Source organism: Streptomyces sp. NRRL B-1140, assembly GCF_001280065.1.
GTDB lineage: Bacteria > Actinomycetota > Actinomycetes > Streptomycetales > Streptomycetaceae > Streptomyces.
In genome coordinates this window covers 56,465-114,135 of the sequence record NZ_LGEA01000173.1, presented here as the reverse complement: position 1 = coordinate 114,135, position 57,671 = coordinate 56,465, and the positions used below count along the sequence as shown (strand labels likewise).

At 71.6% G+C, this 57,671-nt stretch carries 49 protein-coding genes, 1 tRNA gene and 1 riboswitch (2 of these 51 running past the window's edge); of the genes, 33 read left to right on the top strand and 17 right to left on the bottom strand.

The features are described from left to right. The 3 genes from ADK65_RS37805 to ADK65_RS36050 all read left to right on the top strand — a co-directional run. Window positions 1-1,764: the 3' portion of an SUKH-4 family immunity protein gene (locus ADK65_RS37805; protein WP_078956315.1), read on the top strand. Its footprint begins 1,194 nt before the window's first position; only the last 1,764 of its 2,958 coding nucleotides appear in the window; its start codon lies beyond the left edge, outside the window; its stop codon occupies window positions 1,762-1,764. Window positions 1,765-1,933: 169 nt separating this feature from the next. Next, window positions 1,934-2,395 carry a carboxymuconolactone decarboxylase family protein gene (locus ADK65_RS36055; protein WP_053675802.1) on the top strand — a complete coding sequence of 154 codons (462 nt, stop codon included), beginning with the start codon at window positions 1,934-1,936 and terminating at the stop codon, window positions 2,393-2,395. A gap of 141 nt (window positions 2,396-2,536) precedes the next feature. Beyond that, window positions 2,537-3,424 (top strand): hypothetical protein, encoded by an 888-nt coding sequence (locus ADK65_RS36050; protein ID WP_053675800.1) that lies wholly within the window; start codon window positions 2,537-2,539, stop codon window positions 3,422-3,424. A 669-nt stretch (window positions 3,425-4,093) separates the two neighbouring features. On the opposite strand, the gene ADK65_RS36045 is transcribed toward ADK65_RS36050, so the two are convergent. From ADK65_RS36045 to ADK65_RS36030, 4 genes are all read right to left on the bottom strand, one after another. Then, complete coding sequence (locus ADK65_RS36045; RefSeq protein ID WP_053675798.1) at window positions 4,094-5,707, bottom strand: cation acetate symporter; 1,614 nt, start codon at window positions 5,705-5,707, stop codon at window positions 4,094-4,096. Further along, on the bottom strand, window positions 5,704-6,174 hold the full coding sequence (locus tag ADK65_RS36040) for a DUF485 domain-containing protein (protein WP_053675797.1): 471 nt from the start codon (window positions 6,172-6,174) through the stop codon (window positions 5,704-5,706). The genes ADK65_RS36045 and ADK65_RS36040 overlap by 4 nt, the downstream gene beginning before the upstream one ends. A gap of 165 nt (window positions 6,175-6,339) precedes the next feature. After that, window positions 6,340-6,849, bottom strand: coding sequence for a GNAT family N-acetyltransferase (locus ADK65_RS36035; protein ID WP_053675795.1), 510 nt, complete (start codon window positions 6,847-6,849; stop codon window positions 6,340-6,342). A gap of 20 nt (window positions 6,850-6,869) precedes the next feature. After that, a complete protein-coding gene (locus tag ADK65_RS36030) occupies window positions 6,870-8,363 on the bottom strand; it encodes an MFS transporter (protein ID WP_053675793.1) in 1,494 nt (497 codons plus the stop codon). Window positions 8,364-8,836: 473 nt separating this feature from the next. Here ADK65_RS36030 and ADK65_RS36025 point away from each other — a divergent pair, with 473 nt between their 5' ends. The 3 genes from ADK65_RS36025 (at window position 8,837) to mfd (ending at window position 16,076) form a co-directional block, all read left to right on the top strand. Then, window positions 8,837-9,625, top strand: a complete 789-nt coding sequence (locus ADK65_RS36025; protein WP_053675790.1) for an ABC transporter ATP-binding protein — start codon at window positions 8,837-8,839, stop codon at window positions 9,623-9,625. Next, window positions 9,622-12,201, top strand: a complete 2,580-nt coding sequence (locus tag ADK65_RS36020) for an ABC transporter permease (protein ID WP_053675788.1) — start codon at window positions 9,622-9,624, stop codon at window positions 12,199-12,201. Before ADK65_RS36025 ends, ADK65_RS36020 begins: the two co-directional genes overlap by 4 nt. Before the next feature lie 341 nt (window positions 12,202-12,542). Further along, window positions 12,543-16,076 carry a transcription-repair coupling factor gene (gene mfd / locus ADK65_RS36015; protein WP_053675786.1) on the top strand — a complete coding sequence of 1,178 codons (3,534 nt, stop codon included), beginning with the start codon at window positions 12,543-12,545 and terminating at the stop codon, window positions 16,074-16,076. Window positions 16,077-16,184: 108 nt separating this feature from the next. On the opposite strand, the gene ADK65_RS36010 is transcribed toward mfd, so the two are convergent. The 3 genes from ADK65_RS36010 to ADK65_RS36000 form a co-directional block, all read right to left on the bottom strand. Next, on the bottom strand, window positions 16,185-16,559 hold the full coding sequence (locus ADK65_RS36010) for a MerR family transcriptional regulator (protein ID WP_053675783.1): 375 nt from the start codon (window positions 16,557-16,559) through the stop codon (window positions 16,185-16,187). A gap of 47 nt (window positions 16,560-16,606) precedes the next feature. Beyond that, complete coding sequence (locus ADK65_RS36005; RefSeq protein WP_053675781.1) at window positions 16,607-17,392, bottom strand: SDR family NAD(P)-dependent oxidoreductase; 786 nt, start codon at window positions 17,390-17,392, stop codon at window positions 16,607-16,609. A 143-nt stretch (window positions 17,393-17,535) separates the two neighbouring features. Next, entirely contained in the window at window positions 17,536-17,721 is a 186-nt protein-coding gene (locus ADK65_RS36000) for an antitoxin (RefSeq protein ID WP_053675779.1), read from the bottom strand. A gap of 163 nt (window positions 17,722-17,884) precedes the next feature. Between ADK65_RS36000 and ADK65_RS35995 the strand changes: the two genes are divergently transcribed. From ADK65_RS35995 to ADK65_RS35925, 15 genes are all read left to right on the top strand, one after another. Beyond that, entirely contained in the window at window positions 17,885-18,664 is a 780-nt protein-coding gene (locus tag ADK65_RS35995) for an HNH endonuclease family protein (RefSeq protein WP_234353053.1), read from the top strand. A 106-nt stretch (window positions 18,665-18,770) separates the two neighbouring features. Further along, entirely contained in the window at window positions 18,771-19,517 is a 747-nt protein-coding gene (locus tag ADK65_RS35990) for an acetyltransferase-like protein (RefSeq protein ID WP_053675980.1), read from the top strand. A 212-nt stretch (window positions 19,518-19,729) separates the two neighbouring features. Next, window positions 19,730-20,353 (top strand): hypothetical protein, encoded by a 624-nt coding sequence (locus ADK65_RS35985; RefSeq protein WP_053675776.1) that lies wholly within the window; start codon window positions 19,730-19,732, stop codon window positions 20,351-20,353. A 38-nt stretch (window positions 20,354-20,391) separates the two neighbouring features. Beyond that, window positions 20,392-21,891: a serine/threonine-protein kinase gene (locus ADK65_RS35980; protein ID WP_267889774.1), complete on the top strand. Its 1,500-nt coding sequence runs from the start codon at window positions 20,392-20,394 to the stop codon at window positions 21,889-21,891. A 142-nt stretch (window positions 21,892-22,033) separates the two neighbouring features. Then, window positions 22,034-22,684 carry a SurA N-terminal domain-containing protein gene (locus ADK65_RS35975; RefSeq protein ID WP_053675772.1) on the top strand — a complete coding sequence of 217 codons (651 nt, stop codon included), beginning with the start codon at window positions 22,034-22,036 and terminating at the stop codon, window positions 22,682-22,684. Window positions 22,685-22,804: 120 nt separating this feature from the next. Then, a complete protein-coding gene (locus ADK65_RS35970) occupies window positions 22,805-23,824 on the top strand; it encodes a nucleoside triphosphate pyrophosphohydrolase (RefSeq protein ID WP_053675770.1) in 1,020 nt (339 codons plus the stop codon). A 133-nt stretch (window positions 23,825-23,957) separates the two neighbouring features. Further along, a complete protein-coding gene (locus ADK65_RS35965) occupies window positions 23,958-25,247 on the top strand; it encodes a cytochrome P450 family protein (protein ID WP_053675767.1) in 1,290 nt (429 codons plus the stop codon). Window positions 25,248-25,386: 139 nt separating this feature from the next. Next, the gene (locus tag ADK65_RS35960; protein ID WP_053675765.1) at window positions 25,387-26,328 is read left to right on the top strand and encodes a transglycosylase family protein; all 942 of its coding nucleotides are present in this window, start codon (window positions 25,387-25,389) and stop codon (window positions 26,326-26,328) included. A 228-nt stretch (window positions 26,329-26,556) separates the two neighbouring features. Beyond that, window positions 26,557-26,724: riboswitch (cyclic di-AMP (ydaO/yuaA leader) on the top strand. Window positions 26,725-26,728: 4 nt separating this feature from the next. Then, window positions 26,729-27,415, top strand: a complete 687-nt coding sequence (locus tag ADK65_RS35955) for a transglycosylase family protein (RefSeq protein WP_053675763.1) — start codon at window positions 26,729-26,731, stop codon at window positions 27,413-27,415. Between the two features lie 260 nt (window positions 27,416-27,675). Next, window positions 27,676-28,956 carry a phosphopyruvate hydratase gene (gene eno / locus ADK65_RS35950; RefSeq protein WP_107092473.1) on the top strand — a complete coding sequence of 427 codons (1,281 nt, stop codon included), beginning with the start codon at window positions 27,676-27,678 and terminating at the stop codon, window positions 28,954-28,956. Window positions 28,957-29,062: 106 nt separating this feature from the next. Next, window positions 29,063-29,539 carry an FtsB family cell division protein gene (locus ADK65_RS35945; RefSeq protein WP_053675758.1) on the top strand — a complete coding sequence of 159 codons (477 nt, stop codon included), beginning with the start codon at window positions 29,063-29,065 and terminating at the stop codon, window positions 29,537-29,539. A 52-nt stretch (window positions 29,540-29,591) separates the two neighbouring features. Next, window positions 29,592-30,122: a DUF501 domain-containing protein gene (locus ADK65_RS35940; RefSeq protein WP_053675756.1), complete on the top strand. Its 531-nt coding sequence runs from the start codon at window positions 29,592-29,594 to the stop codon at window positions 30,120-30,122. Next, entirely contained in the window at window positions 30,119-31,060 is a 942-nt protein-coding gene (locus tag ADK65_RS35935; RefSeq protein WP_053675754.1) for a Ppx/GppA phosphatase family protein, read from the top strand. Before ADK65_RS35940 ends, ADK65_RS35935 begins: the two co-directional genes overlap by 4 nt. A gap of 420 nt (window positions 31,061-31,480) precedes the next feature. Beyond that, window positions 31,481-32,869, top strand: coding sequence for an NAD(P)/FAD-dependent oxidoreductase (locus ADK65_RS35930; protein WP_078956314.1), 1,389 nt, complete (start codon window positions 31,481-31,483; stop codon window positions 32,867-32,869). Window positions 32,870-33,101: 232 nt separating this feature from the next. Beyond that, a complete protein-coding gene (locus ADK65_RS35925) occupies window positions 33,102-34,409 on the top strand; it encodes a class I SAM-dependent methyltransferase (protein ID WP_053675978.1) in 1,308 nt (435 codons plus the stop codon). Window positions 34,410-34,485: 76 nt separating this feature from the next. Here the strand turns inward: ADK65_RS35925 and ADK65_RS35920 are convergent, their stop codons facing one another. Together ADK65_RS35920 and ADK65_RS35915 are read right to left on the bottom strand one after the other, a co-directional pair. After that, a complete protein-coding gene (locus ADK65_RS35920) occupies window positions 34,486-37,020 on the bottom strand; it encodes an ABC transporter permease (RefSeq protein WP_053675751.1) in 2,535 nt (844 codons plus the stop codon). Window positions 37,021-37,058: 38 nt separating this feature from the next. Continuing rightward, complete coding sequence (locus tag ADK65_RS35915) at window positions 37,059-37,829, bottom strand: ABC transporter ATP-binding protein (RefSeq protein WP_053675749.1); 771 nt, start codon at window positions 37,827-37,829, stop codon at window positions 37,059-37,061. Between the two features lie 416 nt (window positions 37,830-38,245). Here ADK65_RS35915 and ADK65_RS35910 point away from each other — a divergent pair. The 3 genes from ADK65_RS35910 (at window position 38,246) to ADK65_RS35900 (ending at window position 40,709) form a co-directional block, all read left to right on the top strand. Continuing rightward, window positions 38,246-38,329 (top strand) — tRNA-Leu (locus tag ADK65_RS35910). Window positions 38,330-38,463: 134 nt separating this feature from the next. Then, entirely contained in the window at window positions 38,464-39,639 is a 1,176-nt protein-coding gene (locus tag ADK65_RS35905; protein ID WP_053675746.1) for a 4-hydroxybenzoate 3-monooxygenase, read from the top strand. Between the two features lie 158 nt (window positions 39,640-39,797). Next, a complete protein-coding gene (locus ADK65_RS35900) occupies window positions 39,798-40,709 on the top strand; it encodes a Bax inhibitor-1/YccA family membrane protein (protein WP_053675744.1) in 912 nt (303 codons plus the stop codon). A 72-nt stretch (window positions 40,710-40,781) separates the two neighbouring features. On the opposite strand, the gene ADK65_RS35895 is transcribed toward ADK65_RS35900, so the two are convergent. Further along, the gene (locus ADK65_RS35895; protein WP_003990751.1) at window positions 40,782-41,012 is read right to left on the bottom strand and encodes a DUF4287 domain-containing protein; all 231 of its coding nucleotides are present in this window, start codon (window positions 41,010-41,012) and stop codon (window positions 40,782-40,784) included. Window positions 41,013-41,113: 101 nt separating this feature from the next. Between ADK65_RS35895 and ADK65_RS35890 the strand changes: the two genes are divergently transcribed. Beyond that, complete coding sequence (locus ADK65_RS35890; RefSeq protein WP_199825761.1) at window positions 41,114-41,419, top strand: hypothetical protein; 306 nt, start codon at window positions 41,114-41,116, stop codon at window positions 41,417-41,419. 70 nt (window positions 41,420-41,489) lie between these two features. Here the strand turns inward: ADK65_RS35890 and ADK65_RS35885 are convergent, their stop codons facing one another. From ADK65_RS35885 to ADK65_RS35875, 3 genes are all read right to left on the bottom strand, one after another. Further along, entirely contained in the window at window positions 41,490-42,272 is a 783-nt protein-coding gene (locus ADK65_RS35885; protein ID WP_053675740.1) for a hypothetical protein, read from the bottom strand. A 273-nt stretch (window positions 42,273-42,545) separates the two neighbouring features. Continuing rightward, the gene (locus ADK65_RS35880; protein WP_053675737.1) at window positions 42,546-43,766 is read right to left on the bottom strand and encodes an acetyl-CoA C-acetyltransferase; all 1,221 of its coding nucleotides are present in this window, start codon (window positions 43,764-43,766) and stop codon (window positions 42,546-42,548) included. A 170-nt stretch (window positions 43,767-43,936) separates the two neighbouring features. Next, window positions 43,937-44,962, bottom strand: a complete 1,026-nt coding sequence (locus tag ADK65_RS35875; RefSeq protein WP_053675735.1) for an SGNH/GDSL hydrolase family protein — start codon at window positions 44,960-44,962, stop codon at window positions 43,937-43,939. A 156-nt stretch (window positions 44,963-45,118) separates the two neighbouring features. Between ADK65_RS35875 and ADK65_RS35870 the strand changes: the two genes are divergently transcribed. Continuing rightward, window positions 45,119-46,507, top strand: coding sequence for a cystathionine beta-synthase (locus tag ADK65_RS35870; protein WP_053675732.1), 1,389 nt, complete (start codon window positions 45,119-45,121; stop codon window positions 46,505-46,507). Between the two features lie 344 nt (window positions 46,508-46,851). Here the strand turns inward: ADK65_RS35870 and ADK65_RS35865 are convergent, their stop codons facing one another. Further along, on the bottom strand, window positions 46,852-47,691 hold the full coding sequence (locus tag ADK65_RS35865; RefSeq protein WP_053675731.1) for a helix-turn-helix transcriptional regulator: 840 nt from the start codon (window positions 47,689-47,691) through the stop codon (window positions 46,852-46,854). 145 nt (window positions 47,692-47,836) lie between these two features. Here ADK65_RS35865 and ADK65_RS35860 point away from each other — a divergent pair, with 145 nt between their 5' ends. Then, window positions 47,837-48,598, top strand: coding sequence for an SDR family oxidoreductase (locus ADK65_RS35860; RefSeq protein ID WP_053675976.1), 762 nt, complete (start codon window positions 47,837-47,839; stop codon window positions 48,596-48,598). Between the two features lie 20 nt (window positions 48,599-48,618). On the opposite strand, the gene ADK65_RS35855 is transcribed toward ADK65_RS35860, so the two are convergent. Together ADK65_RS35855 and ADK65_RS35850 are read right to left on the bottom strand one after the other, a co-directional pair. Beyond that, entirely contained in the window at window positions 48,619-49,044 is a 426-nt protein-coding gene (locus ADK65_RS35855) for a hypothetical protein (RefSeq protein WP_053675729.1), read from the bottom strand. A 278-nt stretch (window positions 49,045-49,322) separates the two neighbouring features. Beyond that, the gene (locus ADK65_RS35850; RefSeq protein ID WP_053675727.1) at window positions 49,323-49,574 is read right to left on the bottom strand and encodes a hypothetical protein; all 252 of its coding nucleotides are present in this window, start codon (window positions 49,572-49,574) and stop codon (window positions 49,323-49,325) included. Window positions 49,575-49,653: 79 nt separating this feature from the next. Between ADK65_RS35850 and ADK65_RS35845 the strand changes: the two genes are divergently transcribed. From ADK65_RS35845 to ADK65_RS35835, 3 genes are all read left to right on the top strand, one after another. Then, window positions 49,654-50,442, top strand: coding sequence for a hypothetical protein (locus tag ADK65_RS35845; RefSeq protein ID WP_053675725.1), 789 nt, complete (start codon window positions 49,654-49,656; stop codon window positions 50,440-50,442). 386 nt (window positions 50,443-50,828) lie between these two features. Continuing rightward, the gene (locus ADK65_RS35840; protein WP_053675723.1) at window positions 50,829-51,671 is read left to right on the top strand and encodes a MurR/RpiR family transcriptional regulator; all 843 of its coding nucleotides are present in this window, start codon (window positions 50,829-50,831) and stop codon (window positions 51,669-51,671) included. Window positions 51,672-51,761: 90 nt separating this feature from the next. Then, window positions 51,762-52,346 (top strand): hypothetical protein, encoded by a 585-nt coding sequence (locus tag ADK65_RS35835; protein ID WP_053675721.1) that lies wholly within the window; start codon window positions 51,762-51,764, stop codon window positions 52,344-52,346. 92 nt (window positions 52,347-52,438) lie between these two features. Here ADK65_RS35835 and ADK65_RS35830 read toward each other — a convergent pair whose 3' ends face one another. After that, window positions 52,439-53,812 (bottom strand): diaminopimelate decarboxylase, encoded by a 1,374-nt coding sequence (locus ADK65_RS35830; RefSeq protein WP_053675718.1) that lies wholly within the window; start codon window positions 53,810-53,812, stop codon window positions 52,439-52,441. Between the two features lie 129 nt (window positions 53,813-53,941). On the opposite strand from ADK65_RS35830, the gene hutU reads away from it, so the two are divergent. The 3 genes in view from hutU to ADK65_RS35815 are tightly spaced (at most 29 nt apart) and all read left to right on the top strand, a layout consistent with a single transcriptional unit that may run on beyond the window. After that, on the top strand, window positions 53,942-55,606 hold the full coding sequence (gene hutU, locus ADK65_RS35825) for a urocanate hydratase (protein ID WP_053675716.1): 1,665 nt from the start codon (window positions 53,942-53,944) through the stop codon (window positions 55,604-55,606). A gap of 29 nt (window positions 55,607-55,635) precedes the next feature. Further along, window positions 55,636-56,838 (top strand): allantoate amidohydrolase, encoded by a 1,203-nt coding sequence (locus tag ADK65_RS35820; RefSeq protein ID WP_107092472.1) that lies wholly within the window; start codon window positions 55,636-55,638, stop codon window positions 56,836-56,838. After that, window positions 56,829-57,671 carry the 5' portion of a formimidoylglutamate deiminase gene (locus tag ADK65_RS35815; RefSeq protein ID WP_107092467.1) on the top strand. The gene runs 510 nt beyond the window's last position, so 843 of the gene's 1,353 nt are visible here — the first part of the coding sequence; its start codon is at window positions 56,829-56,831; the stop codon falls past the right edge of the window. Before ADK65_RS35820 ends, ADK65_RS35815 begins: the two co-directional genes overlap by 10 nt.

The window sequence follows — 57,671 nt, the reverse complement described above, 5'->3', positions numbered from 1 at the left end:
GGCCCGTCCACTCCGCCCCCTCCGGGCGCTCCGGGTACGCCCGGTGCTCAGCGGGGCGGCACGCCGCCGCCGTCGGGGCCCGGGGCATCGGGCACTCCCGCGGGCGGGTACGTCCCCACGCAGATGGTGTCGGCGCTCGGGCCCGACGGTCCGGGCGGGCCCGGGGACTCCTCGGGTGCGGGCGTGCCGATGCCGCCGCCCGGGGCTCCCGGCGTTCCGCAGGCGGGCCCGGGTTCTCCCGGCGCTCCCGGCACGCCGAACCAGCCCGGCCCTCCGGGCGCGCCGCAGCCTCCGGGCGCCCCGGGCGGTACGCCGCCCGGCGGTGTCCACCACGCCGCCACGATGCTCGCCGACCCCGGCCGGATGGGCCCGGGTGCGCCGCAGCCGCCGCAGCCGCCGGGAGCTCCCGCTGCTCCTGGCGCGCCGCAGCCTCCGGGCGCTCCCCACCCGCCCGGCGCGCCGGGCGTTCCGCGACCTCCAGGTGCCCCGGGGGCTCCTGGTGCTCCTGGTGCTCCCGGAGGTCCGGGGCCCGTGCACCACGCGGAGACCATGCTGGCCGCGCCCCCGGCGGGCGGGCCCGGCGTGCCTCCGCCGCCGCAGGCCCCCGGCGTACCTCCGGCCGCCCCGGGTGCTGCGCCGGGCGCCCCGGGTGCCCCGGGTGCGCCGGGTGCGCAGCCGATGCCGCCCGGTATGCCGCCCGGTGCCGTGCCTCCGGGTGCGATGCCGCCGCCCGGCCCGCCCGGCCCGGGGCAGCCGCCGGCGTACGGCTATCCGCAGCAGCCCACGGGGCAGCCGACCGTCGGCCCCGGCTACCAGGCCGTGCTGCGCTACCGTGCGCAGGACGGTTCCGAGCAGCAGCTGATCCGGCGTTCGGCGCCGGGTACGCCGCATCCGGAGTGGCAGATCTTCCACGAGCTGCGGGCCATGAACGTGCCCCCGGACCAGGTGCTGGAGCTGCACACCGAGCTGGAGTCGTGCGAGCTGCCGGGTGCGTACTGCGCGCGGATGATCCGGGAGCAGTGGCCGCAGGCGCGGATCACGAGCATCGCGCCGTACGGCACGGACCACGCGAGCCGGCAGCAGGGCATGCAGCAGTTGCTGGCCCACCAGGGCGAGTTGCACCAGGTGGCGGACGGCCCGGCGCGTCCGGCTCCGGTGCGTGCTCCGCTGCCGCCGGTGCAGGCGGCTCCGCCGATTCCGCCGGAGGCCATCGGGCAGGAGCTGGGGGCCGCGTTCGGGCCGGGGGTGTTCCGGTTCGAGCAGGCCGCCGTGTCGCGGCAGGGTGTGCCGCCGATCGTGGCGCACACGCTGGTGGCGGCCGGACTGCCGATGGACATGGGTCCGTTCTTCTGGGCGCAGGCCCAGCCGGGGCGGCCCGTGCCGACGCTGGCGGAACTGGCGGCCGAGCGTGGTGTGCAGCCGGCCTCGGACGCGGGTTCCTATCTGGTGATGGGCAGCGACTTCGGCAAGGCGATCTGCGTGCAGTACGGCACGGCGAACATCGTCGCCGTGCCGGTGGAGGCCGGGCCGGGCGGGGCGCCGGTGCCGCCGCAGTTCGTCAACACCGGGCTGCCCGAGTTCGCGCGCTGCCTCGCGCTGCTGGGGCGGATGTGGCGGCTGCGGTTCGGCCTGAACCAGGAGCAGGCGGGTCGCTGGACCGTCGACTTCCAGGCCCAGCTGGCCGCGCTCGATCCGGCGGCGCTGGGCTCGCCGGAGAGCTGGTGGTCGGTCCTGCTGGAGGAGATGTGGGACGGACTGCTGTGACACGTCGCCGCTGACGTGATGTACGGAGCCGGGTCCGGTCGCTCGCACGACCGGGCCCGGCTCTTTCGTGCCCCGGGCGGAAAATTCTCGCGCCGGGCTGTCACACCTCCCCGCGCCGCTCCGTCAGTGCAGTGACAGCGACGCACCGCCCACTCAGGAGGCAGAGATCATGCAGGCACGGATGACGAACCCGGCGTATGTCCTTTCCGGCGCGATGAAGGGCATCGGCACCCTCTTCCAGGCGATCGGCGAGGGCGGTCTGGCGCAGGAGGTGGCGGAGATCGTCGGGCTGCGCGCCAGTCAGATCAACGGCTGCGGGGCCTGTGTCCACGGCCACGTCGCCAATCTCCGCAAGAACGGGGTGAGCGAGGAGCGCATCGCGGCCGTCGCCGCCTGGCGGCACGCGCCCTTCTTCTCGGACGCCGAGCGGGCCGCGCTGAAACTGGCGGAGGCGATGACGAGGCTGGCCGACCTCTCCGGGGAGTCGGTCCCGGACGCGCTGTGGGACGAGGTGGCCGACCACTTCGACGAGAAGGAACTCTCCGCGCTGATCCTCACCGTCGCGGTCACCAACATGTTCAACCGCATCAACACGACCATTCAGGAGCCCGCGGGCACCGACTGGAACTGACGGGCGTACGGCCCGGCCGTCGTTCCGTGACCTGTGTGCGGAGTGTCGCGTTATGCATGCTTCCGCCTGATCCACCAAGATGTGCGCGAAATCATCCCATTTTTACGCGACGTCACCTCGGTGTGGTGGAGAGGGGTCCGGATGAGCGGCGCGACGGTGTCACCGCACGGCTTCACGGCCGTGCGGGGGCGCGGCTACCGTCCCGAGCAGGTCGACCAGTACGCCGAGGCCCTGTCCGCGGACCGGGACGCGGCCTGGGAGAGAGCGGCCCGGCTGACGGTGCTCGCCCGGCAGATGGACGAGGAACTGGAGTTGCTGCGGGAGGCCGTGGCCCGACTGGCCCCGCCGGACTACGAGACGCTCGGCGAGCGGGCCGGGCGGCTTCTCGAACTCGTTCAACAGGAGGCCGGGTCCGTGCTGGAGGGGGCACGAGCCGAGGCGCTGCACCTTCTGGACGGGGCGCGGGTGTCCGCGGCCGACGTGCGCGAGTCCGCCCAGGCGCACGCCGATGCCGTACGCGCCGATGCCGACGAACGCGTCCGGCAGCGGCTGCTCGCCGCGCAGGCCGAGGCCGACGAGATCCTGGGCGCGGCCCGGCACGAGGCGCAGGAGGAGCGGGGCGAGGCGCTGGCCGCGTTGCGGGAGATGCAGCAGCGTGCTTCCGGGATGCTGGCCGAGCAGGCCAAGGAGCGCGCCGAGCGGTGGGCGGAGAAGGAACGGGCTGAGGCCGCCGGGGAGGCCGCGCTCGACACGGATTTCAAGCGGGCCCTGACGGTCGCTCAGGACGCGTTGCGCGAGGCCGAGCAGGCCCTCGCCGACGCGGAGGCGTCCGCCCACGACCTGGAGGAGGAAGCCCGGGCCCGCGCGGCGGAGTTGGTCGCCCAGGCTCATGAGCACGTCGAGACCGTGGAGGAGGAAACGGAACGGCTCCTCCGCGAACACGCCGAGCAGTGCGACGAGGCCCGGGCCCACATCGACCGCGTCCACGCCAGCCTGACGGACTGGGCGGGGCGGGTGTCGACGGAGTGAGGCGCCGCGGGTGAGGTGTCACGTCATCAGGTGACGCGCTCTCGGGGCCGGGTGCTGTCCGGGTGACGGGACCGGCCCGACCGCCCCGTCCTGTCCGCCGCACCGGCTCCGGCCGAGTGGGGTTCCCGGCCGACGGGTGGCTGTGCCTGACGGGTGATCGCGGCCGAGGGGCGCCCCCGCCCGACTGGCGGCCCGCCCGCCGCACCGGCCTCGGCCGACTGGCGATTCCGCCCGACGGGTGATCCCGCCCGAGGGGCGATCTCGGCCAAGGTGGGATTTCGGCCGGTTGGCGGGCCGCCCCGCCGCACCGGCCCCGGCCGAGTGGGGCTCCCGGCCGACGGGTGGCTGTGCCCGGTGGGTGATCACGGCCGAGGGGCGACCCCGCCCGACTGGCGGCCCGCCCGCCGCACCGGCCTCGGCCGACTGGCGATTCCGCCCGACGGGTGATCTCAGCCGACCGGTGACCGCCCCGACGGGCGACCGCCCCCGACCGGCGACCACCCCGCCCCGGCGACCGCCCCCGACGGGCGGCCCCGCGCGACGGGCGGCCCTGCGCGACGGGCGGCCCCGCGCGACCGGCGGGCCCCGCCCGACAGGAAACCGCCCCCCCCGGCCGGTCGCCCCGCCCGACCGGCGGCGCCGTACCGCTTCGGGTGCCGGGTCGTCCCGTCAGTGGTCCCTTCGGGCCGCGCCGGCCAGGATCCAGCCCTCCACCGCCTCGTACTGGTGGCGTTGTTCCTCCGACTGCCGGTGGCCGGAGGCCATCGTGCCCAGCCAGCCGCAGGCGAAGCCCAGAGGTATGGAGAGCAGTCCGGTCGTGGTGAACGGGAACCAGTTGAAGTCGGCCTCGGGGAACGCCGAGACGGGTGAGCCGGAGACCAGGTTGGTGCCCGGCATCAGCAGCAGGACGGCCAGGGAGCCGCCGATGAGGGTGCTGAGCAGGCCCGTTCGGGTGTAGCGGCGCCAGAACAGGCTGTAGACCAGCGCGGGAGCGATGGCCGAGGCGCCCAGGCAGAAGGACAACGTCACCAGCGGCTGGAGACTGCGGTGCTGGACCTGGGTGGCCAGCACGATCGCGGTGACACCCACGGCCAGGGCCGACAGCCGCGCCACGGTCATCTCGCGGCGCGGTGACATCTCCTGCACCCGGGCCGCGAACACGTCGTGCGCGAGGGAGTTGGCGCAGGCCAGGATCATGCCGGCGACGGAGGCGAGCAGCGTGAGGAAGACCGCCGTCGTGACGGTCGTGAAAAGGAACGTCTCGGCCGCCGACACGTCCGCTCCGAACGCCGCCTGCGATCCCAGCAGATACGCCGTGTTGCCCTGCGGGTCGACCTGTGCGATCAGCTCCCGTCCGACCAGCGCGGTGGCGCCGAAGCCGACGACCGTGATGACGAGCACGAACAGGGCCACACCCGACACCGCCCAGGACATCGAGCGCCGTACCTGCCGGGCACTGGAGGCCGTGTACATGCGCATCGTGACGTGCGGCAGCACACCACCGCCGAGGACGACCGTCAGCTGCGCGGTGATCATGTCCAGGTCGGGGGCGGGGCCGCCGGAGAACTGCAGGCCCGAGGAGAGGAACGCCGAGCCCACCCCGCTGTTCGCGGAGGCCGCGTCGAACAGGGCTCCCGGGTCCCAGTCGAACCGGTTCAGGATCAGCACCGAGACCACCAGGCCGGAGCCGAGCAGCATCACGATCTTCAGGATCTGGATGAGGGCGGTGCCCTTCATGCCTCCGATCGCCGCGTAGCTGATCATCAGCGCGCCCACGCCGATGATGCAGCCCGTCTGCAGTGACTCGCCGGAGAAGCCGAGGATGAACGCCATCAGCTGCCCGGTCCCCGCCAGTTGCACGAGCATCAGCGGCACTAGCGCCGCCAGGGTCACCGCGCAGGCCGCGATGCGGACAGCTCGTCCGGGCATGCGCCGGGTCAGCGCGTCGCCCATGGTGAACCGGCCCGCGTTGCGCAGCGGTTCGGCCAGCAGGAACATCAGCAGCATCAGCGACAGGGCCGTGCTCAGCGCCAGCACCACCCCGTCGTAGCCGAACAGCGCGATGACGCCGCCGGTGCCGAGGACGGTCGCGGCGGAGATGTAGTCGCCGGCGATCGCCAGGCCGTTGCGCATGGGCGACAGGGAGCTGTAGCCGGTGTAGAACTCGTCCAGGTCGTCCCGGTCCGGGCCGGTCATCACGCACAGCAGCAGCGTGATCGTGGCGACGGCCGAGAAGCCGACCAGAGACATCGTCTGGGCGTTACCACTGAAGTCGGTGGTCATCGGGCTCCCTCCCGCCGCGCGTCCAGCTCGGCCAGCTTGCGTATCCGGTCCGCGATCGGGTCGACGCGGCGGCGGGCCGTCTGCTCGTACAGGCCGATCGCCAGCCAGGTCACGGGGACCTGGAGGAGCGCGAGCAGCAGTCCGGTGGGCAGGCCGTCGGTGACGGTGCTCGTCATGAACGACGGCGCGAACGCCGACAGGATCAGGAAGAGGATGAAGTAACCGAGTGCCGTGAGCGTGGCCACGCGCCGCTGCCAGCGGTAGGCGCTGCGCAGGACCCGCAGGTCGCTGTGGTGCCCGAGTGCGGCGTTGTGCTGGGGACGCCGTCCGGCCGGTTCGGGCGCCTCCCGCGGCGCCCAGGGGTAGGTCTCGTGCGTGCCGTACGTGTACGTGTACGCGTACGGGTCATGGGGCGGGGGCGGGTCGGGTGGTCGGTAGGGGTGGGACGGGTACGGGTCGTAGGACATCCCGGTGCTCCTTGCGAGGTGGGATCCGGTGCGGCGGGCCGCAGGGAGGTGGGGGGCGGGAGCCACGCACGCTACTTCGGGGCAAGGGCCTTGCGCGAGGGTTTCGGCAAACTGATCGGTCGGTATGCGCTTACCTTTCCGACCTCGGGTGTTACCCGCGTTAACTCAGTCGATCGTCCGGGTCGTGCCGAGGAGCCGGCGCTCGTAGCGCACCCCCGGCCGCCCACTCACCGTCGTGTTCTCCACCCGGGTGAAGCCGCTGCGGGCCAGGACCCTCATGGACGCCGGGTTGTCCAGGGTCGTGACCGCGGTCAGGGACGTCAGTCCGTAGTCGGCGGCGGCCAGTCGGCACACCTGCGCGACCGCTGCCGTCGCCACGCCCCGGCCCGCGGCCTTCTCACCTGTGCGGTAACCGAGTTCGGCGCTGCCGTCCACCAGGTCCATCAGGTTCACCCGGCCGACCAGCTCACCGTCCTCCCCGAGGACCACATGGAAACGGCATACGCGCGCGTCCTGCTCGTCGAGGAGCGTCCGGAGGCGTGCGGCGAACCCCGCCGGCGTGAAGAACGCGTCCCCGCGGTCCGGCACCGTGCGGACGAAGTACGCCCGGTTCTCCCGCTCGAAGGCCAGCAGCGCGTCCGCGTGATCCGCCCGCAGGGGCTCCAAGGTCACCATGGGCGGCAGGATAAGGAGCTTCAGTCCGTCAGCACCGGGAATTTCCGGGGCGCGAGGAACAGCAGCACCAGGAACGCCAGGGCCGCCGCGCAGGCCGCCCCGAGGTAGACCGCGTGCACCGCCTCGGCGATCGCCCGCCGGGTCGCCTCCGGTGCGCTGCCCGAGTCGAGTGCCCGGGTCACCGAGTCCAGGTCGCCCGCGCCGCCGAGCCGTGCGGCCAGCACGCCGTTGGCGACCGCGCCGAACACCGCCGCGCCGACCGTCTGGCCGGTCTGGCGGCAGAACAGCACGGACGCGGTCGTCGTGCCGCGCTCGGCCCATCCCACCGTCGACTGCACCCCGACGATCAGCGGCAGCTGGAACAGGCCCAGCGCGGCGCCGAGCAGCAGCATCAGCAGCGTCGGCTGCCACGCCTGCCCGGGGTAGGGCAGGAAGGGGAACGCGAACAGGATCAGCGCGGCCGCGGCGATGCCCAGCATCGCCGTGTCGCGGAAGCCGATCCTGCGGTACACGTGCTGGCTCAGCGCTGCCGACACCGGCCAGCTCAACGTCCACACGGACAGGACGAACCCGGCGGCCACGGGGGCGAGGCCCAGCACCGACTGGGCGTAGGTGGGCAGGAAGACCGACGGCGCGACCATCAGCAGCCCCAGCGCGCCCAGGGCCAGGTTGACCGCGGCGATCGTACGGCGCCGCCACACCCAGCCCGGGATGATCGGCTCGGCCGCCCGGCGCTCCACCAGCACCACGATCCCGGCCAGGGCGAGTCCCGCGCCGAACAGGGCCAGGGAGGGGGCCGACAGCCAGGGCCACGCCACCCCGCCCTGCACCAGTGCCGTGAGCAGCACGCCGCCGCAGGCGAACACCGCGAGCGCGCCCGCCCAGTCCACGCGCGCGTGCGCGGTGGCTTCCCGCTCGGGCTCGTGGAGGTGACGGACGATCAGCCACAACGCCACCGCGCCGATCGGCAGATTGACCAGGAAGATCCACCGCCAGTCCGCGTACGCGGCGAGCACCCCGCCCAGGCCCGGGCCGGCGACCGCGGACACCGCCCACACCGTGGAGAGCTTCGACTGGATCCTGGGGCGGTCCTTCAGCGGGTACAGATCGGCGGCGAGGGTCTGCACCGTGCCCTGCAGCGCGCCGCCGCCCAGGCCCTGCACGACGCGGAAGGCGATGAGCGCCCCCATGTTCCACGCCAGCGCGCACAGCAGGGATCCGAGCAGGAAGAGCACCGAGCCGGTGACGAGGACCGGTTTGCGGCCGAAGGTGTCGGAGAGCTTGCCGTACACGGGGAGGGTGACGGTCACGGCGAGCAGATAACCGGAGAACAGCCAGGAGAAGACGGAGAAGCCGCCGAGGTCCCCGACGATCTGCGGGACGGCGGTCGAGACGATCGTCGCGTCCAGCGCGGCCAGCGCCATCGAGAGCATCAACGCCGCAACGACGGCTCCGCGCCGGCCGGTCGCGGCGGGACGTGCGGCCTCACGCGCTGCGGAACCGGTGCTGCCCACCTGATGCCTCCCCCTCGCCCCGGCCGCGCCCGCGGCCCCGGGTTCGCCTCGAAATGTCTGCCCCTTGCAGCTATCTGCCGCGGACAGCTTCCCACTTGACCCGGACGCAGCGGGAGGGTGGAGGCTGAACCGGGCCTGCGGGTGGAGCCGACCCTGAGACGGCCTCCACCCTTCGGTGGAGCGCCCCTAGGGGTACCTCCGTACTACGACCTGGGGAGGGTTCGTACCGACGGAGGACGAGAGGGCCGGGGAGCCTTCCTTAACCTGGCTTTACGCCGCCGGGGGGCGGTCCGCAACACCGGCGGGGGTGGGGTTTTCCCCAGCAGAAGACTGCGCTGAACACCAGGGCGCGGTACCCCTGCCCGCCACGAGACTGAAACGCGTCGGACGGATTCCTGATCCGGCACCGCGCCCAGCGGCTGCCGACCGGGCGACCGCCTTCACCATCTGCTGACCGATATAGGAGACATACCGTGACTTCGGCTGTGACCATTCCCAGGCACGGGGGTACTGGAGGGCGTACGGCCGTAGCCGCGCGGGCGCGGCAGGTCGTGAAGGCGTACGGATCCGGAGAGACCCGGGTCGTCGCCCTCGATCACGTCGACGTGGACATCGCCCGCGGCCAGTTCACCGCGATCATGGGCCCCTCGGGGTCGGGCAAGTCCACGCTCATGCACTGCCTGGCCGGGCTCGACACCGTAACGGGCGGCCAGATCTATCTCGACGAGACCGAGATCACCGGGCTGAAGGACAAGAAGCTCACACGCCTGCGCCGGGACCGGATCGGGTTCATCTTCCAGGCGTTCAACCTGCTGCCGACGCTGAACGCGATCGAGAACATCACGCTGCCCATGGACATCGCGGGCCGCAAGCCGGACCAGCAGTGGCTGACGCGGGTCGTGGAGACCGTCGGGCTCGCCGACCGCCTCAAGCACCGGCCCACCCAGCTGTCCGGCGGCCAGCAGCAGCGCGTCGCCGTGGCGCGGGCCCTCGCCGCCCGGCCCGAGATCATCTTCGGGGACGAGCCGACCGGAAACCTCGACTCCCGCGCCGGCGCCGAGGTCCTCGGCTTCCTGCGCCGGTCCGTCGACGAGCTGGGCCAGACCATCGTGATGGTCACCCACGACCCGGTGGCGGCCAGTTACGCGGACCGCGTGCTGTACCTCGCCGACGGCCGCATCGTCGACGAGATGTACAAGCCGACCGCGGACGCCGTCCTCGACCGCATGAAGGACTTCGACGCCCGGGGGCGCACGTCATGACCGTCATGAAGACCTCGATGCGCAACTTCCTCGCGCACAAGGGGAGAATGGCGCTCTCCGCGATCGCCGTCCTGCTGTCGGTCGCCTTCGTCTGCGGCACGCTCGTCTTCACGGACACCATGTCGACCACGTTCGACAAGCTCTTCGCGGCCACCTCCTCCGACGTGACGGTGAGCGCCAAGGGCGCCTCCGACACCGGTGAGACGACCGCCGACAACGGCAAGCCGCCGGTCATGCCCGCCTCCGTGCTCGGCGAGGTCCGCAAGGCGCAGGGCGTGAAGTCCGCCGAGGGCACGGTGTTCTCCACCTCCGTGACCGTCGTCGACGGCGACAAGGACAACCTGTCGCCCTCCAGCGGCGCCCCGACCATCGTGGGCAACTGGAACGACACCGACGCCCGCACCATGAAGATCACCTCCGGTGCGGCGCCCGAGGCGGCCGACCAGATCATGGTCGACGCCGACACCGCCGACAAGCACGGCCTGAAGCTCGGCGACGAGATCGGCGTGATCAGCGCGGTCGGCACCCACAAGGCGAAGATCTCCGGCATCGCCGACTTCACCGTCACCAACCCCGGCGCCGCGATCTTCTACCTCGACACCAAGACCGCCCAGCAGGCCCTGGTGGGCGAGAACGGCGTCTACACCAACGTCAACGTCACCGCGGCCGCCGGTGTCAGCGACGCACAGCTGAAGAAGAACGTCACGGCCGAACTCGGCGCCGGCTTCCAGGTGAAGACGGCCAAGGAGACCGCCGACGCCAACCAGAAGGACGTCGAGGGCTTCATGAACGTCATGAAGTACGCGATGCTCGGCTTCGCCGGGATCGCCTTCCTCGTCGGCATCTTCCTGATCATCAACACCTTCTCCATGCTGGTCGCCCAGCGCACCCGCGAGATCGGCCTGATGCGGGCCATCGGCTCCTCCCGCAAGCAGGTCAACCGCTCCGTGCTGGCCGAGGCGCTGCTCCTCGGCGTCGTCGGCTCGGTGCTCGGCGTCGGCGCGGGCGTCGGCCTGGCCATCGGCCTGATGAAGCTCATGGGCCAGATGGGCATGGAACTGTCCACCGACGACCTCACCGTGGCCTGGACGACCCCCGCGGTCGGCCTCGTCCTCGGCGTCGTCGTCACCGTGCTGGCCGCCTACCTGCCGGCCCGGCGCGCCGGGAAGATCTCCCCGATGGCCGCCCTGCGCGACGCCGGAGCCCCCACGGACGCCAAGGCCGGCTGGATCCGGGCCGCGATCGGCACGGTCCTCACCGGCACCGGCGGCTTCGCCCTGTACCTCGCGTCGGCGGCCGGCAAGGCGACCGAAGGTTCGATGTGGCTCGGCCTCGGTGTGGTGCTGTCGCTGATCGGCTTCGTCGTCATCGGCCCGCTGCTCGCCGGCGCCGTGGTCCGCGTCCTGGGCGCCGTGCTGCTGCGCATGTTCGGACCCGTGGGCCGCATGGCCGAGCGCAACGCCCTGCGCAACCCGCGCCGCACCGGTGCGACGGGCGCCGCCCTGATGATCGGCCTCGCCCTGGTGGCGTGCCTGTCCGTGGTCGGCTCCTCCATGGTGGCGTCCGCCACCGACCAGCTCGACAAGACCGTCGGAGCGGACTTCATCATCCAGCACGACCGGGGCCAGCTGATCACCCCGCAGGCCGTCGAGGCCGCCAAGTCGGCGCCGGACATCGAGCGGGTCACCGAGTACAAGTGGAGCAAGGCCGACTTCACCACCCCCGACGGTAAGACGCTCAAGGACACCGCGATCACCGCGGCCGACCCGTCGTACGCGACCGACCTGCGTACCGAGACCGTCGCCGGCAAGCTCCCCGACGCCTACAAGCCCGACTCGATGTCGGTCCACGAGAAGTTCGCGAAGGACCACGGCATCAGCCTCGGCTCCAAGATCAAGGTCGCCTTCAAGGACGGTTCCGCGGCCGACCTGACGGTCCGGGCGATCACCAGCAGCGACGTCGTGATCGACGCGGGCGCGATGTACACGTCCATCTCGACGATGGCCGAGTACGTCCCGGCCGACAAGATGCCGCTGGACTCGCTGGTCTTCGCCACCGCCGAGGACGGGAAGCAGGACGCCGCCTACACGTCCCTGAAGTCGGCGCTGCACGACTACCCGCAGTACATCGTGCGCGACCAGACCGACTACAAGGACGCCCTGAAGGACCAGATCGGCCAGCTGCTCAACATGATCTACGGCCTGCTGGCCCTGGCGATCATCGTCGCCATCCTCGGTGTGGTGAACACCCTGGCCCTGTCGGTGGTGGAGCGCACCCGGGAGATCGGCCTGATGCGGGCCATCGGCCTCTCCCGCCGCCAGCTGCGCCGCATGATCCGCATGGAGTCGGTCGTCATCGCCCTCTTCGGTGCCCTGCTGGGCCTCGGACTGGGCATGGGCTGGGGCGCCACGGCACAGCAGCTGCTGGAGCTGGAGGGCCTGATGGTCCTGGACATCCCCTGGCCGACGATCATCGGCGTCTTCATCGGCTCGGCGTTCGTGGGCCTGTTCGCTGCCCTGGTCCCGGCGTTCCGGGCGGGCCGGATGAACGTCCTGAACGCGATCGCGACGGAGTAGCGGGCGCACACCGATCCCACCAGAACCACCGCACACGGGGGTTGCGGGGGACCCGGCGCCGGGGAGTCCAGTCCAGGGCTCCCCGGCGCCGGGTGTTTCGAGACCCGCGAGCCCGGCTTCCTGTTCGACCGTTCTGGGCGGCGGGTGGGCACAGGTTCCGGGGGTCCAGCGGGCGGAGCCCCCGGGGGGCCTTGCGGCAATGCCGAGCACCTCACATCCGGGTGCGTCATCCACAGGCCCCGACGCCCGGCCGCGCAGCGACGTACGCTGGATACCCCCCGGCCCGCGGCGCGCGTCGGGCCCGTGGTGTTGCCCACCTCCCTGGACGGAAATAGCCCCGAATGAGCCTGCACGGTCTGCTCGACGCCGTAGTCAAGGACGCCGCCCTCGCCGAAGCGATCAGGGCGGCCGCAGACGGCAACCGCATGCACGTCGACCTGGTCGGCCCCCCTGCCGCCCGCCCCTTCGCCCTCGCCGCCCTGGCCCGTGAGACGGCCCGCCCGGTACTGGCGGTCACGGCCACGGGCCGTGAGGCGGAGGACCTGGCCGCGGCCCTGCGCTCCCTCCTCCCGCCCGAGGAGGTCGTGGAGTATCCGTCCTGGGAGACGCTCCCGCACGAGCGGCTCAGCCCCCGCAGCGACACCGTCGGCCGCCGCCTGGCCGTGCTGCGCCGGCTGGCCCACCCCCGCCCCGACGACCCCGAGACCGGCCCCGTCTCGGTCGTCGTCGCGCCCGTCCGGTCCGTACTCCAGCCGCAGGTCAAAGGCCTCGGCGACCTGGAGCCGGTCTCCCTGAGAACCGGACAGAGCGCGGACCTCGGTGAGATCGTCGAAGCCCTCGCGGCCGCCGCCTACGCGCGCGTGGAGCTCGTCGAGAAGCGCGGCGAGTTCGCCGTGCGCGGCGGCATCCTCGACGTGTTCCCGCCCACCGAGGAACACCCCCTGCGCGTGGAGTTCTGGGGCGACGACGTCGAGGAGATCCGCTACTTCAAGGTCGCCGACCAGCGCTCCCTCGAAGTCGCCGAGCACGGGCTGTGGGCGCCGCCCTGCCGCGAACTGCTGCTCACCGAGGACGTCCGCACGCGCGCGGCGGCCCTCGCCGAACAGCACCCCGAGCTCGGTGAACTGCTCGGCAAGATCGCCGAGGGCATCGCCGTCGAGGGCATGGAGTCCCTCGCGCCCGTCCTCGTCGACGACATGGAGCTGCTGCTCGACGTGCTGCCCAAGGGCGCCATGGCCGTGGTGTGCGACCCGGAGCGGGTGCGCACGCGCGCCTCGGACCTCGTGGCCACCTCGCAGGAGTTCCTCCAGGCCTCCTGGGCCGCGACCGCCGGCGGCGGTGAGGCCCCCATCGACGTCGGCGCGGCCTCCCTGTGGTCCATCGCGGACGTCCGGGACCGGGCCCGCGAGCTGGACATGATGTGGTGGTCGGTGTCGCCGTTCGCCGCCGACGAGGAGCTGGACGGGGACACCCTCAAGCTGGGCATGCACGCCCCGGAGACCTATCGCGGCGACACCGCCAAGGCCCTCGCCGACACCAAGGGCTGGCTCGCCGACGGCTGGCGCGCCGTGTTCGTCACCGAGGGGCACGGCCCCGCGGCCCGTACGGTCGAGGTGCTGAGCGGCGAGGGCATCGCCGCCCGCCTCGACTCCGACCTCGCCGAGATCTCCCCGTCCGTCGTGCACGTGGCGTGCGGCTCGATCGACCACGGCTTCGTCGACCCGGCCCTCCGGCTCGCCGTCCTGACCGAGACGGACCTGTCGGGCCAGAAGGCGTCCGGCCGCGAGGGCGCCCGCATGCCGGCCCGCCGCCGCAAGACCATCGACCCGCTCACCCTGGAGCCGGGCGACTACATCGTCCACGAACAGCACGGCGTGGGCCGCTACATCGAGATGGTGCAGCGCACCGTCCAGGGCGCCACCCGCGAGTACCTGGTCGTCGAGTACGCCCCTGCCAAGCGCGGCCAGCCCGGCGACCGCCTCTACATCCCCACCGACCAGCTGGAGCAGATCACCAAGTACGTCGGCGGCGAGGCCCCCACCCTGCACCGCCTCGGCGGCGCCGACTGGACGAAGACCAAGGCCCGCGCGAAGAAGGCCGTCAAGGAGATCGCCGCCGACCTCATCAAGCTGTACAGCGCCCGCATGGCGGCCCCCGGGCACGCCTTCGGGGCGGACACCCCCTGGCAGCGCGAGCTGGAGGACGCCTTCCCCTACGCGGAGACGCCCGACCAGCTCACCACCATCGCCGAGGTCAAGGAGGACATGGAGAAGACGGTCCCGATGGACCGCCTGATCTGCGGCGACGTCGGCTACGGCAAGACCGAGATCGCGGTCCGGGCCGCCTTCAAGGCCGTCCAGGACGGCAAGCAGGTGGCCGTCCTGGTGCCCACGACCCTGCTGGTGCAGCAGCACTTCGGCACGTTCAGCGAACGCTACGCGCAGTTCCCGGTCAACGTGAGGGCACTGTCCCGCTTCCAGACCGACACCGAGGCCAAGGCGGTCCTTGAAGGGCTGCGCGAGGGCTCGGTCGACATCGTCATCGGCACCCACCGCCTGTTCTCCTCCGAGACGAAGTTCAAGGACCTGGGCCTGGTCATCGTCGACGAGGAGCAGCGCTTCGGCGTCGAGCACAAGGAGCAGCTGAAGAAGCTCCGCGCCAACGTCGACGTGCTGACGATGTCCGCGACGCCCATCCCCCGGACCCTGGAGATGGCGGTCACCGGCATCCGCGAGATGTCGACGATCACCACCCCGCCGGAGGAGCGCCACCCGGTGCTCACCTTCGTCGGGCCCTACGAGGAGAAGCAGATCGGCGCCGCGATCCGCCGCGAACTGCTGCGCGAGGGCCAGGTCTTCTACATCCACAACCGCGTCGAGTCGATCGACCGCGCCGCGGCCCGGCTGCGCGAGATCGTCCCCGAGGCGCGCATCGCCACCGCCCACGGCCAGATGTCGGAACAGGCGCTGGAACAGGTCGTCGTCGACTTCTGGGAGAAGAAGTTCGACGTGCTGGTGTCCACCACGATCGTGGAGTCCGGCATCGACATCTCCAACGCCAACACCCTGATCGTGGAGCGCGGCGACAACTTCGGCCTCAGCCAGCTCCACCAGCTGCGCGGCCGGGTGGGCCGCGGCCGCGAGCGCGGCTACGCCTACTTCCTCTACCCGCCGGAGAAGCCGCTGACCGAGACCGCGCACGAGCGGCTCGCGACCATCGCCCAGCACACGGAGATGGGCGCGGGCATGTACGTGGCGATGAAGGACCTGGAGATCCGCGGCGCGGGCAACCTCCTCGGCGGCGAGCAGTCCGGTCACATCGCGGGTGTCGGCTTCGACCTGTACGTGCGGATGGTCGGCGAGGCCGTCGCGGACTACCGGCGCCAGCTGGAGACCGGCGAGATCGAGGAGGAGCCGCCCCTCGAGGTCAAGATCGAGCTGCCCGTCGACGCGCACGTCCCGCACGACTACGCGCCCGGCGAGCGGCTCCGCCTCCAGGCGTACCGCGCGATCGCCTCCGCCAACTCGGAGGAGGACATCAAGGCGGTCCGCGAGGAACTCGTCGACCGCTACGGCAAGCTGCCCGAGCCGGTGGAGAACCTGCTGCTCGTCGCCGGTCTGCGCATGTTCGCGCGCGCGTGCGGGGTCGGCGAGATCGTGCTCCAGGGCAACAACATCCGGTTCGCGCCGGTGGAGTTGCGCGAGTCGCAGGAGCTGCGGCTCAAGCGGCTCTACCCCGGGGCGGTCATCAAGCCGACGGTCCACCAGGTGCTGGTGCCACGCCCGAAGACCGCGAAGGTGGGCGGCAAGCCGCTGGTCGGGCGGGAACTGCTCGCGTGGGTGGGGGAGTTCCTCACGTCGGTGCTGGGATCGTGATGGCGGGGCCGTCAGGGCGGCGGACCCGGTGAGCGGGGTGCTGACGCCTCGGTGACCGGTGGCGGACCGGGGCGTCGCCGACACCCCGGCGTGTGCGCCGAGCCGCCGTCAGGCCACCGGTCGTACGGGTGTCCCGCCGCCGGCCCGGCGCAGGGCCTGCGCGAGCCGGTCGCGGACCGCGATCTGCGCGGCGATACGGGCCTCCAGCACCGCGAGGCGGTCGGCGGCCACCCGCACCCCCTTCCCGGAGGCGGGACCGGCCGTGACGTCGCCGTCCAGGCACGGCAGGAACACCCGGACGTCGTCGAGCGTCAGCCCGACGTCCAGCAACTGCCGGATGTTGCGCACGCGCACGGCCGCACCGGCGTCGTACAGGCGATAGCCGTTCGCGGCCCGTTCGGAGGAGATGAGACCCGCCTGCTCGTAGTGGCGCAGGGCGCGGGGTGTCGTGCCGGTCGCCTCGGCGAGTTCACCGATCCGCATCCGGGAAGCCGCACCGCGCGCACGTGGTTCTGCCATGCGCGTCAGTCTCATGTGACGACCGCGCCGCCGTCCACCGGAAGGATCACGCCGGTGATGAACGAGGCCTGCGGCGAGGCCAGCCGGGCGATCGCCCACGCCACCTCCTCGGGGCGGCCGACCCGCCCGAGGGGCGTGTGAGCGAGCTGCCACGCCCTGATCGCGGCCTGCTGCTCGCGGGTGTGGCCGGCGTGGTCGCCGATGGGTGTGTCGATCGCGCCCGGGGCCACCGCGGCGACCCGGATCCCGAGGGGCGCGAGCTCCACGGCCCAGCTGCGGGTGAGCACCTCCAGGGCCGCCTTCCCGGCGGCGTACAGGGAGTTGCCGGGCCAGCCGCGCTGTCCCACCGATGTCGTCACGTTCACGATGACGCCGCGGCTGTCCTCCAGTGCCGGGAGGGCGGCCTGGGTGAGCAGGACGGGGGCGAGGAGGTTCGTGGCGAGCAGGGGCTCCACGGTGGCGCGCGTGTAGGTGCGCAGGGACCGGGCGTCGACGATTCCGGCGTTGTTCACCAGCACGTCGACACGGCCGTGCCGGTCGAGTGCCGTACGGACGACGGTCCCGGGACCGTCGGCGGCCGTGACGTCGGCGACGAGCGGGCTGATGAGGGCCGGCGCATGGGCGGCGGTCTCGACGAGGGGCGCCTCGCGGCGGCCCACCGCCACGACGTGTGCGCCCTCGTCGGCGAAGGCGTGCGCGGTGGCGCGGCCTATGCCGGTACCGGCGCCGGTGACGAGCACGGTACGGGGGGCCGTCCGCGCGCTGCGCCGCTGCTTCTTCGGGTGCGGGAAGGTCATGCGGGGATCGTCCGACCCTGACGCCGGTGTCAAGGTCAAGTGTCCCGTCGAAGGGAGGCCACGCTCGGGCTGCCGCCCGGACAGGGGAAGCCGCCCGCAGGAGATGCGTCCGGATCTCCGCGGACGGCCTCGGAGCCGGAGGCCTACTGCTGTTCGGGCCGGTCGCGGTCGCGGTCCATGCCCAGCGAGCCCTCGACGCGCTGCTGGCCGGAGTCGACCTGGTCCTCGTACTTGCCGCCGGTCCTCTCGTTGATCCGCTGTTCCGCGGTGTCGGAGCCCTGCTTGCCCTTGTGCCGCGCCTGACTCTTGAACTTGTCGAAGATGCCCATGCGGAAGCTCCCTCCGGAAGTGAGTCAGAACCGACGATACGCGTGGGATGCGCAGAATGCGCAGTGAGGGCCGATGTGGTCTGAACCTCTGCCTCGCTACCGTGGAGCCCGGCACGGACCGCCCGTGCCCGAGCGGAACGGGCAGACAGAGGAGGGGCGCAGGGTGAGGCGTCTGAGGGGCGGGACGGCACTGGCCGTCGCGATGGTGTTCACCGGTTCGGCACTGGCCGGCTGCGAGGGTCTGGCCCCGCCCACGGACGGCGGTGGGCCCTCCGGTTCCGGGGCCCCGGCCGCCGGCGACGGCCGGGCCGTGAACCCGCTGGACAACCCCGACGGCACCAAGCCGGGGCTGGCGGCCATCACTTCCGGCGCGGACAAGGAACGGGCTCGTGCGCTGATCGAGAAGGTGGCGACGAAGGGGCGCGGCCCCAGGACGGGCTACGAACGGGACAAGTTCGGCTACGCCTGGACGGACTCGGCACCGCGCGAGGTCCCCTTCTCCCACAACGGCTGCGACTCGCGCAACGACCTTCTGAAGCGTGACGGAGAGGACCTGCGTTTCCGGTCGGGATCGGACTGCGTCGTCACCTCGCTGACGCTGCACGACCCCTACACCGGGAAGGTCATCGACTGGACCAAGTCCCATGCGATCGAAGTCCAGATAGACCACGTCATGCCGCTGTCGTACGACTGGCAGATGGGCGCCTCGCGCTGGAGCAGGGACAAGCGGGAGTCCATCGCCAACGACCCGCTCAACCTCGTCCCGGTGGACGGGCCGACCAACGGCTCGAAGGGAGACTCCGGCCCGGCGTCCTGGCTGCCCCCGAACAAACGGATCCGCTGCGCCTACTCGGTGCGCTTCGCCCAGGTGTCGCTGAAGTACGAACTCCCCGTGACGGCACCCGACAAGGAGATGCTGCTGAAGCAGTGCGGCGGCGAGTGACGACAACGCGGCAGATGTGCGTGCCAGGCCCCGCGTCTGCGGCGTGATCCGAACGGCAGGCCCTAAATCGGTTCCGGTGTTCCCCGCCGCCGCCTACCGTGATCACATGCAGCCGAAGATTGCGAGCCTCGCCGACCGCCCGGAGATGCTGGAGCGGGTCGTCGCGATGGCGGACAGCTGGCCGGAGTTCGTGATCCAGGACCTCGTGGGCGCCGCCCACTTCCCGCGGATCGCCGCCGAACTCCCGGAGTACGTCCTGTTCGCCGAGGACGAGCAGGGTGAGATCGTGGCGAACGCCTACAGCGTGCCCTTCGCCCTCGGCACCGAGCACCGCGGTGGCCGGCTGCCGGCCAACGGCTGGGACGCGGTACTGGTGTGGGCGTTCTCCGACCTCAGGCGCGGAGTCCGGCCGGACACCGTCAGCGCGATCTCGGTCTCCATCGCCCCGCAGGCACAGGGCCGCGGTCTGTCCGCGGTGATGCTCTCGGCCATGCGCGACAACGCCCGGGCCCGCGGCTTCCGCGAGGTCGTCGCCCCGGTCCGCCCCAACGCCAAACACCTGGAACCGCACACGCCGATGGAGGAGTACGCCCGACGCGTGCGCCCCGACGGCCTGCCGGAGGACCCGTGGCTGCGCGTCCACGCCCGGGCCGGAGCCACCATCGACTCGGTGGCACCGGCGTCCATGACGGTGGCCGCCCCGCTCGCGGACTGGCGCCGCTGGACGGGTCTGCCGTTCGACTCCGACGGCGACATCGAAGTGCCGGGCGGCCTGGTGCCGGTGCGCTGCGAGACGGAGCGCGGGTACGCGGTGTACGTGGAGCCCAACGTGTGGATGCGGCACCTCCTGTAGACGACGTCCGCCGCAGGGCGTGGCGCACGGTACGGCTGTACGGCCCACGACCGGCGCGGGGGCGGGCTGTTCACCGCGAAGTGATCAGCATGACAACGGTTCGGTACAACCCGTGACCGGTTGTCCGTGTCGGGCTATACGCTCGGATCCCCTACAGGGTCCGAGTCACTCGCACGTCCGTCCCCATCGGCCACACCGGTCCAGGAGCAGTCATGTACGGCCACGGCGCGGCGCCGCCTCCCCGCAGCGCGGCAACGGTCATCTCTCTGCGCGTGCTGTTCACGGCAGCCGGTTTCCTCACCTGCGGCGTGCTGGCCTGCGTCCCGCTGTTCCGGGTGGCCGTCCTGCGCGGCCGGGCCCTCGACTGGGTGCTGGCGTGGGTGAGCCTGCCGCTGTCCATCGCCTGCTTCGCCGTGATCGGCTCGCTGCCGGAGGACGACCGCCGCACCGACCTCGCGCTGGCGGTGATCCTGCTGCTCGGGGCGGGTGCCGCCATCTACTTCCTCGTCGTGGACATCGGCCACCACGGCCGGCGGCGGGCGTTCGCCGGTTACGCGACGCCCCATGCGCCGACCGTCCCGACCGCCGCGCACACCCCGTACGGCTACCCGCACCCCGCGCCGCCGTACGCCCCGACGTCCACCCCTGTCCCGCAGCCCCCCGCACCCGCCCCGCACGACACGCCTCCGGCCCCGATGCAGCCGCCCCCGTCCCCCCAGCGCCCCGCCCCCGCCCGCATCGACCAGGTCCGCGCCGAACTCGACGAGCTCAGCGACTACCTGCGCCGGCACGAGGGCGAAGGCCACCGGGACGGCCCTCACGGGGACGGACGGTGACCGCGGCGGCAGGACGTGTCGTCGCCGGCCGCTACGAACTGGCCACCGTCCTCGGGCAGGGCGGCATGGGCCAGGTCTGGACGGCGTACGACCAGCGGCTCGACCGGCGTGTGGCGGTGAAGCTGCTGCGCCCCGACAAGGTCGCCGGCCAGGACGCGGAGGAACTGCGCCGCCGCTTCGTGCGCGAGTGCCGGGTGACCGCGCAGGTCGACCACCCCGGCCTGGTCACCGTGCACGACGCGGGCAGTGAGGGCGAGGAGCTGTTCCTCGTCATGCAGTACATCGACGGCGCCGACCTCGCCGGCCACCTCGCCGAGCATTCCCCGTACCCCTGGCCGTGGGCGGTCGCGGTCGCCGCGCAGCTGTGCGCCGTGCTGAGCGCCGTGCACGCCGTGCCGATCGTCCACCGCGACCTCAAGCCGCGCAACGTGATGGTGAAGCAGGACGGCACCGTCACCGTCCTCGACCTCGGCGTGGCCTCCGTCATGGACGCGGACACCACTCGCCTCACGCACACCGGCACCCCGATCGGCTCGCCCGCCTACATGGCACCGGAGCAGGCGATGGGCGGCGCGGTCGGCCCGTACACCGACCTGTACGCGCTCGGTGTGGTCCTGCACGAGCTGCTCAGCGGTGACGTGCCCTTCTCGGGCTCCACGGTCCTCGGTGTCCTGCACCGGCACCTGTACGAACCCCCGCTGCCCGTGCGCCGCATCCGCCCCGAAGTGCCCGAGGCCCTGGAAGCCCTCGTGTTGCGCCTCCTCGCCAAGGACCCGCAGCACCGGCCCGCCTCCGCGCAGGAGGTCTACGAGCACCTGGAGCCGCTTCTGCCGGCGCGCGGCACGCACACCGGAGCGGCCCTGGATCCCACCCGCCCGTTCCTGCGCCCGCACGCCCCCTGGCCGGATCGTGCGCGCACCCCGGCGCCCCAGCCCGCGCCGCCCGCCGCACCCGTCGCCGAGACCACGGGCATGACGGACATCGTCCGGGCCGTCGACGAGGTCAAGCGGCTCCTCGGCGAGGGCCGCATCACCCAGGCCGTCGACATCCTCGGCGCGATCCTGCCCGTGGCGGCGGAGCAGCACGGCGAGCACTCCCCGGTGGTGCGCACGTTGCGCAAGCAGTACGCGGCCACGCTGCTGGACGACGGCCAGTACCGGCGTGCGCTGCCCGAGCTGCGCCGGCTCGCGGACGAACGCGCCGCCGAGGCGGGACAGGCCGACCCGCAAGCCCTGCGACATCGCTATGAAGCGGCCCAGTGCCTCGAACAACTGGGCGAACCGGCCGCGGCGCTCGCCGAGTACCGGGCGGTGCTGCCGTACTACGAGAACCAGTACGTCGCCGCCGGCGGACCCGAGCTCGCGCACGACGTCCGCCGCCGGATCGGTCACCTCCAGCTCGCCCTCGGCGACCGCGGCGCCGCCCACGACACCCTGGCCCGGCTGCTGCACGACGTGGAGCGCACCCACGGCCACGGGCACCCGCTCGGGGCGGAGATCCGCAGGACGCTTCAGTGGCTGGGGCAGGTCCGCGGCTGAGGACCGTCCCGGGTGAGGCGCGGCGGTGCCGGAAGTCCCGGTGAATCGTTGGTCGAATGGGTTGGCCAGAGCCGGGCCACTGCCTACCATCGATCACCGCAAGACCTTGTGCACCGTCGCACAATCTCCTCGGGAGGTTTCCTTGCACCGCCGCCGTCGCACCGCGCTCCTCCTCACCGCCGCGATCGCCGCCGCGGCGCCCCTGCTCACCGCCTGCGGGAACGACGCGCATCCCGGCGCGGCAGCCGTGGTGGGCGGCCAGCGGATCACCGTCTCCCAGCTGGAAGAGCGGGTCGGCGAGGTGCGCGCGGCCCAGCGGGCGGCCGTCCGGGACGAGGCCCAGTACCAGCAGGCCATCGCCAGAACCGGCACGCTCACCCGCGACACCCTGCACACCATGGTCCTGGACCGGGTGCTGCACCGCGCCGCCGAGAACGCCGGAGTGACCGTCTCCCGCAAGGAGGTCCAGGCGATGCGGTCCGGCCTGGAACAGCAGGCCGGCGGTGCCAAGGGGCTGGAGACGACCTGGCTCCAGCAGTACGGCGTCCCGCCGCAGCGCCTCGACGACAACCTCCGCCTGCAGCTGGAGGCCCAGAAACTCGCCGAGAAGCTGGGCACGAACACCGACCGTCCCGAGTTCTGGAAGGCACTGTCCGACGCTTCCAGGGACCTGGACGTCGATCTCAACCCGCGCTACGGCACCTGGGACGTCCAGAAGAGCAGGCCTGCCGAGGCCAAGACGCCCTGGGTACGGGACGTGACGGCGGCGCAGACGCAGCAGCAGGGGATGTAGAGCAGGACGGTCCACCCGGAGGACACCCGGCCTCCGGGGCTGTGCCCACCCGCAGGGCACCGCGAAGCGGCCCTGTGGACAACTTCGGGTGTCACCGGTGGCGTGGGATAGCTTCGAACCGTGAACGCCAACAGTCCCGAAGCCACCCCGGGCCCCGAGCGGACCGCTCCCGACGCGGCCGCCGCCCCCGGCCGCATCGTCCTGCTCACCACCAGCCACCGCGTCGCCCCCGGCCTGCTGTCCTGGCCGGCCTGGCGGGCACTGCACGAGGCCGACCGGGTGCTGTGCGCGGACGGCACGCATCCGCAGCTGCCGTATCTGCGCGAGGCGGGGATCACCGTCGCCGAGACGTCCCCGACCGCGCAGGAGCTGCTCGACGTCTGCGCCGGCGGACACACGGTGGTCGTGGTGGCGACGGGCGAGGGCGAACCGCCTCTCACGGAGGGCCTGGCCCGTCTGGCCGGCTCCGGCCGTGTCGCCATGCCCGAGCTGGAGCTGCTGCCCGCCTCCTACGACCTCCCCGGCGCCCGCCTCCTCGACCTCGTCCAGGTCATGGACCGCATCCGCGCCGAATGCCCCTGGTCCTCGCGGCAGACCCACGAGGGCCTGGCGAAGTACGGCATCGAGGAGGCGTACGAACTCGTCGAGGCGATCGAGGAAGGCGACCGGGACGAACTGCGTGAGGAGCTCGGCGACGTCCTTCTCCAGGTCGTCTTCCACGCCCGCATCGCCGAGGAGGGGCGGCCGGAGGACGGGGCGGAGCCCTTCTCCATCGACGACGTGGCCGGTGGCATCGTCGCCAAACTGATCTACCGCCATCCGCATGTCTTCGGCGACGCGACGGCCGATACGCCCGAGGAGGTCAAGGAGCACTGGCTGCGGACCAAGGCGGTCGAGAAGCAGCGCACCTCGATCACCGAGGGCATCCCGCTCGGCCAGCCCGGTCTGGCCCTCGCCGCCAAGCTGGCCTCCCGGGTCCGCACAGCACACCTGGAGATACCCCTCCCGCCGGGCGAGGGCATCGGCTACGAGCTGCTGGCCCTGGCCGTGCGGGCCGAGTCGGAGGGTGTCGACCCGGAGGCGGCCCTCAGGGCGGCGGCCCGCGCGTACCGGGATGCGATCAGGGACGCCGAGGGCTGAGCGGCCCCGGGGCGGGGAAGGACCGCGAGAGCCGCACAACCGGGCAAACGAGCAACCGGGCGCGGGTGCGCGGGACCCCGCCCCACGCCGTGACGGTGGCGGGCCGCTGCCGGAAGCCGGATACGGTCGAGGAGTGACCGACCAGCCCCAGCCCAGCCCAGCCGCGACCGCTCCCGATCTCTTCACCTGGGAGTTCGCGAGCAACCCCTACCCCGCCTACGCCTGGCTCCGCGAGCACAGCCCCGTCCACAAGACGCGGCTGCCGAGCGGTGTGGAGGCCTGGCTGGTCACGCGGTACGCCGACGCCAAGCAGACGCTCGCCGACAACCGGCTCTCCAAGAACCCGGCGCATCACGACGAACCGGCGCACGCCAGGGGGAAGACGGGCATCCCCGGCGAGCGCAAGGCGGAGCTGATGACGCATCTGCTGAACATCGACCCGCCGGACCACACCCGGCTGCGGCGGCTGGTGTCGAAGGCGTTCACACCCCGCCGGGTCGCCGAGTTCGCGCCGCGGGTGCAGGAGCTCACGGACACCCTGATCGACGGCTTCGCGGCGGAGGGGTCCGCCGACCTGATCCACGAGTTCGCCTTCCCGCTCCCCATCTACGCCATCTGCGACCTGCTCGGCGTCCCGCGCGAGGACCAGGACGACTTCCGCGACTGGGCGGGCATGATGATCCGTCACCAGGGCGGCCCGAGGGGCGGTGTGGCGCGGTCGGTGAAGAAGATGCGCGGCTACCTGGCCGAGCTCATCCACCGCAAGCGCGAGGCGCTGCCCGCCGAGCCCGCCCCCGGCGAGGACCTCATCTCCGGTCTGATCCGCGCCTCGGACCACGGGGAGCACCTCACCGAGAACGAGGCGGCGGCCATGGCCTTCATCCTGCTGTTCGCCGGTTTCGAGACAACCGTCAACCTGATCGGAAACGGCACCTACGCCCTGCTCACCCACCCCGGACAGCGCGCCCGGCTCCAGGCGTCGCTCGCCGCCGGGGAGCGCGGCCTGCTGGAGACCGGCGTCGAGGAACTCCTCCGTTTCGACGGCCCTGTCGAACTCGCCACCTGGCGTTTCGCCACGCAGCCGCTCACCCTCGGCGGGCAGCGCATCGAGGCGGGCGACCCCGTCCTCGTCGTGCTCGCCGCCGCGGACCGGGACCCGGAGCGGTTCGCGGATCCGGACGTACTGGACCTCTCCCGCGGCGACAACCAGCACCTCGGATACGGCCACGGCATCCACTACTGCCTCGGCGCCCCGCTCGCCCGCCTGGAGGGCCAGACCGCGCTCGCCACCCTCCTCACGCGCCTTCCGGACCTCCGGCTCGCCGCCGATCCGGCCGAGCTGAGATGGCGCGGCGGCCTCATCATGCGCGGGCTGCGCACGCTGCCGGTGGAGTTCGCGCCGGGGGTACCGGCCGGGAGCTGACGAAACATCAGAGCTGTGATCTTCACGTGATCTACGCGGCATGAACTTGTGACAAGTGATCGTCTGCCGATACGTTCACCCATCAACGCGGAGGGATGCACGCCGCGTCGGTCACTGCTGTCGCGTGAAAGGTCTCCGTATGCTCTCCGGGAACGGTCGGCACCGTCGCCCCCGCCAGGCTCCGGCTCTCCTCGTCGCGGCCGGAGTCACCGGCTCCGCCATCGCGATTCCGCTCCTCGGGGCCTCCGGTGCCAGCGCGGCCGACGGCACGACCTGGGATCGGGTCGCGGACTGCGAGAGCGGTGGCGCGTGGAGCGAGAACAGCGGCAACGGCTACTACGGCGGCCTGCAGTTGTCCCAGGAGGACTGGGAGAGCCACGGCGGTCTGGACTACGCCGCGAGCGCCGACCTGGCCAGCCGCTCCCAGCAGATAGCCGTGGCCGAGAGAATCCTCGCCGACCAGGGAGTCGGCGCGTGGCGCACGTGTGGACTGCTCTCCGGCCTCGAGCAGGGCAAGGGGTCGGACTCCGGTTCGTCCGATGCGTCCGACTCGTCCGGCGAGGTGGACTCGCCCGGTTTGCTCGACTCGCTGGGTTCGTCCCCTTCGGACACCTCCTCACCCTCTCCTGACGCGTCGTCGGCCTCGAAGGACGAAACTTCCAAGCCGGACAAGTCGACCGAATCGCCCGACTCGTCGAGCGAGGAGCGGTCCGAGAGCTCCTCCCCGGACGCCTCCAAGCGTGGCAAAGCCGACGACTCCCGGCGCGGCGAGGGATCCGACACCGGCTCCGGCCGCCATCGCGGCCCCAGCGCCGACGAAACCGGCGACCCCGACGGTGCCCGTGCGGAGAAGTCCACGGGGCGTCACTCCGCGCCCGCCGAAGAGAGTTCCGGCGATACATCCGAAGGTGCCTACATCGTGGGTATCGGCGACAGTCTCTGGTCCATCGCCGACGCCCTTCGCGTCAGCGGGGGATGGCACGCGCTCTACGAGGGCAACGAGAAGGAGGTCGGCGCCGACCCGGACCTCATCCTCCCCGGTCAGGCGCTCACGGTCGAGGGCGAAGCGGACGAGAGGTAGCCGTTCGGGCAGTACGGAAACGGCGGTCGAAGTCATCCCGAAACCGGGTGAGTTCACGTCATGTTTCGCGGCTGATGTCCCGTTTGGGGCCCGTGAGAGATAGATCTCAGAAGCCCTGATCGTCTTTGAAATTCCGTGGATCTCGTGTCTACGGTCGTGACCGCTCGCCACCGCGGGCCCCGGCTGCCGCAACGCCGAATCCTGCCAGCGGCCGCACGGGAACAGTCGTCGCGTCAAGCGCCGTAGGCAGGAGCGGGGGACCCAAGGTAGGTGCCCGACCGGCTGCTTGTGCCGGAAGGGCTTGGGGTGAAGCCGCGTCCCGTCAGGGGATGCGGCCGGGCAACTCAACCGGCCCGAACCCGACAGCTCACCTCGCAGGCGTCGGTGAGGGGATCTCTCCATGCTGTTTTCCGGCAAGGGCACGCACCGCCGTCCGTCCAAGGCCAGCCGCGCCATCGCCATCGCCGGTGTCACCGGTGCCGCCGTCGCCGCCCCGCTGATGGCGGCCGGCAACGCCTCCGCCGCCACCACCTCCGAGTGGGACACGGTCGCCCAGTGCGAGTCCGGCGGCAACTGGTCCATCAACACCGGCAACGGCTACTACGGCGGTCTGCAGTTCTCCGCCTCCACCTGGGCCGCGTACGGCGGCACCCAGTACGCCTCGACCGCCGACAAGGCCAGCAAGGACCAGCAGATCCAGGTCGCCGAGAAGGTCCTGGCGAGCCAGGGCAAGGGCGCCTGGCCGGTCTGCGGCAAGGGCCTGTCGGGTGCCTCCACCGGTGGCGGCTCCTCGAGCGACTCCGGCAGCTCCTCGCAGCAGCAGAGCACCGAGTCCCGCGAGACCCAGCAGCAGCCGGCCTCCCGCTCGGACGAGCGCCCGGCGGCCAAGAAGACCGTCACCACGCCGACCGGCAAGAAGGTCAAGAAGGGCGACGGCGAGTACAAGGTCGTCAAGGGTGACACCCTCGGCTCGATCGCCGCGGACAAGAAGGTCAAGGGCGGCTGGGAGAAGCTGTTCGAGCTGAACAAGGACATCGTCGAGGACGCCGACCTCATCTACCCGGGCCAGCAGCTGCACCTGAAGTAAGCAGCGGCCCACCCGGACCCTCCCGGGTCCACGGGCTCCCCGCCCCGGTGCGTCATCCCCCGTACGCACCGGGGCGGGGTTTTTTCGGCAACCGTCTTTGTTCCGTTCGGAAACAATTTACGCTCGGTTCTGTCCATGGGGTGGGCGACCCGGTGGCCGATCGCCCCGGGCCGGTTAGGCTCATGTCGCGAGCCACCGGGCCCGCACCCCGCCGGGTCCGTGCGACCCGCGTACCGCGTCACATGAAGAAGGAGATGCTCGTGCCGTCCATCGACGTCGTCGTAGCCCGGGAAATCCTGGACTCCCGAGGCAACCCCACGGTCGAGGTCGAGGTCGGCCTCGACGACGGCAGCACCGGTCGTGCCGCCGTCCCGTCCGGCGCCTCCACGGGCGCCTTCGAGGCCATCGAGCTCCGCGACGGCGACTCGAACCGCTACCTCGGCAAGGGCGTGGAGAAGGCCGTCCTCGCCGTCATCGAGCAGATCGGTCCGGAGCTGGTCGGCTATGACGCCACCGAGCAGCGCCTGATCGACCAGGCCATGTTCGACCTGGACGCCACCGACAACAAGGGCTCCCTCGGCGCCAACGCCATCCTCGGCGTCTCCCTCGCCGTCGCCCACGCCGCCTCCGAGGCCAGCGACCTCCCCCTCTTCCGCTACCTGGGCGGCCCCAACGCGCACCTGCTGCCGGTGCCGATGATGAACATCCTGAACGGCGGCTCGCACGCCGACTCCAACGTGGACATCCAGGAGTTCATGATCGCCCCGATCGGCGCGGAGTCGTTCTCCGAGGCGCTGCGCTGGGGCGCCGAGGTCTACCACACGCTGAAGAAGGTCCTGAAGAGCAAGGGCCTGGCCACCGGCCTCGGCGACGAGGGCGGCTTCGCCCCGAACCTCGGCTCCAACCGCGAGGCCCTCGACCTCATCCTCGAGGCCATCAAGGAAGCCGGCTACACCCCGGGCGAGCAGATCGCCCTGGCCCTCGACGTCGCCGCCTCCGAGTTCTACAAGGACGGCTCCTACACCTTCGAGGGCAAGACCCGCTCGGCCGCCGAGATGACCGAGTACTACGCGGAGCTCGTCGACGCGTACCCGCTCGTCTCCATCGAGGACCCGCTGTTCGAGGACGACTGGGAGGGCTGGAAGACCATCACCGCCAAGCTCGGTGACAAGGTCCAGCTCGTCGGCGACGACCTGTTCGTCACCAACCCCGAGCGCCTCGCCCGCGGCATCGAGGAGAACGCCGCCAACGCGCTCCTGGTCAAGGTCAACCAGATCGGCTCGCTCACCGAGACCCTGGACGCCGTCGAGCTGGCCCAGCGCAACGGCTTCAAGTGCATGATGTCCCACCGCTCCGGCGAGACCGAGGACGTCACCATCGCCGACCTGGCCGTCGCCACCAACTGCGGCCAGATCAAGACCGGCGCCCCGGCCCGCTCCGAGCGCGTCGCCAAGTACAACCAGCTGCTGCGCATCGAGGAGATCCTCGACGACGCCGCGGTCTACGCCGGCCGCAGCGCCTTCCCGCGCTTCAAGGGCTGAACCTCGGCGGTCAAGCCTTAGCCAGTCGTACGTACGTCCCCGTACTCGGTCCCGTACCGTGTCCGGGGACGTACGCGCGTAGGACGGTGGAGCGGGAGGCGGACAGATGGCCGTGAAGGACCGGGACCGGTTCTCCACCGCGACCAGGATCCGGTTGCTCGGCGAGCAGACCGCGGCCCGGGTCTACCGCTCCCAGACCAGGCGCCAGGCCCGCCGCTCGCGGCTGACCGGCCGGGCCGCGCTGCTCGCCCTGGTGATGTGCTCGCTGATCGTGGCCCTGGCCTACCCGATGCGGGAGTACGTCTCGCAGCGCGCGGAGATCGACGACCTCCGGCGTGAGCAGCAGCAGGCCCGCGAGCGCGTCGAACGGCTGCGTGACCTGAAGGCGCGCTGGCAGGACGACGCGTACGCCGAACAGCAGATCCGGCAGCGGTTGCACTACGTCATGCCGGGGGAGACGGGCTTCATCGTCGTCGACCCGCACGCGGCGCAGCAGTCGCGCACCGACCTGGGGGCGGCCGACCGCCCCTGGTACTCGAACGTCTGGGACGGGGTCGACAAGGCCGACACCTCCGACCGGTGACCCAGCCCCAGCCAGTGACCTGAACCCAGAGAAAGACAGCCTGAAGACAGTCATGGAAACGCCCCCGCCGACCACCCCGCGCACCGAGCCGACCGACGCCGACGTCGAGGCCTTCAAGCAGCAGCTCGGTCGGCCCCCGCGCGGGCTGCGCGCGATCGCGCACCGCTGCCCGTGCGGCCGGCCCGACGTCGTCGAGACGGCCCCCCGGCTGCCGGACGGGACACCGTTCCCCACGCTGTACTACCTGACGTGCCCGAAGGCGAACTCGGCCATCGGCACGCTGGAGGCCAACGGCGTGATGAAGGAGATGACCGAGCGGCTGGCCTCGGACCCGGAGCTGGCGGCGGCCTACCGGGCCGCGCACGAGGACTACATCCGGCGCCGCGACGAGATCGAGGAGCTGAAGAACTTCCCGAGCGCGGGCGGCATGCCGGACCGGGTGAAGTGCCTGCACGTCCTGGTGGCCCACTCCCTGGCCGCGGGGCCGGGCGTGAACCCCCTGGGCGACGAGGCGCTGGCGATGCTGCCGGAGTGGTGGCGCAAGGGCGCCTGTGTGACGACCGCCGAGGAGGACGCCCAGTGACCCGTGTCGCGGCCGTGGACTGCGGTACGAACTCCATCCGGCTCCTGGTCGCCGACGCCGACCCGGCGACCGGCGAGCTGGTCGACCTCGACCGCCGGATGACGATCGTGCGACTCGGGCAGGGCGTCGACCGCACCGGCCGGCTCGCCCCCGAGGCGCTGCAGCGGACCTTCGCGGCGTGCCGTGAGTACGCCGCGGTCATCAAGGAGCACGGGGCGGAGCGGCTGCGCTTCGTGGCGACGTCCGCCTCCCGGGACGCCGAGAACCGCGACGAGTTCGTGCGCGGTGTGCTGGACATCCTGGGCGTCGAGCCCGAGGTGATCACCGGCGACCAGGAGGCCGAGTTCTCCTTCACCGGCGCCACCAGGGAGCTCGCAGGGAGCGACCACCTGCCCAAGCCCTACCTGGTCGTGGACATCGGCGGCGGCTCGACCGAGTTCGTCGTGGGCGACGACCATGTCCGGGCCGCCCGCTCGGTGGACATCGGCTGTGTCCGTATGACCGAGCGGCACCTGGTCCGGGACGGGGTGGTGAGCGACCCGCCGACCGAGGAGCGGATCGCGGCGATGCGGGCCGACATCGAGGCCGCGCTCGACCTCGCCGAGCAGACGGTTCCGCTGCGCGAGGCGCGCACGCTGGTGGGCCTCGCCGGCTCCGTGACGACCGTGTCGGCGATCGCGCAGGAGCTGCCCGCGTACGACTCGCAGGCCATCCACCACTCCCGCGTCTCCTACGACCGGGTCCGCGAGATCACCGAGTGGCTGCTGCGCTCCACCCACGCAGAGCGCGCGGCCGTGCCCTCCATGCATCCGGGCCGGGTCGACGTGATCGGGGCGGGCGCCCTCGTACTCCTGTCGATCATGGAGCGGATCGGCGCGCGGGAGGTCGTGGTGAGCGAGCACGACATCCTCGACGGCATCGCGTGGTCGCTCACCTAGCCCGCTTCTGAGCAGGCATGGATCACGAATGAGCGTCTCCGGGGGCTCCGGCGGACCCCCCGGAGGCAGCCCGCCGGAAAAGTTCGTGAAGTTCTTCACAAGGAATTCGGCCCTCCCGGGCGATCAGAAGGGCCCCGTTGACCCGTCCGGGGGCTGAACAGGCCTTTGAACATGTTCAGAAGCATGGTATGGAGGTCCCCGGGAAGGTGCTCGGAGCGGCCTTCGCGGAGTGCCTCACGGAGGCTTCTCGGGTGCAGAGAGGCAGCTCACGCGGCATTGACAACGCTCCGGGGTGCATAAAGGAGCCCGGTTGTCACCATGACATGGATCACGCGGGCCGCGGAGGATAGCACACACCCTGCAAGAGCTTGTGAAGGGGCGCACGAGCCACCCCCCTGAGACGGGTGGATACTCGATGGCATGAGCACCACGGAGCGTCCCAGGATCCTCGTAGTAGGCGGTGGGTACGTAGGCCTGTACGCAGCTCGGCGCATCCAGAAGAAGATGCGCTACGGCGAGGCGACCGTCACGGTCGTCGACCCCCGGTCGTACATGACCTACCAGCCCTTCCTCCCCGAAGCCGCCGCCGGCAACATCTCCCCGCGCCACGTCGTCGTCCCGCTGCGACGCGTGCTGCCCAAGGCGGAGGTTCTCACCGGCCGGGTCACCACCATCGACCAGGACCGCAAGGTCGCCACGGTCTCCCCGCTGGTCGGCGAGGCCTACGAGCTGCCCTTCGACTACCTGGTGATCGCGCTCGGCGCGGTCTCCCGCACCTTCCCGATCCCCGGTCTCGCGGAGCAGGGCATCGGCATGAAGGGCGTCGAGGAGGCCATCGGCCTGCGCAACCACGTCCTCGAGCAGCTCGACAAGGCCGACTCCACCACCGACGAGGAGATCCGCCGCAAGGCGCTCACCTTCGTCTTCGTGGGCGGCGGATTCGCCGGTGCGGAGACCATCGGCGAGGTCGAGGACATGGCCCGGGACGCCGCGAAGTACTACAAGAACGTGTCCCGCGAGGACATGCGCTTCATCCTGGTCGACGCCGCCGACAAGATCCTCCCCGAGGTCGGTCCCAAGCTCGGCAAGTACGGCAAGGAGCACCTCGAGGGCCGCGGCGTCGAGGTCTACCTGTCCACCTCCATGGACTCCTGCGTCGACGGCCACGTGGTGCTGAAGAACGGCCTCGAGGTCGACTCCAACACCATCGTCTGGACCGCCGGCGTCAAGCCCAACCCGGCCCTGGCCCGCTACGGCCTGCCGCTGGGCCCCCGCGGTCACGTCGACTGCGAGCCGACCCTCCAGGTCAAGGGCACCGACTACATCTGGGCCGCCGGCGACAACGCCCAGGTCCCGGACCTCGTCGGCCGCAAGGCCGGCAACGAGAACGCCTGGTGCCCGCCGAACGCCCAGCACGCGCTGCGCCAGGCCCGGGTCCTCGGCGACAACGTGGTGTCCGGCATGCGGGGCTTCCCGCAGAAGGACTACGCGCACGCCAACAAGGGCGCGGTGGCCGGTCTCGGCCTCCACAAGGGCGTCGCGATGATCGTCATGGGCAAGATGAAGATCAAGCTCAAGGGCCGTCTCGCCTGGTACATGCACCGTGGCTACCACGGCCTGGCCATGCCGACCTGGAACCGCAAGATCCGCGTCTTCGCCGACTGGACCCTCGGCATGTTCCTCAAGCGCGAGGTCGTCTCGCTCGGCGCCATCGAGACGCCGCGCGAGGAGTTCTACGAGGCCGCCAAGCCGGCCCCGGTCGCCGCCGCGCCGAAGGAGAAGACCGAGGAGAAGGCCAAGGCCTCCTGACCTCAGGTCACCCGTCCGTCCGACGAAGGGCCTCCCGCCATCCGTGGTGCGGGGGGCCCTTCGGCGTGCCCGCGTCCCGGCACGGCCCTCCGGAACGCCGCACAGCCGCGTCCGGGCGGGCGAAGCGGCGGTTTTGCCCAGACATGACGCGTGCCGGGGACTGCGCCCGAGCCCCGCAGGTGTTTACGTGGTGTCGGACATTCCGGGATTCCTCGTCACGGAGGTGTACACCATGGCAGACGCCGCGCCGCGGCTGCAGGGCCTTTTCACACAGTTGCTGGGAGCACCGCTCCCGGTGGGCATCCGCGCATGGGACGGTTCGCAGGCCGGCCCGCCGGGCGCGCCGACCCTGGTCGTACGCAACCGCCGCGCGCTGCGCCGTCTGTTGTGGAAGCCCGGCGAACTGGGCCTGGCCCGCGCCTGGGTCGCGGGAGACCTCGACATCGAGGGCGACCTCTACACGACCCTCGATCTGCTGGCCGGTCTCATCTGGGAGCGCGGCGAGGACGCCCGCACCCTCGCCCAGGCCCTGCGCGACCCCGAGGTACGCGCGGCCGTCCGCGGACTGGTCAGGCTCGGCGGACTCCCGCTGCCGCCCGCCCCGCCCCGCGAGGAGGCCCGCAGCCCCCGCCGCCACCTGCACACCAAGCACACCGACCGACGCGCCATCAGCCACCACTACGACGTCGGCAACGACTTCTACGAGATCGTCCTCGGCCCGTCCATGGTGTACTCCTGCGCCTACTGGCCCACCCCGGACAGCACCCTCGAACAGGCCCAGCACGACAAGCTCGAACTCGTCTGCCGCAAGCTCGGCCTGAGACCCGGCCTGCGGCTGCTGGACGTCGGCTGCGGCTGGGGCTCCATGGCCGTGCACGCCGCCCGCGAGCACGGCGTGCGCGTCGTCGGCGTCACCCTCTCCCAGGAGCAGGCCGCCTACGCCCGCAAGCGCGTCGCCGACGAGGGCCTCACCGACATGGTCGAGATCCGCGTCCAGGACTACCGCGACGTCCGGGACGGCCCCTACGACGCCGTCTCCTCCATCGGCATGGCCGAACACGTCGGCGCCGAGCGCTATCTGGAGTACGCCGCCGACCTGTACGACCTGCTCAAGCCCGGCGGGCGGCTGCTGAACCACCAGATCGCCCGGCGCCCCCAGCGGGACGAGACGACGTACAGCATCGACCCGTTCATCGACTCCTACGTCTTCCCCGACGGTGAACTCCAGCCGATCGGCGCCACCGTGACCCAGCTGGAGCGCGCCGGGTTCGAGGTGCGCGACGTGGAGGCGCTCCGCGAGCACTACGCCCTGACCCTGCGTCAGTGGGTGGCCCGCCTGGAGGCCGACTGGCAGCGCGCCGTCCAGCTGGCCGGCCCCGGCCGGGCCCGCGTCTGGCGCCTCTACATGGCGGCCTCCGCGCTCGCCTTCGAACGCAACCGCATCGGGGTCAACCAGGTCCTGGCCGTCCGCGCCCCGGAACAGGGCGCCTCCGGGATGCCGTTGCGGGCCCGCACCTGGGGCACGCCCGGCCGGGACTGACCCGGGCACGACGCCGAAGGGCCGGGTCGCCCGTCACGGGAGGCCCGGCCCTTCGGCGTACCGCGGAGCGGTGAGATCACTCCGCCTTGATCGCGTTCAGCATGTTCAGCCGCGCGGCGTTGCGGGCCGGCCACATCGCGGCCAGGACGCCGACCAGACCGGCCAGCACCAGGAAGATCCCGATCCGGTCCCAGGGCAGGACCAGCGTGTACCCGGGGATCTGGTCCGCGAAGGTCTCGCCGATCGCCCAGCCGAGGAACGCGCCGAGACCGATGCCGACCACGGCGCCGAACACCGAGATGACGACGGCCTCCAGGCGGACCATCCGCTTCACCCGGCGCCGGTCCAGGCCGATGGCGCGCAGCATGCCGATCTCCTGCTGCCGTTCGAAGACCGACATCGCGAGGGTGTTGACCACGCCCAGCACCGCGATGATCAGGGCCATCGCCAGAAGGCCGTACATGATGTTGAGGAGGGTATTGATGGCGCCGCCGAACTCGTTGCGGATGTCCTGCTTGTCCATGACGGTGATCGCGGGGTTGTCGCCCAGCGCGTCGACGACGGCCTTCTCGTTCGCCGCGGTCCGACCGCCGTCGACCTTCACGAAGATCTGCTGGATGGACGGCTTCGACTCGTGCCGGTCCACGATCTTCCGGTCGATGAGGACGGGGGAGAGGAACTCGCTGTCCTTGTAGACGGCGCCGACCGTCAGCTCGGCCTTCTTGTCGTCGCCGAAGGTGACGGGGACGGTGTCGCCGGTCTTCCAGCCCCTGCTCTTCGCCGTCTTCTCGGCGACCGCGATCCGGCCCTGGGCGAGCGAGTCCGCGCTGCCGTTGACGACGTCGACGGTCAGGACCTTCTCGATGTCGCCGGGGGTGATGGCCGAGGCGGAGACGAAGTCGTCGCCGTCGACCTTGAAGTAGGCGCTCTGCTGCGGCGAGATGGCGGACACGCCCTTGGCCTTCTCCAGCGCGGTCAGGGCCGAGCCGTCGAGGTCACCGCCGTTGGCCATCGAGACCATGTAGTCGGCCTTGATGTTGTCGGTGGTCATCTTGTCGATGGCCGTGCCGACCGTGATGCCGAGCACCGACAGACCGGTCACCAGCGTCAGTCCGATGGCCAGTGCCGAGGCGGTGGCGCCGGTGCGGCGCGGGTTGCGGACCGCGTTCTGGCCGGCCAGCTTGCCCGCCACCCCGAAGGGGCCGACGAGCAGCGGACGGACGAGCGCGATCACGGGCCGGGACAGCAGCGGAATCAGGATGATCACGCCGATCAGCGCGAAGAAGGCACCCGCCCCGATGTACATGCGGCCGTCGTCGCCGCCGGTCGAGGCGCCCGCCACGATCCCCATCGCACCGAGGGCGGTGATGACCGCGCCGATGGAGTTGCGCAGCACCAGCGACTTGGTGGTGGCCACCGCGTGGACGCTGTTCATGGCCGCCACGGGCGGGATCTTCGCGGCCCGGCGGCCGGGCAGCCAGGCGGCGAACGTCGTGATCAGCACGCCCACCGCGAGCGCCGCGATCACCGGCGTGGCGGACAGGATCAGCGGACCGTCCGGCATCTTCATGTCGAACGCGGCCATGCCGGAGCGCAGTCCGACGGCCAGGCCGATGCCGAGGACGAAACCGACGACCGAGGCGACCAGCCCCACCAGCGCGGCCTCGGCGAGCACCGAGCGGGTGATCTGCTTGCGGGACGCGCCGACGGCGCGCATCAGGGCGATCTCCTTGGTGCGCTGGGCGACCAGCATCGTGAACGTGTTGGAGATCAGGAAGATCCCGACGAAGAGCGCGATGCCCGCGAAGCCGAGCAGGACCTGCTTGAGGTTGCCCATGCCCTGCTCGATCTGCTCGGCCTGCTCGTCGGCGAGCGCCTGGCCGGTCTGCGCCTCGGCGGTGTCCGGCAGCAGCGGCTTGACCGCGTCCAGGATCTTCGTGTCGTTCGCCCCGGGGGCGGCGGTGACGGTGACGCTCTCGAAGTAGCCCGGCTTGAGGTACTGCTGCTGGGCGACCGCGGTGTCGAAGAGGACGAGGCTGCCGCCGGCGTTGACGGCACCGTCCTCGGTGGTGAACACGCCGGTGAGGGTGTACTCCTTCACGGGCCCGTTGGTCGCGACGCGCACCCGGTCGCCGACCTTGTACTCGCCCTTGGCGGCGGACTCCTCGTCCAGGGCGATCTGGTCGTCCTTCACCGGGCCGGAGCCGTCGGTGAACGTGTAGGCGGCGTCCTTGCCGTCCTTGCCGGGGGCGAAGTTGGAGCCCTTGTTGGACCAGCCGACGCCGATCAGCTTGCCGTCGGGGTCGGCGACCCCGGCGAAGCCCTCGACACGGCCGTACACCCCGGCGACGCCGTCCACGGCGGAGATCCTGTCGAGGACCTTGCCGGACAGGCCCGGCTCCTGCTCGGGGTCGTCCGGGGCGGCGTACGAGGAGACGGAGACGGCGACGTCGTCGTAGCTCTTCGCCGACTGGTTGCGGAAGGCGCCTGAGAGGGTGTCGGCGAAGACCAGGGTGCCGGAGACGAATGCGACGCCGAGCATGACGGCGAGCACGGTCATCAGGAGCCGGGCCTTGTGTGCGAGCACATTGCGCAAGGCGGTACGGAACATGGGTTCTTCTTCTCAGTCCTGTCGGTCCTGACGGGTGATCAGCTGGTGCGGCCCTTGGCGTCGAACTCCTTCATCCGGTCGAGCACGGAGTCGGCCGTCGGCCCGTGCATCTCGTCGACGATCCGCCCGTCCGCGAGGAAGACCACCCGGTCCGCGTAGGCGGCCGCCACCGGGTCGTGCGTCACCATCACCACCGTCTGGCCCATCTCCCGCACGGAGTTGCGCAGGAATCCCAGCACCTCGGCGCCCGAGCGCGAGTCGAGGTTTCCGGTGGGCTCGTCCCCGAAGATGATCTCGGGCCGGGAGGCCAGCGCCCGGGCCACCGCGACGCGCTGCTGCTGACCACCGGACAGCTGCGCCGGCCGGTGGCCGAGCCGGTCCGCCAGGCCGACCATGCGGATGACGGAGTCCACCCACTGCTTGTCCGGCTTGCGCCCGGCGATGTCCATCGGAAGGGTGATGTTCTCCAGGGCCGTGAGGGTCGGCAGCAGGTTGAACGCCTGGAAGATGAAGCCGATCTTGTCCCGGCGCAGCTTGGTCAGCTGCTTGTCCTTCAGCGAGCCGAGCTCGGTGTCGCCGATGCGCACCGACCCGGAGGAGAAGGTGTCGAGTCCGGCCACACAGTGCATCAGGGTGGACTTGCCGGAGCCGGACGGGCCCATGATCGCGGTGAACTCGGCCTGGCGGAAGTCGACGGAGACGCGGTCCAGGGCGACCACCTGGGTCTCACCCTGCCCGTAGATCTTCGACAGATCCGTGGCGCGCGCGGCCGCTGCGGTGGCCCGGTCGGTGAGGGAAGCGGTGGTCACGGGATGGCACTCCTGTCGGACGGCTGTGCGGGGGGAAGGACGTGTTCCATCGTCCGGGACCCATGCCGCCGTGTAGTCCCCCGCTGTTCCGGTTCCGGGGACCGCCTGCGGTCTGACCGCGCGGGGCAGTGTCATACCTGGGGATGACGAACGCCCCTGAGGGGCCCCGGTGTCGGGAACAACTGCTTCCGGGTGTCGAGAACAGGTGGAGTGCCCTCGTTCAAGCGGTGAAATTCCGTCATTCCGCATACACGGCCGACTGCCACACGCAAGGCTATTGGCAAGTGCGGATGGCGCGTTCCGTGTGCTGATGCACCCTCAGACGTCAATAAAATAAGACAACATCGGTCCACGCTTCCGCTGTTCGGGGGACCCGTCCGGATAGTCTCGGAACCTCGATGCGGAGCCCACGGCCTGCCCGGATGGTGGAATGCAGACACGGCGAGCTTAAACCTCGCTGCCCCTTCGCGGGCGTGCCGGTTCGAGTCCGGCTCCGGGCACCTTCCGATCCCTGTGTGGTCCATTGAAGAGTTCACAGCGTCCCCGTTGACAGCGACCGGATGCCGTCGGAGACTCACAGCCACATGGTGAAAGAAATTTCACCTGACGAACGTGGATGAGAAGAGGTCGTCCGATGCGCACCACCGTCGGCATCATCGGAGCGGGCCCCGCCGGGCTCCTCCTCGCCCGGCTGCTCCACAACGCGGGCATCGACTCGGTCGTCCTGGAGAGCCGCGACCGCCCCTACGTCGAACGGCGCCAGCGCGCCGGGATCCTGGAACAAGGCACGGCGGACGTGCTGCGCGCGGCCGGCGCCGGGGAGCGCATGGACCGCGAGGGACTGCGCCACGACGGCATCGAGCTGCGCTTCGACCGCAAGCGCCACCGCGTGGATTTCCCGGCCCTCACCGGCGGCCGGTCCGTGATGGTCTACGCGCAGACCGAGGTGTGCAAGGACCTCATCGCGCTGCACCTCAGGGAGGGCGGACCCCTGCTCTTCGAGGCGGAGGCGCTGGCCGTGGAGGACGCCGCAACCGACGCCCCGCGGATCCGCTTCCGGCACCAGGGTCACGAGGACGTCCTCGAGTGCGCCTACGTCGTCGGCTGCGACGGTTTCTGGGGCGTGGCCCGCAAGGCGATCCCGTCGGAACGGGTCCAGGTCTTCGAACGGACGTACCCCTTCGGCTGGCTCGGCATCCTCGCCGACGTACCGCCCTCCCACGACGAGCTCGTCTACGCCCGCCACGAGCGCGGCTTCGCCCTGCTCTCCATGCGCTCACCGGCCGTCTCCCGCCTCTACCTCCAGGTGCCCGACGGCACCGACGCCGGGACGTGGAGCGACGAGGAGATCTGGGACGAACTGGAGCGCCGGTTCGAGACCGCCGACGACTGGCGCCTGGAGCGCGGCCCGATCACCCAGAAGTCGGTGACGCCCATGCGCTCCTACGTCCACGAGCCCATGCGCCACGGCCGCCTCTTCCTCGCCGGTGACGCGGCGCACATCGTCCCCCCGACCGGAGCCAAGGGCCTGAACCTCGCCGTCGGCGACGTCGTGACCTTCGCCCGGGCCCTGATCCACCGGCAGGAGACCGGCTCCGCGGAGCTGCTCGACGCCTACTCCGCGACCTGCCTGCGCCGGGTCTGGCAGGCGGAGCGGTTCTCCTACGACATGACGAGCCTGCTGCACCGCGCCCCCGGCGCGACGCCCTTCGAGGACCGGCTCCAGCTCGCCCGGCTGGAGCGCGTCGCCTCCTCCCGCGCCGCCGAGACGGACCTGGCCGAGGCGTACACGGGCTTCCCCTTCGGGTGAGCCCGGGGCACGACCCCTCCGGTGAGGGGAATCACCACGCCACGTAGCGTGTTGCGCAGCACGACGAGGGAAAGATCCTCCCCAAGCAGTAGGGTCATTCCTTTGCCTACCTATTACTCTTGAGCCAAGGCCACGCCTGGTGGCCATGGAGGAGTGAAATGAGGAGCAGAAACCCGGTCTTCTCGCGACGGGGGTTCAGCCGCGACAACGGCTACGCGGGCTTTAACACCGCGCCGCAGGCCGGGGGTCCCGCTGTCGCCACCCAGGGCAACCCGTACGCCCAGCCGACGGGCAACCCGTACGCGCAGAACCCTTACGCGCAGAACCCGTACGCCCAGCAGCAGGACCAGCAGTACGGCGCGCCGCCGCAGGCCCCGGCCACCACCGGCCGGATGACCATCGACGACGTCGTCCTGCGCACGGCGAGCACGCTCGGCGTGCTCGTCCTCACCGCGGCGCTCTCCTGGGCCCTGCTGCCGGTCGACGAGGCCAACATCGGCCGTAGCTACGGCATCGGTATCGGCGCCGCGCTGATCGGCATGGTCCTGGCGTTCGTGCAGTCCTTCAAGCGCAAGGCCTCGCCCGCGCTGATCCTGACGTACGCCGCGTTCGAGGGTGTCTTCCTCGGCGTCGTGTCCAACATCGTCGACACCCACATCGCCGACGGTGCGGCCATGCAGGCCGTGATCGGCACCATGGCGGTCTTCGCCGGTGTGCTGATCGCGTACAAGGCCGGCTGGATCCGCGTCAACCGCCGCTTCTACGGCTTCGTGATGGCGGCCGCGCTCGGCTTCATCCTGCTGATGACCGTGAACCTGCTGTTCGCGGTGTTCGGCGGCGGTGACGGCCTCGGCTTCCGCAGCGGCGCCCTCGGCGTCGTCTTCGGCGTCATCGGCATCATCCTCGGTGCCTGCTTCCTCGCCCTGGACTTCAAGCAGGTCGAGGACGGCGTCGCCTACGGCGCCCCGCGTGAGGAGGCCTGGCTCGCGGCCTTCGGCCTCACGCTGACGCTGGTCTGGATCTACATGGAGTTCCTGAGGCTCCTGTCGATCCTCAACAGCAGCGACTAGTTCTCGACGGTCGTCACGCGAAGGGCCCCGGCTTCGGCCGGGGCCCTTCGTCGTCGGGGGAGGAGGCGCGCCTCAGAGGAGTTTGCGCGCGGCCCTCCTCAGGTCGTACTCGTGGACGATCGCCTTGGCGTGGCCGTACGCGAGGTTGTGTTCGTGCCGGAGCCAGCTGACCTTTTCCTCGAAGCGGAAGAGCGCCGGGCCTTCGTCGACGGTGCGCAACCAGTCGGAGATCTGACGACCGGTGCAGTGGGGGATGCGGGCGAGCATGTTGCGATGGGTCTCTTCGGAGAAGACTTGGGACATCGGCGCCTCCGGACGCTGGGATGTAAGCCGGTCCTTGAGGTCACGGTGCCTGACTGTTCGCCCGTTGGCAACAGTCCGGGTGCGGCGCGTACGCTCGCGGCGTGGTTGATACGACGCCTCTGACGCGTGCGGTGGAGCACTTCGCCGATCGATTGAGGGCAGCGCCCCAGAGCAGGTTGCAGCGGGGTGCTGCAGCCGAGGCTCTGGAGCTGGCCCGGGAGTTGGCCCGGAGGGCGCAGGTCCTCGAGGGCGTGGAGCCTCGGGAGATGCCGGATGCGGGGATGTTTGCTGCCGCAGATCAGATCACGGTGGCCGGGCATGATCTGGCCGTTGTGATTCCCGGTGAGGCCGACGTCGATGAGGCGGTGCGGTTGGTGGAGGAAGCGCAGAAGCGGGCGGGTGTCTGAGCTTCGTTCGCGGGTGCGGGCCGTGATCGGTTGCTCGCGCAGTTCCCCGCGCCCCTGATGGGGCGCTCCCCTACAGGGACGCGATGACCCTGTCCGCCAGGATGTAGACGTTCTCCTCGCCGCACTCGAACGTGAGGGTGTACGCGCCAGAGATGCCGGAGCCGCCCAGGAGGACCGGGGTGGCGCCCGCGCGGAGGGCCGCTGCGAGGTGCTCCGCCGTCTCCCGGTGGCCCGGGGTCATGCACAGGGTCGTGCCGTTGGCGAAGACGTACACGTCCAGCGTGCCCAGCGGGCCCGGGCGCACGTCCGTCAGCTCGATACGGGAGGAAGCCAGCTCCTCCAGCGTGGCGACGGTGCGCTCGTGGTCGTTCACGACCGGCGACTGGGCCGGTACGAAGTCCGGGTGGGAGGGGTGGCGACGGCGGGCCGCGGCCAGCTCCGGGGACTCGGCGGCCGGCTCCTCGGTGTCCGCGCCGGGCTCGGACACCGGCTCCAGGCCCGCGAAATCGGCCTGGCGGGGCAGAAACAGGTCGTGCTCGGGCAGACCCGGCATCAGGGGTGTGTCGGAGGCGTCACGGGCCTCCTGAGCGGCCCAGAACGCCCGCGCCTCGGCCAGCTCCCGCTCCCGCTCCTCGGCGAGTGCAGCCGCCACGGCGGCGCGTATCTCCTCGGTGTCGGCAGTGGTACGAGCGGCGGGCAGCAGCGCACGCGTGGTGGCGGCGCGACTCTCGGCCAGCGCGGTGTGCAGGGCCGCGACCTGTCGGCGCAGCTGCAGGACGGTGCGCAGGACGGCGACGCCCACGGCGCCCGTGGCGGCCGTGGTGACCAGCAACGCGATCGGCATGGCGCTCACTGACGTACTCCCGGTTCAAAGTCGACCCCCGACTTCCTACATCAGCTTGAAGGGCGGACTAACCAGCTGTCAGTGCGTAACGTCACGAAACGGACAGGGCTTCGGTGTCGGGGGAGGGGGTGGGGCTACTGTGACCTGCGCTTCTCCCCTGGCGGAGGGAGATAGGTCACATCCTGGGGGAGATTGGATCACAAAACAGCCCAGAACCCTGGTGTTTCCAGGGTTCTGGGCCGGGAGCTCACAGCGGGTGCTATGGCGGCTACGGCGTGCCGCTCAGCTGAGGCGTTCGATGACCATGGCCATGCCCTGGCCGCCGCCGACGCACATCGTCTCCAGACCGAACTGCTTGTCGTGGAACTGGAGGGAGTTGATCAGCGTGGTCGTGATGCGGGCGCCGGTCATGCCGAAGGGGTGGCCGACGGCGATCGCGCCGCCGTTGACGTTCAGCTTCTCCAGCGGGATGCCCAGGTCGCGGTAGGACGGGATCACCTGGGCGGCGAACGCCTCGTTGATCTCGACCAGATCGATGTCGCCGATGGTCAGGCCGGCGCGCTTGAGCGCCTGCTTGCTCGCCTCGACCGGGCCGAGGCCCATGATCTCGGGCGAGAGGCCGGAGACGCCCGTGGAGACGATGCGGGCGAGCGGGGTGAGGCCGAGCTCGCGGGCCTTGGTGTCGGACATGATCACGAGGGCCGCGGCGCCGTCGTTCAGCGGGCAGCAGTTGGCGGCCGTGACCATGCCGTCGGGGCGGAACACCGGCTTCAGGCTTTGCACGCCCTCCAGGGTGACGCCGGCGCGAGGGCCGTCGTCCTTGGAGACGACCGTGCCGTCGGGCAGGGTCACCGGGGTGATCTCGCGCTCCCAGAAGCCGTTCTTGATGGCTTCCTCGGCGAGGTTCTGCGAGCGGACGCCGAACTCGTCCATGTCCTGGCGGGTGACGCCCTTGACGCGGGCCAGGTTCTCGGCGGTCTGGCCCATGGCGATGTACGGGTCGGGCAGCAGGCCGTCCTCGCGCGGGTCGTGCCAGGTCGAGCCCTCGGACTCGGCGACCGCGGCGGTACGGGCCTCGGCGTCGGCGAACAGCGGGTTGTGCGTGTCCGGGAGGCTGTCGGAGTTGCCCTTGGCGTAACGGGAGACCGTCTCGACACCGGCCGAGATGAAGACGTCGCCCTCACCGGCCTTGATGGCGTGCAGGGCCATCCGGGAGGTCTGCAGGGAGGAGGAGCAGTACCGGGTGATGGTGCAGCCCGGCAGGTGGTCCATGCCCATCTGCACGGCGACGACACGGCCGAGGTTGTGGCCCTGCTCGCCGCCGGGCAGGCCGCAGCCGAGCATCAGGTCGTCGATGTCCTTCGGGTCCAGCTCGGGGACCCTGGCCAGTGCGGCCTGGATGATCGTGGCGGTCAGGTCGTCCGGCCGTACGTCCTTCAGGGAGCCCTTGAAGGCGCGGCCGATGGGGGAGCGGGCGGCTGAGACGATCACGGCTTCGGGCATCACGGCTCCATTGACGTACCGGGTGGTCTGGCAGGGCTGACTGGGAAGTTACCCGTACGTATCGGCCCGGGTCACGGGTGTCACGGTGTGACCCTGACCGCAGTTTCCAAGCGCTTGCTTTGCGGTGCCTCTCGGCTGCGGCCTCTCGGCACGAAGGGGTTCGGCGCTCCTCAGCTCGAAGGCGTCGCGGGGGTCGGCTCCTGCTCGGGTACCCGCCTGCGCCGACGGCGCTTCAGCAGGGCCCATGGCCCGCGCGGCCCGCTCGGCATCGCCGCCGCGACCTCCGTGCCCGCCTCCGAGGCGGCCTCCGCGGCCGCCCGTGCCACCGGCAGGAAGCCCTCGCGGCGGGAGGCGTCCGGGCGCTCCTCCTCGGCGGGCCACAGTCCCAGCGACGCGCAGACGGTCGGCAGCACCGCCATCGCCGCCGTCGCGTAGCCCTCGGCCGAGGGGTGGTAGCTGTCCGGGCCGAACAGCTCGCGCGGGTTCTCGGCGAACTCGGGGCCCAGCAGGTCGCCCAGCGACACCGTGCGGCCGCCCTGTTCGACGACCCCGATCGTCTGGGCCGCCGCCAGCTGCCGTGAGGCCCGCCGGGCCAGCCAGCGCAGGGGCTGCCGGACCGGCTCGATCGTGCCGAGGTCCGGGCAGGTGCCGACCACCACTTCCGCACCGGCCGTGCGCAGCCGCCGCACCGCCGAGGCCAGACAGCGCACCGAGCGGGTCGCCGGCATGCGGTGGGTGACGTCGTTCGCCCCGACCATGATCACGCAGATGTCGGGCACGGGGCCGGGAGCGGCCAGGACCAGGGACACCTGGCGGTCCAGGTCGTCCGAACAGGCCCCCGGGGTCGCCACCGTGCGCAGCTCCACCGGGCGCTCCGCCAGCGCGGCCAGCCCCGATGCCAGCAGCGCTCCCGGTGTCTGCCCGCCCCGGTGCACGCCCTGGCCCGCGGCCGTGGAGTCACCCAGCATCGTCAGCCTCAGCGGCACCCCGCCCGGAGCGGCGTACGTACGGCCGTACAGCCCGTCCGCGTGCGGCACGCGAGGGGACGTGCCGTTGCCCACCCGGCGCCGCGCCAGCTGCACCTCGGCCAGCACCAGCCCCAGTGCGGCCGCCCCGGCCAGACCGACCCCGCCGCCGCCGTACGCCGCGCCGGCCGCGATCCGCCGGGCCACCCTCGCCCTCGACATGCTCGTCATGCGTCGCTGCCACCTCCTCGAACCCGTACACCCAGTGCTTGCCCCGTACAGGCCGTCGCCCAATCGCGACGGGGAGTGAACGACCGTCACGGACCACCGCGAGGTCATAGGCTGGCGGCACCACTCAGACCACTTCTGCGGCATCCGGAGACAACGGTGCAGTTCCACGACTCGATGATCAGCCTCGTCGGCAACACCCCGCTGGTGAAGCTCAACAGCGTGACCAAGGGCATCAGGGCGACCGTCCTGGCCAAGGTGGAGTACTTCAACCCCGGCGGTTCGGTGAAGGACCGCATCGCCCTGCGCATGATCGAGGCGGCGGAGGAGAGCGGCGCGCTCAAGCCCGGCGGCACGATCGTCGAGCCGACCAGCGGCAACACCGGCGTCGGGCTCGCCATCGTCGCCCAGCAGAAGGGGTACAAGTGCATCTTCGTGTGCCCCGACAAGGTGAGCACCGACAAGATCAACGTACTGCGCGCCTACGGTGCCGAGGTCGTCGTCTGCCCGACGGCCGTCGACCCCGAGCACCCGGACTCGTACTACAACGTCTCCGACCGGCTGGTCCGTGAGACGCCCGGGGCCTGGAAGCCGGACCAGTACTCCAACCCCAACAACCCGCTCTCCCACTACCACTCGACCGGCCCGGAGCTGTGGGAGCAGACGGAGGGGAAGATCACCCACTTCGTGGCGGGCGTGGGCACCGGCGGCACCATCTCCGGGACCGGCCGCTACCTCAAGGAGATCAGCGGCGGCTCCGTGAAGGTCGTCGGCGCGGACCCCGAGGGCTCCGTCTACTCCGGCGGCTCCGGCCGGCCCTACCTGGTCGAGGGCGTCGGTGAGGACTTCTGGCCTACCGCCTACGACCGGAGCGTCGCGGACGAGATCGTCGCCGTCTCCGACAAGGACTCCTTCCAGATGACCCGCCGCCTCGCCAAGGAGGAGGGCCTGCTGGTGGGCGGTTCCTGCGGCATGGCGGTCGTCGCCGCGCTGGAGGTCGCCGAGCGGCTCGGTCCGGACGACGTCGTGGTGGTCCTGCTGCCCGACAGCGGCCGCGGCTACCTCAGCAAGATCTTCAACGACGAGTGGATGGCCGACTACGGCTTCCTGGAGGACACGGGGCCGAGCGCCCGCGTCGGCGACGTCCTGAACGACAAGGAGGGCGACCGCATGCCCTCCCTCGTCCACATGCACCCCGAGGAGACGGTCGGTCAGGCCATCGAGGTGCTGCGCGAGTACGGCGTCTCGCAGATGCCCGTCGTCAAGCCGGGCGCCGGCCACCCCGACGTGATGGCGGCCGAGGTCGTCGGCTCGGTCGTGGAACGCGAGCTGCTGGACGCGCTGTTCAGCAAGAACGCCTCGCTGGAGGACCCGCTGGAGAAGCACATGTCCGCCCCGCTGCCGCAGGTCGGCTCCGGCGAGCCGGTCGCGGACCTGATGGCCGTGCTGGGCAAGGCGGACGCGGCGATCGTCCTCGTCGAGGGCAAGCCGACCGGTGTGGTCAGCCGACAGGACCTGCTGTCCTTCCTCGCCCGCACGGGGAAGTGACGGCCAACACCCGGCGAACCGCCGGTGAACCGGGTGAACTTGCGGCGTCCGTGATCCTGACCGGCTTCGCGGAACCGGTACGCGGGTGTCATATTCGCGCAGCACTCGCTTAACACGGGTCCTGCACATTGGTGGATGTCGGCAAGGGCGGGAGCGGCTCCCCGCCCGATCCGGCGGCGCACGGCGTCATCGGACCTCCGGAGCGGCTCCCGGACCTCCACGGACGCCACGGACGCGCAGCCCGGCCCTGACCGGGCCCGCGTCCTTCGCGGGGACCGCCGTCGTCCCGCCCCCCGTTCACGGGGGTGCGGCGGTCCCCGCGCATCTCTCTTCCCCGACGCCGTCTACGCCCCCCAGCTGCCCAGCAACTGGAGCCTCTCCGCCGTCCCGGAACCGGGTTCGGGCGTGTACACCACGATCGTCTGGTCCGGCGCCGCCGGGACGGTGAGCGTCTCGTAGGGCAGGGTCAGCAGGCCCGCGACCGGGTGCCGCAGGAGCTTCACGCCGTGGTCGCAGGGCTTGACCAGGTGATCCCCCCACAGGCGGCGGAACTCCTCGCTGGCCCGGGCGAGTTCGGCGACGAGCTCCCCCGTGGCGGGATCGCCGGGATGGTGGCCCGCCTGCAGCCGCAGGTGCGCGACCGTCTGGGCGGTGACCTCGGCCCAGTCCGGGTAAAGCTCCCGCGAGGCGGGGTCGAGGAAGAGACGGCGCGGCAGGCTCAGGTCGCCCGCGTCGCCGAGGCCCAGCACGGCGTCGGCGAGGGGGTTCCAGGCCAGGACGTCCATGCGGTGGTCCAGGACGTAGGCGGGATTGCGGTCCATGCCGTCCAGGAGCAGCTGGACACCGGGGCGCACCCGCGGGGCGGCCTGCCCGTGCCCGTCCTGCCGGCGCGGCCGGGCCACCGCCCGCAGGTACTCGTGCTCGGCCTCGTCCAGCCGCAGCACCCGGGCGATCGCGTCCAGCACGGCGTCCGAGACACCGCCGGACCTGGTCCGGGAGGGCGCCCCGGGACCCCTGCCCTGCTCGAGACGGACGTAGTAGTCGACGCTCACCCCGGCCAGCTGCGCCACCTCCTCGCGGCGCAGGCCCGGGACGCGGCGGCGGCCGTACGACCGCAGCCCCACCTCCTCCGGCCGGATCCGGGCGCGGCGCGAGCGCAGGAAGTCTCCCAGTTCTCCGTCCATGGGCCCGAGCCTAGGTCGCCCGGGCCCGCCGAACCTGGTACTGGCAGACCCAGGATGAGCGCAGCCCTGGGTAGGCGGGACGAGGCAGCCGAGGGTGGTGTCCGAGGCCGGGGAGACGCCCTGGCCGGCACCGAAGGAGAACCCCATGTCGTACGACAGCCTGGCCGGCCGTACCGCCGTCGTCACCGGAGCCGCGAGCGGCATCGGCGAGGCCGTCGCCGTGCTGCTGGCCGCCCAGGGCGCCCGGGTGGCGCTGGTGGCCCGGCGTACGGAACGGCTCACGGCGATCGCCGGGAAGATCCGGGCCGACGGCGGGCAGGCCCTGCCCGTCGCGGCCGACGTCACCGACGAGACGTCCGTGGCGGACATCGCCGACCGCGTCCACGCGGAGTACGGGACCGTCGACCTGGTCGTGAACTGCGCCGGTGTCATGCTGCCGCACCCCGTCGACGACCGGCGCACCGACGAGTGGCAGCGGATGCTCGACACCAACGTCGCCGGGGTGCTGCGGATGATCGGCGCCTTCACCGGCGACCTGGTGAGCGCCGCCGCGGACGGCCGTACGGCCGACATCGTGAACATCTCGTCCGTCGCCGCGCACCTCAGCTTCCCGAACTACGCGGTGTACGGCGCGTCCAAGGCGGCAGTGACCTACCTGTCGGAAGCCCTGCGCGGGGAGTTCGGGCCGCGGGACGTCCGGGTCACCAACATCGAGCCCGGCTTCGTCGAGAGCGAGCTGCGCACCCACATCTCCGACGCGGAACTGTCCCGGCAGGTCGAGGGCATGCTCGACGTGGTGGGCGCGCTGTCCGCCGAGGAGCTGGCCGACCTGGTGGCCTATGTGACGAGCCGGCCCCGCCGGGTCAATCTGCGGCAGATCGTCGCGCTGCCGACGCGGCAGGTCTGAAGCGGACCGCGGGAGGGCGCTCAGTCCTCCCAGCCGCCCTCCCGGGAGGACTTGGGGCGGCGGCCGAAGAGGTTCGGGTTGGTGCGGGCCGCCTGGGCGACGTTGACACCGACGATGCCCGCCCAGGCGACCAGCAGGCCGGGCAGCTGCGCCAGGCCCCCGCCGATCGCGGACAGCGGCACCGCGAGGACCAGGGAGACGATCCCGAAGCCGAACCGCTCGCCCCAGGAGTCCGTGACCCTCGGCGACCGGGTGTCCCGGGCCGTCTGCATCTGCTGCTCGGCGAGCTGCCGGCGCACGCGGCGCTCCACCGCCTCGTCGATCCGCTGGTCGACCTTCTCCAGGAAGGAGTCGACCAGCGCCGACTCGTAGTCCTCGCCCAGCTCCCTGCGGGCGTGCAGGGTGGCGTCGAGTTCCTTCTTCAGGTCGGTGTCCCGCGCGTCCATTCCCGTCATGCGGACCACGGTAGAAAGCGCGACCGCCGGCCGCACTGGGGTTAGCCCCCCTGTTCCCCCAGGGGTCTGCCGGTCCGACCGCCGAGGCGCCCCGGCCTCCTCTGCCCAGCGTGCGCCCCGCATCGTCTCTCCCGCCGACGTCCCGGGACGCCTGAGTGACGTCTGAGGACGCGGATGCGCTGGATAACTGCGGCCAGTTCGTGTGATGGCTGTGGCTGAGTCATGGCCATGTGAACTTGGGGGATCAGCGTGGCACCACGTGCGGCATGTCATCGGCATTCGTCGAAGCGTCGCTTCCTGGCCGGAGACCTGTCGACGACGTACTCCTGCCCACCGGTCCGGAGCAGGGGGAAGTTCGCGCACGGCACCCCGGGAGCGACCCGCCCCCGGTCGCCGGTCGGCGCCGCGATGTCCTGGCCGGAGACGAGGCCGGCCCCGCCGGAGACCGTCTCCGACGACACCGGAGGCTCGGCGGTGATCCGGCAACACGAGACCCACCCGGACACGATCAGGTCCGTCACCGGACCCTGACCTGCGTCAGATCCCCACCCCGCACCGCCCGCCCGGCGGTTCCCACTCACCACTCCGTGAAGGAGACACATGCGCAAGCGCGCTGCCCTTGCCGTACTCACCGCCGTCGCCGCAGCGGCAGGGCTCGCCGTTCCCGGTGCCTACGCGGACGACAACAGGGGCGACATCCAGGTCGACGGTGTCGTCGTCAACGGCGGCAAGAACATCGTGGTCGACACGGCCGACCGGACGGTCACGGTCTCGGTGACGGCCTCCGACCCGTCGGGCATCTGGGACGCCGACTTCAACCTGTGGCGGGGCCCGGACGGCACCGACCCCTACTACAGCGCCGAGGGCCTCATCGATCCCAACGAGAACACCACCCCGGCGGACTGCGTCGCCTCGAGCAGTACGACGTCGACCTGCTCGAAGACCTTCACCTTCGAACCGGACTGGTGGCTCACGAACGCCGACGCCGGCATCTGGAAGGTCCAGGTCCAGGTGTCGGCCAACGACGGCAGCTACACCGACCGGTGGGCCTACACCACCACTCGCCTCCAGCGGCACTCCAAGCTGGCCGTCAACGCGAGTCCCGAACCGGTCGTCAAGGGCAAGACCCTCACGATCACCGGCAAGCTCAGCCGGGCCAACTGGGACACGCTCGACTACCGGGGCTACACCAACCAGCCGGTCAAGCTCCAGTTCCGCAAGGCAGGTGCCACGACCTACACCACGGTCAAGACCGTGTACACCAGCAGTACCGGCAACCTGACGACCACGGCCCTCGCGTCCGAGGACGGCTACTGGCGCTGGAACTTCGCGGGCACCACCACGACCCCGGCCGCCGTGGCGACCGGCGACTTCGTGGACGTGCAGTAGCCCGAACGCCGTCGAGCTCGCACGGCGAGTACGCGCAGGCGCCCTCGTCCCCTGCTGGGGCGGGGGCACACCGCGGGGCCGTTTGACCGTAGTGCCCGGAAGCCCGGGCCCTCGACGGCTCCGAGGACGACCCACTCGCCCGAGCCGTGTCCGCCCTCGGTCTTCTGGTTCGACCGGATCGCCGTGCCCGGGCGGTGACCCCTACGGCACACGGTGGCCACCCCGCACACGTCCCATGGCGATCCGCTCACTGGCGCGGCGGCCGAGGGCTCCACCGACGGGAGCCCCCTAAGGCTTGAGCAGGCCGAGGCCACCGGTCCGGCTTGCCGCTCTGCATATGCTCATGCAGAATCCTCAGCTACTGAATAGGCGAGGGGGAGCACGTCATGAGCGTGACCGACAGCCCTGCCGCGCGGCTGCAGGCACTCTTCGAGGGCCACCGGCTGACGCCGACCCAGCGGCGCATCGCGCACAGCATGGTGCGGCGCGCCGCCGACGTGCCGTTCCTGTCGAGCGTGGAGCTCGCCGAGCTGGCCGGGGTCAGCCAGCCGTCCGTGACCCGCTTCGCCGTCGCCCTGGGCTTCGACGGCTATCCCGCCCTGCGGCGCCATCTGCGGGAGGTGGCCCCCGTCGAACCCGCCGAGGAGACCGCGGCCCACAACGAGTACCAGCAGGCCGTCGAGGCCGAGATCGCGAACCTGCGGCACCTGGCGGACATGCTGGCCGACCCCGCGCCCGTGCAGCGCGCGGGACGCCTCCTCGCGGCCTCCCGCCCCCTCCTCGTCCTCGGTCTGCGGGCCGCCGCCGCTCAGGCACACGGCTTCGCCTACTTCGCCGCCAAGGTCCACCCCGACGTACGGCTGCTCGGCGAGGGCGGCACGATGCTCCAGGACCGCATCGACGCCGCCGTCCGGGCCGGCGCGAGCGCACTGCTCTGTTTCGCGCTGCCCCGGCACCCCCGCGAGGTCGTCGACGCCCTCGGCTACGCCAAGGAGGCCGGGCTGACCGTCGTCACGGTCGCCGACTCCGCCTTCGCGCCCGTCGCCAAGGTGTCCGACCTGTTGCTCCCCGCCGCCGTCGGCACCGGCCTCGCCTTCGACACGGCCTGTGCGCCGATGCTGCTCGGCCGGGTCCTGCTCGAGGCCATGTGCGACGACCTGCCCCAGGCCCAGGCCCGCCTGGAGGAGTTCGACGCGAAGGCGGCGGCGCGGGGGCTGTTCGTCGACTGACAGCGCGCCAGGCGGCTTCTCAGACTCGTCTCACACTGCGCCGCTACCCTTCGGCTCCCCAAAGCTTCGGAGACCGGACGGAGGCTGGACGTGAAACGCGGAGGACAGGGACTGGCCCGGGTGGCCGTCGTCGTACGGGCGGGGGCGGCCCCGCTGTGGTGGCTGGGAGTCCTCGCGGCGGGCATCGGCCTGCTCGCCCCGGGCCTGACCGGACGCCGCATCGGCGTACTGGCGGGAGCGGCCCTCTTCGTCCTGGCCACGGCCGCCGTGGCCCGCGGCCGTCGCAAGCGCTACGCGGCCCTGGCCGCCTCGGCGTCCCGGGCCGGGAAACACGACGTACTGCAGGACCGCGCGGTCACGGTACGCAACTGGCGCCGCGGACACCGCTGGTGGCTCCTCCTCGCCTTCCTCGCCGCCCTGGGCAGCGCGTTCGCCGTCCCGGCTGCCGGGGGCATGCTCCTGGCCGGCTGCGGCGTCGGCCTGTGGCTGAAGTCGGCCTGGCTGGGCCGCCGGGAGCGGGACGGTGACGCGCTGCTGTGGGTCCGCGTGGACTGGCTGCGCGGGGGAGCGGCCCACCCGGCCGGCAAACGGGTGAAGGCCTACCGCAGCACGGGCATCGCGGCGGGCGACGCTGCACCGGGAGGAGCCCGGAGGAAGTCACCGGCGTTGGTGTGACGCCCGTCTTCCGGGGGCGTGGGGAACTGCGCGACCAGCCGCGACGCACCCGAGGCCGGGATCCCTGCGGAACCTCCCGCGGCGTGCCGGCTCTAGGGAACCTCCCACCGCGCTCGCGTCAGCGCATCGGCCTGCGCCCCACCCGACTCGGCCACGACCTCCTCCACGGTCTGCGCCCGCCGCACCACCGCGAACCGCCCGCCCGGCCCGAACCCGTACACCCCGGGCCGCACCAGCGAGTTGTAGCCGTAGTGATGCGCGAAGTAGTACGCCCCGGTGTCCAGCGCCGCCGCGTAGTCCCCCTGCTCCAGCAGCGGCATGGACCGCCCCTCGGCCAGCAGGTCCCCCGCGAAACAGGCCGGCCCCGCGACGTCCTGCACGACCACCGGCCCTTCCTTCGGCCGCCCTTTCGCGTCGTACGCGGAGATACGCAACGGCCAGCTCCCCGGCGCGTACACCGTCCGCGCGGCCACCTGCACCCCGGCATGCGTCACCGCCACCGCCCGGCCGCCGGAGGCCTTCGCGTACTCCACCCGTGCCACCACCGTCCCGTGCTTCGCCAGCAGCGACCGCCCGAACTCGGTGACCAGCCCGTACCGCCCGTCGGCCAGCCCCGGTACCTCCTCCGCCAGCAGCCGCGCGTACTGCGCGTACGTCGGAGTCGTCTCCTCCGACGCGAAGTTCACCGGCAGGCCGCCGCCGATGTCGAGCGTGTCGACCTGCCGCCTGCCGGCCCGCCGGTTGATCTCCTCCGCCAGCGCGTACGTCTCCGCCACCCCCCGTGCCATGAGGGCCAGGGGAACGCCCTGGGACCCGGTGTGGCTGTGCAGCCGGGTCAGCCACGGCCGGTCCAGATACGCCTGCACGACCCACTCCCGGGCCCCTTCGTCGCGCAGCGCCACCCCGAACTTCGAAGTGGCCGTGGCCGTGGACAGCGCCTCGATGGAACCACCGCCCACCTGCGGATTCACCCGGATCCCCAGGGGAGAGCGGCCCGCCCGTGACCGCATCAGGGAGTCGATGCGGTCCAGCTCCTGCGGGTTGTCCGCGTTGACGGCGATGCCCAGGTCCAGGGCCTCACGCAGCTCGGCCGGCGTCTTCGCGGGCGAGTCGAGCACCGTCATCCGCGACGGCACACCCGCAGCCCTCGCCAGGGCCAGCTCGCCCGGGCTCGCGACCTCCGCACCGACGCCCTCCTCGCGCAGCAGCCGCAGGACCGGCACCAGCGGGGTCGCCTTCACCGCGAAGGCGTGCAGCACGGGTGTGCCCGGCGCCAGCACCGCTTCGAACGCCGCCCGCAGTTCCGCCACCGACTCCCGGATGCCGATGACGTCCAGCAGCCCGACGACGGGGCTGTCCTCCCCCAGCAGCCCCTGCTCGACGGCGGCCCGCACCGCCTCGTCCCGCCGCGCCGCGCGCCCGGCCCCGGTGTCGCCCGCCTCTTCCGTCTCGATGTGTGTGCCCATGCGTCCAGCCAAACATCCAGGGCAGCGCCGCGCCGACGCCCCCGACGTATTGACTAGCTCTATTCATGAGGCCAGGATGTGAATAGAAGCGGCAACATTCCGCCGGCAGCACCCACCAGGAGGCAGACCATGTCAGGACCCCGCCCCGTCCGAGCGCCGCGCGGCACGGAACCGAGCGCCCTGGGATGGCAGCAGGAAGCCGCCCTGCGGATGCTGCAGAACAACCTCGACCCGGAGGTCGCCGAGCACCCCGACAAGCTCGTCGTCTACGGCGGCACCGGCAAGGCGGCCCGCGACTGGCGGTCGTTCGACGCCATGGTGCGCACCCTGCGGGGCCTGAAGCAGGACGAGACCATGCTGGTCCAGTCCGGCCGTCCCGTCGGCGTCATGCAGACCCACGAGTGGGCCCCGCGCGTCCTCATCGCCAACTCCAACCTCGTCGGCGACTGGGCCAACTGGGAGGAGTTCCGCCGCCTCGAACACCTCGGCCTGACCATGTACGGCCAGATGACCGCCGGTTCCTGGATCTACATCGGCACCCAGGGCATCCTCCAGGGCACCTACGAGACCTTCGCCGCCGTCGCCGCGAAGAAGTTCGGCGGGACCCTCGCCGGCACCATCACCCTCACCGCCGGTCTCGGCGGCATGGGCGGCGCCCAGCCGCTCGCCGTCACGATGAACGACGGCGTCGCGATCTGCATCGACTGCGACCCGCGCGCCATCGAGCGGCGCATCGAGCACCGCTACCTCGACGTGAAGGCCGACTCCCTCGACCACGCCCTGAAGCTGGCGACCGAGGCGCGCGACGCCCGCCGCCCCCTGTCCATCGGCGTCCTCGGCAACGCCGCCGAACTGGTCCCGCAGCTCCTCGCCAAGGGCGCGCCCATCGACATCGTGACCGACCAGACCTCGGCCCACGACCCGCTGGCCTACCTGCCGCTGGGCACCGCCTTCGAGGACATGGCCGACGCCGCCGCCAAGGACCCGGCCGGCTTCACCACCCGCGCCCGCGAGTCCATGGCCCGGCACGTGCAGGCCATGGTCGGCTTCATGGACGCCGGCGCCGAGGTCTTCGACTACGGCAACTCCATCCGCGGCGAAGCCCAGCTCGCCGGATACGACCGGGCCTTCGCCTTCCCCGGCTTCGTCCCCGCCTACATCCGCCCGCTGTTCTGCGAGGGCAAGGGCCCCTTCCGCTGGGCCGCCCTGTCCGGCGAGGCCTCCGACATCGCCAAGACCGACAAGGCGATCCTCGACCTCTTCCCGGAGAACGAGTCCCTGGCCCGCTGGATCAAGATGGCCGGCGAACGCGTCCACTTCCAGGGCCTGCCCGCCCGCATCTGCTGGCTCGGCTACGGCGAGCGCGACAAGGCCGGTGAGCGCTTCAACGACATGGTCGCGAGCGGGGAGCTCGCCGCACCGGTCGTCATCGGCCGCGACCACCTCGACTGCGGTTCCGTCGCCTCCCCCTACCGCGAGACCGAGGCCATGCTCGACGGATCCGACGCGATCGCCGACTGGCCGCTGCTGAACGCCATGGTGAACGTCGCCTCCGGGGCGTCCTGGGTGTCGATCCACCACGGCGGCGGCGTCGGCATGGGCCGGTCCATCCACGCCGGGCAGGTGACCGTGGCCGACGGCACGGCACTCGCGGGCGAGAAGATCCGCCGGGTGCTCACCAACGACCCGGGCATGGGCGTCATCCGGCACGTCGACGCCGGCTACGACATCGCCGAATCGGTGGCGGGGGAGCGGGGCGTCCGCGTCCCCATGCGCGAGGGTGACCCGGCGTGACCCAGGACACCGGCGGCTCCTTCCACCAGATGTGGCGCGAGCTGCTTCCTCTCGGCCGGCACCCCGACTCCGGCGGCTACCGCCGGTTCGCCTGGAGCGGCGTCGACGGCGACTGCCGGGCCTGGTTCGAGGACCAGGCCACCGCCCGCGGGCTGCGCTTCGAGGTCGACCGGAACGGCAACCAGTGGGCCTGGCTCGGGGATCCCGCCGAGGGCGACGCCGTCGTCACCGGATCGCACCTGGACTCCGTGCCCGACGGCGGCGCCTTCGACGGCCCCCTCGGGGTCGTGTCCGCCTTCGCAGCCCTGGACGAGCTGCGCGGCCGGAACGCCCGCTTCGACCGGCCCCTTGCCATCGTGAACTTCGGCGACGAGGAGGGCGCCCGGTTCGGACTCGCCTGCGTCGGGTCCCGGCTCACCGCCGGGCGGCTCACCCGCGAACAGGCGCACCGGCTCACCGACGGCGACGGCGTGACCCTGCCCCGGGCCATGGAGGCGGCCGGATACGACCCGGACGCCATCGGACCGGACCCCGAACGGCTCGCCCGCATCGGCGCCTTCGTCGAACTGCACGTCGAGCAGGGGCGCGCCCTCGACCTGTCCGGCGACCGGGTCGGCATCGCCAGCGCCATCTGGCCCCACGGCCGCTGGCGGTTCGACTTCCGCGGCGAGGCCAACCACGCCGGCACGACCCGCCTCGCCGACCGCCGCGACCCCATGCTGTCCTACGCCGAGACCGTCCTCGCCGCCCGCCGCGAGGCCGAACTGGCCGGAGCCGTCGCCACCTTCGGCAAGATCGCCGTCGAGCCCAACGGCGTCAACGCCATCCCCTCCCTGGTGCGCGGCTGGCTCGACTCCCGTGCCGAGGACCAGACGAGCCTCGACACCGTCGTCGGCGGTATCGAGAAGGCGGCCAGGAGCTACGCGGACGCGCACGGCGTCGACCTCGACATCGTCCGCGAGTCCTTCACCCCCGTCGTCGAGTTCGACCACGCCCTGCGCGACGAACTGGCCCGCATCCTCGGCACGGACGCCGGCCTCACCGTCCCCGTCCTCGGCACCGGCGCGGGACACGACGCCGGGATCCTGTCCGGGAGCATCCCGACCGCCATGCTGTTCGTGCGCAACCCCACCGGCGTCTCCCACTCCCCGGCCGAGTCCGCGAGCGAGGACGACTGCGTGGCCGGGGTACTCGCACTCGCCGACGTACTGGAAGGACTGGCGTGCAGGTGACGACAGCAGCCCCGCGGACGTACTGGCTGGAGCACGCCTGGCTCGGCACCCACGTCGAGCCGGGCGTGGCCCTGGAGGTCGCCGACGGCCGCATCGCCGCCGTCGGCACCGGCGTCCCCGCCCCGCCCCCCGGCGCCGAGGTCCTGCGCGGGCTCACCCTGCCCGGCCTGGCCAACGCCCACAGCCACGCCTTCCACCGCGCCCTGCGCGGCACCGTCCAGGTCGGCTCCGGCACCTTCTGGACCTGGCGCGAGGTCATGTACGCCACGGCCGCCCGGCTCACCCCGGACAGCTACCACGCCCTCGCCCGCGCGGTGTACGCAGAGATGGCCCTGGCCGGCATCACGGCCGTCGGCGAGTTCCACTACGTCCACCACGCCCCCGGCGGCACCCCCTACGCCGACCCCAACGCCATGGGCGAGGCCCTCATCGCAGCAGCCGCCGAAGCCGGGATCCGCATCACCCTCCTCGACACCGCCTACCTCTCCTCCGGCTTCGGACAGCCACCCACCGGCCACCAGCTCCGCTTCTCCGACGGGGACGCCGAGGCCTGGGCCGCACGCTCTTCACTTCTCAAGGAACGGGATCACGCACGGATCGGCGCGGCGATCCACTCCGTACGGGCCGTGCCCGCCGAGCAGTTGCAGACCGTCGCACGATGGGCCGAGGAGCGGCGGGCCCCGCTCCATGTGCACCTGTCCGAGCAGACCGCCGAGAACGAGGCGTGCCGGGACATCCACGGCTGCACCCCGGCCCAGCTCCTCGCCCTGCACGGCGTCCTCGGGCCGCGCACCACCGGCGTCCACAACACCCACCTCACCGCCGAGGACATC

Excerpts from the sequence above, each read along its gene's own strand:
- ADK65_RS36055 (WP_053675802.1), top strand. The coding sequence starts at position 1,934 with ATGCAGGCACGGATGACGAACCCGGCGTATGTCCTTTCCGGCGCGATG.
- ADK65_RS36050 (WP_053675800.1), top strand. The coding sequence starts at position 2,537 with ATGAGCGGCGCGACGGTGTCACCGCACGGCTTCACGGCCGTGCGGGGG.
- ADK65_RS36045 (WP_053675798.1), bottom strand. The coding sequence starts at position 5,707 with ATGACCACCGACTTCAGTGGTAACGCCCAGACGATGTCTCTGGTCGGC.
- ADK65_RS36040 (WP_053675797.1), bottom strand. The coding sequence starts at position 6,174 with ATGTCCTACGACCCGTACCCGTCCCACCCCTACCGACCACCCGACCCG.
- ADK65_RS36035 (WP_053675795.1), bottom strand. The coding sequence starts at position 6,849 with ATGGTGACCTTGGAGCCCCTGCGGGCGGATCACGCGGACGCGCTGCTG.
- ADK65_RS36020 (WP_053675788.1), top strand. The coding sequence starts at position 9,622 with ATGACCGTCATGAAGACCTCGATGCGCAACTTCCTCGCGCACAAGGGG.
- mfd (WP_053675786.1), top strand. The coding sequence starts at position 12,543 with ATGAGCCTGCACGGTCTGCTCGACGCCGTAGTCAAGGACGCCGCCCTC.
- ADK65_RS36010 (WP_053675783.1), bottom strand. The coding sequence starts at position 16,559 with ATGCGGATCGGTGAACTCGCCGAGGCGACCGGCACGACACCCCGCGCC.
- ADK65_RS36005 (WP_053675781.1), bottom strand. The coding sequence starts at position 17,392 with ATGACCTTCCCGCACCCGAAGAAGCAGCGGCGCAGCGCGCGGACGGCC.
- ADK65_RS36000 (WP_053675779.1), bottom strand. The coding sequence starts at position 17,721 with ATGGGCATCTTCGACAAGTTCAAGAGTCAGGCGCGGCACAAGGGCAAG.
- ADK65_RS35990 (WP_053675980.1), top strand. The coding sequence starts at position 18,771 with ATGCAGCCGAAGATTGCGAGCCTCGCCGACCGCCCGGAGATGCTGGAG.
- ADK65_RS35985 (WP_053675776.1), top strand. The coding sequence starts at position 19,730 with ATGTACGGCCACGGCGCGGCGCCGCCTCCCCGCAGCGCGGCAACGGTC.
- ADK65_RS35960 (WP_053675765.1), top strand. The coding sequence starts at position 25,387 with ATGCTCTCCGGGAACGGTCGGCACCGTCGCCCCCGCCAGGCTCCGGCT.
- ADK65_RS35955 (WP_053675763.1), top strand. The coding sequence starts at position 26,729 with ATGCTGTTTTCCGGCAAGGGCACGCACCGCCGTCCGTCCAAGGCCAGC.
- ADK65_RS35945 (WP_053675758.1), top strand. The coding sequence starts at position 29,063 with ATGGCCGTGAAGGACCGGGACCGGTTCTCCACCGCGACCAGGATCCGG.
- ADK65_RS35940 (WP_053675756.1), top strand. The coding sequence starts at position 29,592 with ATGGAAACGCCCCCGCCGACCACCCCGCGCACCGAGCCGACCGACGCC.
- ADK65_RS35930 (WP_078956314.1), top strand. The coding sequence starts at position 31,481 with ATGAGCACCACGGAGCGTCCCAGGATCCTCGTAGTAGGCGGTGGGTAC.
- ADK65_RS35925 (WP_053675978.1), top strand. The coding sequence starts at position 33,102 with ATGGCAGACGCCGCGCCGCGGCTGCAGGGCCTTTTCACACAGTTGCTG.
- ADK65_RS35920 (WP_053675751.1), bottom strand. The coding sequence starts at position 37,020 with ATGTTCCGTACCGCCTTGCGCAATGTGCTCGCACACAAGGCCCGGCTC.
- ADK65_RS35905 (WP_053675746.1), top strand. The coding sequence starts at position 38,464 with ATGCGCACCACCGTCGGCATCATCGGAGCGGGCCCCGCCGGGCTCCTC.
- ADK65_RS35900 (WP_053675744.1), top strand. The coding sequence starts at position 39,798 with ATGAGGAGCAGAAACCCGGTCTTCTCGCGACGGGGGTTCAGCCGCGAC.
- ADK65_RS35895 (WP_003990751.1), bottom strand. The coding sequence starts at position 41,012 with ATGTCCCAAGTCTTCTCCGAAGAGACCCATCGCAACATGCTCGCCCGC.
- ADK65_RS35880 (WP_053675737.1), bottom strand. The coding sequence starts at position 43,766 with ATGCCCGAAGCCGTGATCGTCTCAGCCGCCCGCTCCCCCATCGGCCGC.
- ADK65_RS35875 (WP_053675735.1), bottom strand. The coding sequence starts at position 44,962 with ATGACGAGCATGTCGAGGGCGAGGGTGGCCCGGCGGATCGCGGCCGGC.
- ADK65_RS35865 (WP_053675731.1), bottom strand. The coding sequence starts at position 47,691 with ATGGACGGAGAACTGGGAGACTTCCTGCGCTCGCGCCGCGCCCGGATC.
- ADK65_RS35860 (WP_053675976.1), top strand. The coding sequence starts at position 47,837 with ATGTCGTACGACAGCCTGGCCGGCCGTACCGCCGTCGTCACCGGAGCC.
- ADK65_RS35855 (WP_053675729.1), bottom strand. The coding sequence starts at position 49,044 with ATGGACGCGCGGGACACCGACCTGAAGAAGGAACTCGACGCCACCCTG.
- ADK65_RS35845 (WP_053675725.1), top strand. The coding sequence starts at position 49,654 with ATGCGCAAGCGCGCTGCCCTTGCCGTACTCACCGCCGTCGCCGCAGCG.
- ADK65_RS35840 (WP_053675723.1), top strand. The coding sequence starts at position 50,829 with ATGAGCGTGACCGACAGCCCTGCCGCGCGGCTGCAGGCACTCTTCGAG.
- ADK65_RS35830 (WP_053675718.1), bottom strand. The coding sequence starts at position 53,812 with ATGGGCACACACATCGAGACGGAAGAGGCGGGCGACACCGGGGCCGGG.
- hutU (WP_053675716.1), top strand. The coding sequence starts at position 53,942 with ATGTCAGGACCCCGCCCCGTCCGAGCGCCGCGCGGCACGGAACCGAGC.
- ADK65_RS35820 (WP_107092472.1), top strand. The coding sequence starts at position 55,636 with ATGTGGCGCGAGCTGCTTCCTCTCGGCCGGCACCCCGACTCCGGCGGC.